Here is a 57671-nt window from a genome sequence, read left to right on the forward strand (position 1 = left end):
ACCTGGGCATCGGGCGCCATGGTCCGCACCGCGGCTCCGACCGTGCGCAACGATTTCCCGACGCCAGCCAGCGCCACCTGGTGGGCGTCGCGGTCCAGCAGCGCGGCGATCATCGGCAGCCGCCGCGCGGCGCGCGGCAGTGCCGCCGCCATCAGGAACGGCACGTAGCCGACGTCGTTGCCGCCGATCGTGATCGTGACCAGCTGCTCGGAGCCGTCGAGTGCCTCGATTTGCGGCGCTACCCCGCGCTGACGGTCGCTGAGTACGTGGGCGGTGGTGGCACCGGAGAAGGTGACGTCGACCAACGACAGCCCGAGCGCCTCGGCGACCAGATGCGGGTAGTTGACCGCCGAGCGCCCCGACCCGCACGGCGCACCGGTCGCGACCGGGCGGATTCCGGGTCCGGCCGCCATCGAGGAGCCCAGCGCCACATAGCGGTTCATTGCGCTCCCCCATCCGCCGAGTCGGAATCTGACGACGCGACACGCCGCTGCGCTGTCGTGGTATTCACCCTCGGCGCGACGGGGACGACGCCTGCGCCCAGAACCGTTTGGGGATCCGCCCGGCGCGCCGCGCCAGGTAGCCGGCGCCGACCGCGGCGGACATCGCCGCGGCCATCGCCGGCGGATCGGCGGCGCGGGTCACCGAGGTCGCCAGCAGCACTGCCTCGCAGCCCAACTCCATGGCCAGCGCGGCGTCGCTGGCGGTGCCGATACCGGCATCGAGGATCACCGGCACGCCCGCGGCCGCCACGATCATCTCGATGTTGTGCGGATTGGCGATGCCCAAACCGGTGCCGATCGGCGAACCGAGCGGCATCACCGCCGCGCAACCGGTGTCCTCCAGCCGGCGGGCCAGCACCGGGTCGTCGTTGGTGTAGGGCAGGACCACAAATCCCTCGTCGACCAATTGCTCTGCGGCCCGGACTAATTCGACCCCGTCCGGCAGTAAGGTCCGCTCGTCGGCGATCACCTCGAGTTTGACCCACTCGGTGCCGAGGGCTTCACGGGCAAGCTGCGCGGTCAGCACGGCTTCAGCGGCGCTGCGGCAGCCCGCGGTGTTGGGCAGCGGCATGATGCCCAACCGGTCCAGCAGGTCGAGCATGCCGGTGCCGCCCGCGGCGTCGACGCGGCGCATCGCGACCGTCGTCAGTTCGGTACCCGACGCGACCAGCGCCTCTTCCAGCACCGCCAGGCTCTGCGCCCCACCGGTTCCCATGATCAGCCGCGACGTGAACTCACGCCCGGCAATGGTCAGTTTCGAGTCAGCCACCTTGCACCGCCGTCACCACTTCGAGTCGCGCACCCTCGCACAGCGCGGTAGCCCAGCCGGACCGCGGCAGCACCGCGTGGTCCAGTGCGACCGCGATGCCCCGCTCGGGGTACCCCAGGGAGGCAAGCAGCGCCGAGACGGTGGTCTGCCCATCGATCTGGATCGGTTTGTCGTTCACCAGAATATTCATCAGCCGTTGTTCCTCTTCATTGCCGCACTGCTACCGGAAGAAGTTCGGACACCACATGTTCGGCGGTCCACGGCGCCAGCAGGAACCCGTTGCGGCCGTGGCCGGCGGCGACCACGATGCGGTTGTCCAGCCGCTGCACCAGCGGCAGGTTGTCCGGTGTCATCGGGCGCAACCCGGCCCCGTATTCGGCCAGCTCGTACTCACCCAGACCCGGTGCCACCGCGCACGCGTCGTCGAGCAGGTCGCGCGCACCGGAGACGGTGGGCGCGGTATCGCGACCGTGCTCGTACTGGGTTGCGCCCACCACCACGCCGTCACTGCGCGGCACCAGGTACACCTGCCTGCCGTGCACCCGGGCCCGGATCACCCGCTGCGGCACCGGCAGACAGCCGGGTCGCCACCGCAGGCGCAGCACCTCGCCCTTGACCGGCCGGATCGGTAGCCCCGGCCACAGCGTGGGCGCATCGATTCCGTTGGCGATCACCACCGCGTCGGCCGACAATGCCGTCAGCGCGGCTGGGTCGGCCACCGGCCCCGCCCAGCTGACACCGCGGCGCTCGCAGTCCACCGCCAACGCGGCGACCAGCGCACGGTTGTCCACCGCCAGCTCCGTCGGCGCCTGGAAGCCGTGCCGGATCCCCCGCGCCAGCAGCGGTTCCACCTCGCGGGCCGCGGACTCCCAGACCACCGGGTGCCCCTGGGCGGACAGCCAGTCGGCGACCGTGCGCAGCTCGGCGACATCGGCGACGTCGACGGCCACCACCAGCGACTCGCGGGCGGTGATCACCTGCTCGGGCAGGCCGTCCAAAAAGACCTCATGCCACAGCCGCAGCGACTCCAGCCCCAGCTGCAGCTGCCGCTCCTCGCCCGGCCAGGCTTCGCTGTGCGGGGCCAGCATGCCGCCGGCCACCCAGGACGTGCCGCGGTCGCCGCTGCGGTGCACCCGTACCGACCAGCCGGCCCGCGCGGCCCGGCGTGCCACCGACAACCCGATGACGCCGCCGCCGATGACAGCCAGTGTGCCGGGCACTTCCCCAACTCCCTTCGCCGGCATGATCCGGATCAGGTGTGACGGTAAGGGCGGTCGCGCCCACTCTCAGACCCCGGTCCCGGGACTCCCGTGATTCGTCAGTTCCCCACGCTAGCCGTTAGCGTCGCGGAGTGCACGAAGCTCGCCCCCGTCTGGCCCGTCTCGCCGAAGCCCGGCTCTACCTGTGCACCGACGCCCGCCGCGAACGCGGTGACCTGGCTGAATTCGCCGATGCGGCGCTGGCCGGCGGGGTGGACATCATCCAGCTGCGCGACAAGGGGTCAGCCGGCGAGCAGCGCTTCGGTCCGCTGGAGGCCCGCGACGAGCTGGCGGCGCTGCAGATCCTCGCCGATGCCGCCCACCGGCATGGCGCGCTGCTCGCCGTCAACGACCGCGCCGACATCGCCCGGGCCGCGGGCGCCGACGTGCTGCACCTGGGCCAGGACGACCTGCCGCTGGCGGTGGCGCGGGACATCATCGGGCCCGCTCCGCTGATCGGCCGGTCCACCCACGACGCCGACCAGCTGGCCGCCGCCCTCGCCGAGCCGGTCGACTATTTCTGTGTCGGCCCGTGCTGGCCCACACCCACCAAGCCGGGTCGCACCGCGCCGGGCTTGGAGTTGGTCCGCGCCGCCGCGGCGCAGGTCCCCACCAAACCGTGGTTCGCCATCGGCGGGATCGACCAGCGGCGGCTGCCCGAGGTGCTGACCGCCGGCGCCCGGCGGGTGGTGGTGGTGCGCGCAATCACCGCCGCGACGGATCCACGAGCGGCCGCCGAGCAGCTCAGCGCAGTTCTTGCAGCAGCGAGCTGAGCCCGGGCTCCAACGGCACGGCCGGCTGACCGAGCGCGGTCGCCATGCACCACACGAACCCCGACTCGGTCTGCAGGGTGCGGGGCAGCGACCGGCGCCGTTCGTCGCCGTCAGGCAGCGGGATGGTCGCGTGCGCTGTGCGCAGCCGGTGCCAGCTGGCAGCGAACCCCGGATGCAGCGGCAGCCCGTCGACCTCGTCCTCCCCCACCCAGCGCAGTTCGGTGCTCTCCCGGTTGGGCACCACCGTCAGCAGCTCACCGGCGTCGGCGACGACGGTGGTGTAGGTCCACTCCGTGCCGCTGGCGGTGGCGGTCACCAGCTGACCGCGCACCGTGATGCGTGCGCCGGGCAGGCCGGTTTCCTCCTCGGCTTCGCGCACCGCGGTCTGTTCGACGGTCTCGTGGCTGTCCCGGGCACCACCGGGCAATGCCCAGGTCCCGCCCTGATGGCTCCACCACGCCCGGTGCTGCAGCAACACCGCGGGTGTCCCATCGGGCCGCGGCGCCCGCAACAGCAGACCTGCCGCGCCGAACCGGCCCCAGTACTGCACGCCGGTATCGGAAATCGCCCAACCGTCACCGTCGCCGTGCACGCATTCAGAATAAGCGGACGGCGCGCGGCGGACCCGGCGCGGGAACACTCCTGGACAGCCTGCGCCCGCAGCGTCCCGGAAGCTCTTAGACTTTACTCAAAATGGTCTGGTGGGCTGGCGGCAAAGCCCACTGCGGAGCTGAAAGGTGAGGCCCGAACACCGTGACCGTGGAGTTGGCGCACCCGTCGACCGAGCCGCTGGGGTCGCCGTCGCCTGCTGCGCGGGCACATTCACGCTGGTGGTTCGCCACCACCACCCCCGGCCGGATCCTGGCCATCGGGATTGTCCTGGCCGTTTTGGGTGGGATCAGCGCGTTCGCCACCTCGACGACGATCGGCCACCGCCAGACCACGCTGACCACCGTGCTCAACCACACCGAGCCGCTGGCGTACGCCGCCGGGCGGCTCTATACGACGCTGTCGGTGGCCGATGCCGCCGCGGCCACCGCGTTCATCGCGCAGGCCGAGCCCCGCGTGGTGCGGCAGCGCTACGAGCAGGCGATCACCGATGCCGCGGTGGTGGTGACCCGGGCGTCCAGCGGCCTCACCGACGAGCCGCTGGTGCAGTTGCTCGGCCGGATCAACGCCGAGCTGGCCACCTATACCGGACTGATCGAGATCGCCCGCACCAACAACCGGGCCGGTGACCCGGTCGGATCGTCGTATCTGTCGGAGGCGTCCACGCTGATGCAGCAGACGATCCTGCCCGACGCCCAGCAGTTGTATGCCGCGACCGCGGCCCGGGTGGACAGCGAGACGACCGCCTCGACCCGGGTGCCCGCACCGGTCATCCTCATCGTCGGCGCCACGGTGATCTTCGGCGCCTTCGCGCACCGCTGGCTGGCCCGGCACACCCGCCGCCGGATCAACCCGGGTCTGATCGCGGGAGCGTTGGCGATTCTGGTTATGGTCATCTGGGTGGGCACCGCCCTGGGCATCTCCACCGCCGGCAGCCGGACCGCCAAGGACACCGCGGCCGACTCGCTCAAGACGATCACCAATTTGTCGATCACCGCGCAGCAGGCGCGTGCCGATGAGACCTTGTCACTGATCCGGCGCGGTGACGAAGACGCCCGCAAGCAAACGTTCTACCAGCGCATCGATGCCATGCATCAGCAGCTCACCAGCTACATGTCCGGCAATGCGACCGTCGACAAGACCGACCTGGCCGACGCGGACCAGCTGTTGACCCGATGGCGACAGGCCAACGACCGGATCAACTCCTACATCTCGGTCGGCAACTACCAGGCCGCCACCCAGGTGGCGCTGGGCACCGCGCCCGACGACTCCACTCCCGCCTTCAACCAGCTCGAAGGTGCGCTGGACAAAGCCATGCAGCAGAGCCGCACCCAACTGCGCAACGACATCCTCAACGCCCGCCGCGTTCTGTCGGTGGCGCCGATCGGCGGGGCCGTGCTGAGTTTGGGCGCCGCCATCGCGGTCGCGTTGGGTCTGTGGCCCCGGCTGAGCGAGTACCGGTGATGGCCCGGGTCCCCGCGTTCCTGTGCGCAGCGCTCGGCGCGGTGCTGGTGCTGGCCGGGTGCGGGCATGCCGACTACGTGACGACGTCGTCGGTGCCGACGCTGGCACCGCCGACACCGGCCGGGATGCAGGAGTTGCCGCCCGAACCCCCGCAGCCGCCGCAGCAGACGCCGAACTGCGACCGCACCGCCAGCCTGCGCCCGTTTGCCACCGAAGCCGAGGCGCAGGCCGCCGTGGAAGCCATCCACGCCCGCGGCCGGCTGATCATCGGGCTGGACATCGGCAGCAACCTGTTCAGCTTCCGGGACCCGATCAGCGGGCAGATCAGTGGATTCGACGTCGACATCGCCGGCGAGGTGGCACGCGACATCTTCGGCTCCCCGTCGCAGGTCGAGTATCGAATCCTGTCGTCGGCCGAACGCGTCACCGCATTGCAGAAATCCCAGGTCGATGTGGTGGTCAAGACCATGAGCATGACCTGCGAGCGGCGCAAACTGGTGAACTTCTCCACCGTCTACCTGACCGCCAACCAGCGCATCCTGACCTCGCGTGATTCGGCGATCAGGCAGGCCGCCGACCTGCCCGGCAAGCGGGTCTGCGTCGCCAAGGGCACCACCTCGCTGCGGCGCGTCCGGGAAATCGCGCCCGCGCCGATCATCGTGTCGGTGGTGAACTGGGCCGACTGTCTGGTGGCGCTGCAGCAGCGCCAGGTCGACGCCGTCAGCACCGACGACACCATCTTGGCCGGGCTGATGTCCCAGGACCCCTACCTGCACATCGTCGGGCCCAACATGGGCCAGGAGCCCTACGGAATCGGGATCAACCTGAACAACACCGGGCTGGTCCGGTTCGTCAACGGCACCTTGGAACGGATCCGCCGCGACGGGACCTGGAACACCCTGTACCGCAAGTGGTTGACGGTGCTGGGCCCGGCACCGCCGCCCCCGACCCCGGAATACTCCGACTGATGCGCAGCGACGACGACAACCCGGGCCCGGCCGCCGAGGCCGGCGAGGCTTTCGACGCTGCCGACCAGGACACCGGCCCGGGCACACAGCCGGTGGACATGCTGGTCGACTCGGCGTCGATGCGTCGCCCGATGGCGACGTCGGCAATCTTCCGCCCGCGTCTGGACACGGACTCTGATGAGACCGGCCCCACCGTCGGTACCGAGCCACAACGGAATTCGCCGATCAGACCGCTTCCGGTTGCTCCGACCCGGCGGCTGGGTGGCGGTCTGGTCGAGATACCGCGGCCTCCCTCGATAGATCCGTTCGCCGCTCTGATGACCAATCCGGTTGTGGCGGAGGCCAAACGGTTCTGCTGGAACTGCGGCAAGCCGGTGGGGCGGTCCGGCCCCGACGGCTCACAAACCGAGCAGGCCCCCTCGGAAGGCTGGTGTCCGTACTGCGGCAGTCCGTATTCGTTCCTGCCCCAACTCAAACCGGGCGACACGGTAGCCGGCCAGTACGAGATCAAGGGCTGCGTGGCACACGGTGGACTGGGCTGGGTCTATCTGGCGGTCGACCGCAACGTCAATGACCGCCCGGTGGTGCTCAAAGGCCTGGTCCATGCCGGTGACGCCGAGGCGCAGGCGATCGCCATGGCCGAGCGACAGTTCCTGGCCGAGGTGACGCACCCGGGGATCGTCAAGATCTTCAACTTCGTCCAGCACCCCGACGCCCACGGCGAACCGGTCGGCTACATCGTGATGGAGTACGTGGGCGGGCAATCGCTCAAACGGGGTCGCGGGGTGAACCTGCCGGTGGCCGAGTCCATCGCCTACATGCTCGAAATCCTGCCCGCCCTGGGGTATCTGCATTCGCTGGGCCTGGTCTACAACGACCTGAAGCCGGAGAACATCATGCTCACCGAGGAGCAGCTGAAGCTGATCGACCTCGGAGCGGTGTCGCGGATCAACTCGTTCGGCTACCTGTACGGCACCCCGGGCTATCAGGCACCCGAGATCGTGCGGACCGGGCCGACGGTGGCCACCGACATCTACACGGTGGGCCGCACCCTGGCCGCGTTGACGATGAAACTGCGCACCAGCGACGGTCGTTACGTCGATGGGCTGCCCGAGGACGACCCGGTGCTGACCACCTACGACTCATTCGGCCGGTTGCTGCGCCGGGCCATCGACCCCGACCCGCGGCGACGGTTCGCGTCCGCCGAGGAGATGTCCGGACAGCTGATGGGTGTGCTGCGCGAAGTCGTCGCCCAGGACAGCGGGGTGCCCCGACCGGGTCTGTCCGGTATCTTCACCCGGTCACGTTCCACCTTCGGGGTGGATCTGCTGGTGGCACACACCGATGTGTACGTCGACGGCCAGGTGCATTCGGAGAAGCTGACCGCCCGCGAGATCATCACCGCGCTGCAGGTCCCGGTGGTCGACAAGTCCGATGTCGCCGCCCGCGTGCTGTCGGCGACGGTGCTCAGCGAACCGGTGCAAAGCCTGGACACGCTGCGTGCGGTCCGCCACGGCGCGCTGGACTCCGAGGGCATCGACTTGGCCGAGTCCGTCGAGTTGCCGTTGATGGAGGTGCGCGCGCTGCTGGATCTCGGCGACGTCAGCAAGGCCACCCAGCGGCTCGACGAGTTGGCCGAGCGGGTCGGGTGGCAGTGGCGACTGGTCTGGTTCCGCGGGGTCGCCGCGCTGCTCACCGGCGATTTCGACTCGGCCAGCAAGCATTTCGTCGACATACTCGACATGTTCCCCGGCGAGCTGGCCCCCAAGGTGGCATTGGCCGCCACCGCAGAACTCGCCGGTACCGCCGATGAGCGCAAGTTCTATCAGAACGTGTGGAACACCGATGACGGCGTCATCTCGGCGGCCTTCGGGCTGGCCCGGGCGTTGTCGGTGGAGGGCGATCGGGCGACGGCGGTCGGAACCCTCGACAAAGTTCCCGCCACCTCACGGCATTTCACCACCGCACGACTCACCAGCGCGATGATGCTGCTGTCCGGCCGATCCACCAACGACATCACCGAGACGGACATTCGCGACGCCGCACAGCGCGTGGAGGCGCTGCCGGAGTCCGAGCCTCGGGTGCTGCAGATCCGTGCCCTGGTGCTGGGTTCGGCGATGGATTGGCTGGCCGACCATGAGGCCAGCACCAACCACATCCTCGGTTTCCCCTTCACCGATCATGGCCTTCGGCTGGGGGTGGAAGCTGCGCTGCGCGGATTGGCGCGGGTGGCACCCACCCGAGCCCACCGCTACGCGTTGGTCGACATGGCCAACGCCGTGCGTCCGATGTCCACGTTCTGAGGCGCCGACGCCCACTCACGGCGATCCCCCGGGCGCCATACGCCGCCGTTTCCCGCAGCGGCAGCAAAACCAAGTAAATATTAAGGCACGTTAATTTATAACTCACATTATGCCCAGGCTGGCTGTGAGAAGTAGCCGCAGAAACCAGCCCGTTTGTCCACAAAAATGGACGATTTACCCGCGTAGTGACCAAAAAAGTCGGCGCGCGGTCAGATTGAAAATTCCTTTGAAAATGCTCTCGTTTCTCAGGTCAATCCAAGTTATTGTTTCAGATCGGATTCGCGTACAGCTAGGAGCCGACCATGGAGCACACTTCCCGCCGCTGGATCACCGCAGCTATCGCAGTCGCCGGCACCGCCGTCCTCGCCGCGAATCCGGTCGCTGCCCCACCCCCCGACCTTCAGCACCGAGCGGTCCAACTCAGCGCCGTGGAACACGGCGACCTCACCTTCCCCGAAGTCGGTTGGAACGACTTGGTCGCCAACACCACAGCCAACTGGAACGGCCTGGTGGACATGTTCAACAACACCACCGCCATCTGGTCACTACCGACGGCGGTGTACAGCCAAGGCCTGCCCCAGGTGTTCACCGACCTGTCGACGGAGTTGCAGGCGTTGGCCGCCTACGGCGCGGCAGTGGCCGCACAGCACGGCGCGCTGGATCCGAGCGGAACCCTTCCGCCGCTGCCGAATTTCTACGCCGACCCGGTGCTCAACCCGGTGTCGGTGGTGACTCTGCTGCTGCAGAACGCGCTCGGCTCGGGGTTCGCGCAGAACGCGGCACAGGTGGCCTGGACCGGCGTTTACCAGAACATGCTGCCGGCCATCAACGACATCAACACGCAATTCAACGGCATTTTCACGCAATTCGGAAACCTGCTCACCGGTGGCAGCTTCTCGATGAGCACGGTCCAGACCGACTTCGCGACCATCGGGTCCGACGTGACCACCATCGGGAACTATCTGTCGCTGGCACCCACCACACTGATCAACGCCTACCTCAACGGGTATCCGGTGCAATCGACCAGCATCGACCCACTCAACGGCACGGTCGCCAATATTCCGGACGGCTACACGCTGAACGCGCCGTTCAACGCCAACGACAATGTCGCGATAACTCCCGAATTCGGCCTGCTCACCAACCCTTACGCCGCCATCACCACCGACACCACCGGCTTCGGCGACGGTGGCGCGGCGACCTTCGCCGGAACGGTGCCGTTGCACACCGGCACCCTGGCGTCGCTGCTGCAGACCGAGCAGACCCTCTCCGACGAGTTGCTGACGGTAACCTCGACGGTGCCCGGCAGCGGCGTTACTGCTCCGGTGGGAACCGGTCCGCTGACCGTATTGGGCCCCGACACGCTGAGTTTCAACCTCAACCTGGCGACCATACCGGTCATCGGCGACGTCATCAGCTTCATCAACGGTACCGCCATCCCCGCCCTCAACGGCGCCCTGACCACCGTCATCACCACCACCAACACCCTCATCGGCACCGTCAACAGTGACGTCATCAGCCTGATCAATGGCACACTGACCCCGCTCAGCAACACGCTCACCGACACCGTCAACCCCTTTATCAGCGCCATCGACGGCATCATCGGCGCCATCAACCTCATCCCCGGCGTCAATATCAGTGCAATCGACACCGTCAGCTTCACGATCCCCAGCATCCCCAATATCCCGACCATTCCGCTGTCGGATATTCCGACCATTCCCACCATCCCGACGGATGTCGGCGACACGTTCAACCTGCCCGGCATCATCGAGTCGGGAGTTCCCGCCTACACCTGGGACCTGACCCAGAACGAAATGGCAATTCTGGGTAGCATCGCGGGCCTGGCGGCCCCGGTGACCGGCACCGTCAACAGCGACGCGATCGGCAACTTCCTGGCGGACAATCCGGTCATGAATCTGGGGACCCTTTTCGACTCGCTCGCGGCCGGCATCTTCTCCGGTACGCCGCTCACGTTCACCGCGGAGTTGCCACTGGACTGGACGAACCTGGTGGCGGAGGCCCTCAATGGCGTGTTCACCGCCAGCTGACAGCGGCGTTTCGGGTCGCGGTCAAAGTCGGCCCGTGACTGTTGCCGTGATGTGGCACCGCAGGGCTTCGGTGCCGGGTCAGATGTCCATTGCAAGGGTGTTGCGCCGCAGGCCCTTTGAGCCGGCCACGACATAGCGCAGCAGTTGAGCGACCAGCGGGGCCTCCGGGCGCATCCCGGGGAGGGGCGATCCGCCGAGCGAGCAAACTCCAGGTCCACGCTCTCAGCTACTTTCAGGACATTATCAGCTTTAGCTGTTTTGGCCGCGTAGCGCCGATGGACGTGTCATATATTCGTCCAGTGAGCAGCTAAAACAACGTGCGTTGTCATTTTGCACGGCAGCAACTTGTACTATTTGCCATCCACGAGTTTGATAGGCCCGCACGCCTGGCGATACTTAAAAATTAATTTTGCATCTCAGTCAATCGTAAGTTACTGTGGGCGCGTTGGATCGGCACGCAAAATGGAGGCCGTCATGCAGCGCACCCTTCTTCCCTGGATCACCGCGGGTATCGCCATTGCCGGCGTCAGCCTGATCGCCGTCCCCCCGGTCACCACAGTTCCGGCGCTGTCCGACGTTCAGCATCGGGGTGTCCAGCTCACCGACTACACCGAATACGGCTGGTCGGATCTGCTCAGTGCCACCGAGGCCAACTGGCACGGCCTGGAATCGGTGTTCAGCAGCAGCAATTGGGTGAGCGACCCCGATATCGCGGCGGGTTTCACCGTGCTGTCGCACGACCTGGCGACCGGCGCCTCGAACGCAGTGACCAACCCGGTCTCCCTGCTCACCGAGCTTGCGCTGCTACTCACCAGCACCGGGTACGCAACCAACGCGGCCTCCGCGGCGACCACCGCCGTGTTCGACAACATCTCGTCGGCGCTCGACAGCCACGACTACTCCGGGGCCCTCGTCGACCTGGAAAATGCACCCAGCACCATCCTGTATGCCTTCCTGAACGGCTACCCGCAAGCCGTTGGCTCCGAACTGCTTTCCTCGCAACTGGGGTTGCTCACCAACACCGCCGACGGCGCAGCCACCGGCACGCTCAACGCCCTCCAGCAGGTGAGCAACACTCTCGCCGACGAGGTCGCGAACTTGGGTGGGGCAAATCTGACGACCGGTTCGCTGCCGCTGGTTTCGGGCAACCTTGACTTGAGCATCAACCTCAACCAAATCCTGGGCGACCTCGGCGTGACGCCCGGCGGTCCGCTCACCATCAACGGGCTCCTGGGCGACCTGAACATCTCCGCCACCGGCGATATCCTGCCGTCGCTCAACGTCGGCCAGGTGCTGAGCTACCTCAACCTGTCCGACAGCTCCGGCATCAGCGTCGGGTCCATCCTGAGCGACCTCGGGATCTCCGACAGCTCCGGCATCAGCCTGGGCACCATCCTCGGCGACCTCGGGATCAACAGCGACGCCAGCATCAGCCTCGGAACCATTCTGGGCGACCTGGGTATCAACAGCGGCTCCAGCATCACGCCGCCGTCCATCTCGATCCCGGTCACCCAGATCCTCAGCGACCTCGGCATCAACCCCGATGGCAGCCTGAGCTTCGGAATCCCCAGTGTGGGGTTCTCCCTCGACCAGATCTTCAGCATCTTGGGCATCAACGTCAACGCTGGCGTCAACGTCGGCTGCATCTTCGGTCACTGCTTGAGCATCACCCTGAGTCAGCTGCTCAGCGACCTGGGCATCGGCAACCCCAGCGGCAGTATCGGCGTCCCGCCGATCAGCATCTCGATCAGCAGCATCCTTTCGGACCTCGGCGTCAACTCCAACGGTGATCTCACGATCAGCGTTCCATCGCTGAGCCTCAACACCATCCTGGGCGATCTCGGCCTCAGCGACAGCTCCACGCTGAGCCTCAGCAGCATCCTCGGCGCGCTGGGGCTGTCCACCACCTCATCGATCAACGTCGGCGACATCCTCAACGCCCTGGGCCTCAGCGATTCCACCGGCATCACCGTCGGCCAAGTCCTCGACACCCTGGGCCTCGGCGACAGTTCGACCATCCCGTTGCCGTCGTTCTCCATCGACGACATCCTCAACACCCTGGGCATCAACCCCAACGAGGACATCTTCCAGCAGTTGGGCATCTCCAATCCACTCACGCTCGACCCCACCCTCGGCCTGACCGGTGGCTCCGTCCCGACCTTCTTCGACGACCTGGCGAAAGACATGTTGGCGGTGCTCGGCAGCTTCGCGCCGATCTCCTCGGATCTGCCGAGCCTGCTGTCGCCGGATCCGACGCTCGATCTGGAGTCGCTGTTGAGCGGTGTGTTGTCGGACCTGGGTCTGCCGGGGGCGATCACCGGCGGTGACCTCACGGCCGACCTCACCAACATCCTCGCGGATCTACTGCCCGGCGTGTTCTAAAAGCTAGCCGCCCACCATCAGGTCTGCTGCCAAGGCGGCCGCGCACGCTACCGACACGATCGAGAGTGTCATCCAGTCAGCCAGTTTCGGTCGCGCCGGGTTGGCCGCGATCTGACCGGCGCCGCCGCGGGCGGTGATCGCATCGCCCATCTCGTCGGCGCGCCGCAGCGTCACGGTGACGACCGCGACGATCAGGTCGATCACCCCTCCCGCCCGTCGGCGCAGCCGGGCCAGCCGGGTCCGCGGTAACAGTTTGGGCCGCAACTGGCGGGCCGCGAGGAGCACCCGGAATTCGTCGACCAGCATCGGGAAGGCGCGCAGTGCGAGCGACACCGCGACCGCCCACTCGTCGGTAGGAATCCGCAGCCACCGCAGCGGCCGACCCAAAATCGCTACTGCCGGGGCGATTTCGGCGACGTTCGTGGTCCACGACACCATCGCGCCCAGGCCGAGCAACACAATCGTCAACGCGGTCAAACGCAGGAAGTTCAGGACTCCGCCGAATCCGAGGGCGACCGTGCCCACCTGGATCACCGGAGTACCGCCCGCCAACGCCGAGATGGCAGCGCCGATGGCCAGCCAGATCCACAGCCAGCGCGGCATCGACGGCAGTGCCCCTCGGGGAATATGCGCGGCCCGCGCGGCCGCCAGCACCAGCGCGGCGACCAGGCCGATCACCACCCATCCGGGGAAGATCGTCAACAACGCCGAAAGACCGAAAACAATCAGCAGTTTCGTGCCTGCCCACAGCTCGTGGATGACGGTGCGCCCAGGCACCGGCCGCAGCAGCACAACAGGGCGCGGTGGGCGGGGGGCCGGGCGCTGCGCCGGCGCGGTCGTGGTCACGTCATCCCCCCGGCCGGCGCCGGTTCCAGCACGCCGCCACGCAGGTGCAGGGTGCGCGGGCACAACTCCTCGACCCCGCCGAAGTCATGCGAAATGATGATCACCGTCATCCCGGTGTCCCGGCGCCGGTCCGCGAGCAGCCGCAGCAGCCGGCGCTGGCTGGCGGCGTCCAGCCCCGCCAGCGGCTCGTCGAGGATCAACGCCCGCGGCGAACGCGCCAGCAACCCGGCCAGCACCACGCGGCGCATCTGGCCGCCGCTGAGCTGGTCGATGCGGCGCTTGGCGACCGCGGCTTCCAGGCCGACGACGGCCAGCGCCGCGGTCACCCGGTCGTGGTCGTCCGGCGAAAACCCGGCCGACGAGGCCACTTCCAGGTCCACATGGCTGCGCATCAACTGCAGCCGGGCCGCCTGGAACTTCAGTGCGACCGCGCCAACCTGCTCGCTGATGGGCCTCCCGTCCAGCAGGCACGCGCCGGTGGTGGGTTTCGTCAATCCGGCCATGATCCACGACAGCGTCGACTTGCCCGAACCGTTACCGCCGTGGATCAGCAACCCGTCACCCTCATGCACCACGAAGCTGACATCGCGCAGCGCGGTCTTGGCCCACGGAGTGCCAGGGGCGTATTCATGGCCGACGCCGGCGACTTCGAGCATCGGCGCGTCCGAGGTGTGGCCGACGGCGATGGTCGGCGCCGGCGCGGGCGCGGTCTCGACCATGGCGGTGTTGTCCAGAGACGCGCTGAGATTGAACGTGCGGTCGGCCGAAGCCGCCTCGTCGTTGTAATGGGTGATGTACACCAGGGCCGTTCGGTTGCGCTCGGTCAGCCCGGACAGCACTGACAGCAGCGCCTCCCGACCCGGCTGGTCGACCATGGCGGTGACCTCGTCGGCGATGACCAGCGCCGGCTCCCGCGCCAGCGCCCCGGCCACCGCCAGCCGCTGCAGTTCACCGCCGGACAGGCCGCCCGTGTCGCGTTCGGCCAGGCCGTCCAGGCCGACTTCACGCAGTAACCGGCCGACGTCGGTGGTCTTGCCGGGTGGCAATCCCCACACCACGTCGTCGGCGACCCGGGTGCCCAGCACCTGGCTTTCCGAGTGCTGCATGATGACCGCGGTGCCACCGAGCTGACCGAGCCCGACCGCGCCAGGGCGTTCCACCGTGCCCGACGTCGGTTCGCGGCCCGCCAGGATCAGCGTCAGCGTGGTTTTCCCGGCTCCGTTCTCACCGGTGACCGCCAGATATTCGCCCTCCCGCACGTCCAGGCTGACCGGGCGCAGCGCGTCGTGCTCGGCGTGCCGGTAACGGAAGCGCACCTGGTCCAGTCGCACCGGTACGGGCTGGATCGGCCCGCCGTCGACCGGCGCGTCCAGCTTGTGCACATCGGGAATGCCGCGCAGCCGCTGCAGCACCCGCGACAGCACCCACCAACCGATCACCGAGGCGCCCATGACCATGACGGCGGCGTATCCCAGGACGAGCCACTGCCAGTAGGCCAGCGCGTCGGCGACGAACCGCCGGACGAACTGCGCGGCCGGTCGCAGCGGCGGTATCCACGCGAAGAGCGCCACGATTCCGTCCACGGTCGCGGTGATCACGTGGAACACCAACTCGCGAAGCCGGGTCAGGACGGTCAACGCGACGACCGCCACGACACCGATGACGACACCGGCGCCCATGGATGCCCCGATCACAGTCGGTGTGCCGCGGCCGCGGCGTTTGACGATTCCGGCCAGCCCGCCGACATAGGCGCTCAGCACTACCGTCAGGAAGCCACTGAAGCCGGCCACCAGGAAGCCGACCAGCCCGGCGGCGACCGTCGCGGTGATCATCACCCGGATCCGGTAGCGATAGGCCAGGAGCCCCAGCGGCACCGTGCCGAGCAGTCCCAGAAACCCTCCGTGCGGGAGGGCGACCGCGATGATCGCGATTGCCGCACACAGCGCGCCCATCACCGACGCCTGCGCCAGTTCGCTGGGTCGAAGCGGTCCGACCCGTTCGGGCGGGATCACCGCCGGGCGGGTCGAGGTCATTGCACCGAGTATGCCAGCGATCGGCGCACCGACCCGTCGGCGCCAAGCCGGTTCAGCTCGCGGCCATCTTGACCACCTGATCGTTGCCGTAGTCGGTGACATACACATCACCCGACGCGTCCACGACCACCCCCCGGGCGTTGCCGAGCCCGTGATCGGGCAGCACGGTCTGTTTCGTGGCGCCGGCGACCAGCCGCAACACGCGGGGGCCGTCGGTGAGGTAGAGGCTGCCCGAGGTGTCGGTGGCCAGACCGGACGGGTCCTTCAGCCCGGTGAACGGCAGCACGCTCTGGGTGCCGGAGCCCTCGGCCAATTTCAGCACCCGGTTGTTGCCGGTGTCGGCGACGTAGACGTTCCCGCCGGAGTCCACCGCCACTCCCTTGGGCCGTTCCAGTCCGGTGAACGACAACACCTTCTGGGTCGTCGACCCGGCGCCCAGCTTCAGCACCCGGTCGTTACCGCTGTCGACGACGTAGACGGTCCCCGAGCCGTCCACCGCCAAACCCATCGGACGTTTGAGTCCGGTGAACGGCATCACCGTCTGCACCGCCGCGCCGGGCGTCAGCTTGAGCACCCGGTCGTTGTCGGTGTCGCCGACATAGACGTTGTCGTCGCCGTCCACCGCGAGGCCGTAGGGCTCCTTGAGGCTGGTGAACGGCAACACGGTCTGGTCTGCCGCTCCGGCTGCCAATTTGATCACGCGATCGTTGTCGATATTGCTGACGTAGACACCACCGGACTTGTCCACCGCGACGCCTTCGGGGCCGGTGAGACCGCTGAACGGCAGCACCTCGCGCTGATAGTCGTCCGAAGCCGCCGTCGCGGAGGAACCGCCGGAACGGTCGCTGCCCGGGCCGGCCACCCGCCATGCGACCACGCCGCCGGCGATCAGCAGCAGCACCGCCATGGCGGTGACCACCGCCAGCAGCTTGGGTTTCCACCAGGCCGGGGCGGTGGCCCAGGACGGCAGCGCGGCGGGCTCGGCGGTCGGCTCGGCGACCCGGGCCGGCGGCGCGGTAGGACTGCGCCACTGCTGAAGCGCGGTCGCACCGTCACCGGCGGGCGTCAGGGCGTCGCGAGCGGCCCGCGCCAAGTCCCCGGCCGTGGGAAATCGATGACCTGGGTTCTTCGCCATGCCTCTGGCGATGACGGCATCGAACCGGGGCGAGATGGCGTGCGGGCGTATCTGACTGGGTTTGGGTGGAGCCCCGGTCAGCTGAGCCTGGATCACCTGGCGGACGGTGCGCGCACCGGGGAAGGGACGGTCACCGGTCAGCATTTCAGCCAGCACACCGGCCAGCGAATACACGTCGGCCCGGTTGGTCAGCCGCTGGTCGCGGAAGTGCTCCGGTGCGGCATACGCGTACGAACCGGGATCCGCGGCCCGTGGCACCGCATCGCTGATGCCCAAACCCAGCAGGTAGGCGCTGCCGTCGTCGCCGATGAGGATGTTGCGCGGCCGGACATCCCGGTGTGTCAACCGCGCGCCATGCGCGGCATCCAAGGCCGCGGCGATCTGCTCGGTGATCGCAACCGCTTGCCCGGCCTCGATCGGGCCGAAGGTCGCCACCCGAGACTGCAAAGTCTCACCGGGTACGAAACGCGTTGCCACATAACACACACCGTCGATGCGGCCCCACTCATGGATCGGGCTGATGTGAGATTCAGCCAGACCCGCGACGATGCGCAGTTCACGATCGAGACTCTCCCGCCGCGCACTGGGCGGCAGCAGCGTCAGCGCGACCATCTGGTCGTTGTTGGTGTCGACGGCACGATGCGTCTGCCCCACGCCGGCCCGGTCGAGCAGACCGAGTATCCGGTAGTGGCCGAAACTCGTACCCATCCGTGGATCTCGGATCGGCTCGTTCATCGCAGCTCCGTCGCCGTTGACAGGTGAAATCTCAGCCCAATCGTCGCAGCCGCGGGGCCAGGTCGGTTTCGAACAGTTGCAGGAAGCGGCGCTGGTCGTGACCGGGCGCATGGAACACCAGGTGGTTGAGTCCGTATCCGAGGTATTCCCCGACCTTTTCGACGGCCTCGTCGGGGTCGGAGGCGACGATCCAGCGCTTGGCGACCTGCTCGATCGGCAGCGCGTCGGCGGCGCGTTCCATCTCGATCGGGTCGTCGATGCTGTGCTTCTGCTCGGCGGTCAGCGACAGCGGCGCCCAGAACCGGGTATTGCTCAGTGCCAGTTCAGGATCCGGGTCATAGGAGATCTTGATCTCGATCATCTTGTCGATGTCGTCGACGTTGCGCTCGGCGGCTGCCGCACCCTCACGGACCGCGGGCATCAGCTTGTCCTTGTAGAGTTCCTCGCCCTTGCCGGAGGTACAGATGAACCCGTCACCGGCCCGGCCGGCGTACTTGGCCACCGCCGGACCGCCGGCCGCGATGTAGACCGGCACCCCGTCCTCGGGCACGTCGTAAATCGACGCGCCCTTCAGCCGGTAGAACTCGCCGTCGAAGTCGACCCGGTCACCGCGCCATAGTTCGCGCATCAACCGCACCGATTCCCGCAACCGGCCGAACCGTTCCTTGAACTCCGGCCACTCGCCCACATAGCCGGTGGCGATCTCGTTGAGGGCTTCGCCGGTGCCCACGCCCAGGAAGATGCGTCCCGGGTACAGACAGCTCATGGTGGCGAACGCCTGGGCGATCACCGCGGGGTTGTAGCGGAACGTAGGCGTCAGCACCGAGGTGCCCAGCGTGATGCGGCTGGTGCGCTCCCCGACGGCGGTCATCCAGGCCAACGAGAACGGTGCGTGTCCGCCGTCATGGCGCCACGGTTGGAAGTGGTCGCTGACCGTTGCGCTGTCCATGCCGTGCGCCTCGGCGGCAACACCCAGCTCGACGAGTTCACGCGGCCCGAATTGCTCAGCCGACGCCTTGTATCCCAGTTTGAGTTCAGCCACACGTCATTTCTACCCTTTTGCCCGCCGGTGACCCGTCCCACCCGGCTCCGCCGCGCTTGCGATCACCCATTCCCCTCGGGCGACCCGCTGCGCCCGGCTCCGCCGCCCTTGCGATCGCCCATTCCCCACGGGCGACCCGCTGCGCCCGGCTCCGCCGCCCTTGCGATCGCCCATTCCCCTCGGGCGACCCGCTGCGCCCGGGTGTGCTTACACTCGGCCGCATGGCACCGACGCTCACACAGGTCACCGAGGTCGTACACCTGGCCCAAGGCGTGGCGGTCAACTGGGTGCTGGTCACCGACGACACCGGGGTCCTGCTGATCGACGCCGGATATCCCGGTGACCGCGACGACGTTCTGGATTCGCTGCGCTGCCTGGGCTACGGTGCGGCCGACGTCCGCGCTGTGCTGTTGACCCACGCCCACATCGACCACCTGGGATCAGCCATCTGGCTGGCGAAAAGCCATGGCACACCGGTGTATTGCCACACCGACGAGGTGGGCCACGCCAAGCGGGACTACCTCGAGCAGGCGTCCCCGATCGATGTCGCGCTGCGGATCTGGCGGCCGCGCTGGGCGGTCTGGTCCCTGCACGTGCTGCGCAGCGGCGGCCTCAACCGCGAAGGAATTCCGTCCGCAGAGCCGTTGACCGCCGCCATCGCCGCCACCCTGCCCGGACGTCCGGCTGCCATTCCGACCCCCGGACACACCGGCGGACACTGCTCCTACCTGGTCGACGGCGTGCTGGCCAGCGGCGACGCCCTGGTCACCGGGCACCCGTTGCTGCCCCGCAGCGGACCCCAGCTGCTGCCGGCCGTCTTCAGCCACGACCAGGACGCCACCGTGCGCAGCCTGGCGGCGCTGGCGTCCGTGGACGCCGAATTGCTGGCACCCGGTCACGGCGACCTGTGGCGTGGCCCGATCCGGGACGCCGTCGCTCATGCCTCCCGCCACTAGGTAACGATTGCATTCCATCGAGTTGCGCCGTTGGTTAAGAGGCGACCGCACAGTTTAAGAACGCGTCATCGCCCTCACTGTTCCCTTATCCGCCTCGTCCGCACCTGCGGTGCAAACCACCGTGCTTCCCCCGCAGGTGGCACCCGCAGTGTCAGAGCCCGGTCGCCGCGCACTGCGCGACCCGTAGCGCATCGGATGGTTTTGCGTACCTTGGGTTTCGGGACGGGGGCCCATGGATTTTGAGATAGCAGAATCCGAGACATTCTCGCTTTGAAGGGAATACACGATGCTGAACATCTTCAGTACCCGCGCGCGCCGACACGTCAACCTCGCCGCCGGCGGATGCCTTTTGGGCGCGGTGGCCGGCGCGCTGCTTGTTGCACCGGCGGCGTCGGCGGCGCCGGACTGCAGCCCCGCCGGGCTGTCCAACACCGTCAGCTCGGTGCAGGGCTCGGCTGAGCAGTATCTGGGCAGCCATCCCGGCGCCAACGCCGTGGTGAGTGCGGCGATCGCGCAGCCGCGTCCGGAGGCGGCTGCCGATGTCCGCAGCTACTTCACCGCGCATCCGCAGGAGTACTACGAGCTGCGCGGCATCCTGGCGCCGATCGGTGAGGCGCAACGCCAGTGCAACACCAACGTCCTCCCACCCGGGTTGGCGTCGGCGTACAGCGAATTCATGGCCGGCTGACCCCGGTCCCCAGATAGGACCGCGCCACCTGGTCGACAGCGTCGTCGACCAGGTGGTGCGCCGTTGTAGCAGCCGATGCGGGCGCAGGCTACCGTGCATCGCGTGGCTAAGACCGCGATGCGACGCAGCACGCTGGCATGCGTGGTCGCCATGTCCCTGGTCCCGGTCGTGGCCTGCGCGCCCACCGGAAACCCGTCGGGCGCGTCGACAACCTCGCCGGGGCCGGCCACCGACACCCGGCACGGCCCGTTCTTCCCGCTGTGCGGCGGTGTCGGCGACGAGGCGATAGCGGAACTGACCGGGGCCCGGGGGCTGATCAACACCGGCCAGAACGCGACGGGCTGTCAGTGGCTGGTCGGCGGCGTCTCCTGGCCTCGGGTCACCTTTGCCTGGTATCGCGGCAGCCCGATCGGACGGGAACGCAAGGTCGAGGAGATGTCGCGGACCCGAACCGAGGACGTCACCATCGACGGCCGCGACGGATTCCTGGGTGTCGCCCACCACCCGAAGCTGGGCGACTATATCTGCGAGGTCGCCGTCGCGTTCGGCGACGATTTCATCGAATGGTCGGTCAGCTTCGACCGCAAACCGTTCCCGGATCCATGCCAGATCGCCGAAGACCTGACCCGCAGGTCACTGGCCAACGCGCGCTGAGTCAGCGCCTGGCGGCGCGCAGGTACTGAATCGGCGGGCGGCCGCTGCTCACCGGCCAGGGCTGGTGGCCGGTCACGGCGAACACTTCGGCGGCGCTGACCGGCGCGGTCGCCCACCCCCGGGTGTGCAGATGCCCGGCGATGTCTTGGCGCCCGTCGACGTCATGCGCGTATGGCCTGATCGGGACGGTGAGGTCCGCGGCGAACCGGCTGCCGGCGGCACTCAATGCGCTGACCCCGTCCAGCAGCTGATCCCCCACCTCGGGTGCCAGCACACCCAGCAGCTGTCCCTGGGCGATCCACACGCTGGGCTGCACGGCGTCGAAACCGATCTGGCGTAACGCGACCGGCCAGTCCTGACTCAAGTCGATGCCCACTGCGCGGCGGTGCCCGGTCGGTTTGGCGCCCAGATCCCGCAGCGTCCGCGTCTTGAACTCCAGCACTTCGGCCTGGTCCAGCTCGTACACCTTGGTGCCGGCCGGCCACCACAGCCGGTAGGGGCGGGTGTCCAAACCCGAGGCCAGCAGCACCACCTGCCGGATCCCCGCGCGTCCCGCCTCTGCCAGGACGTCGTCGAAGAACCGGCTGCCGGCCACCAGCAGATCGATGGTCAGGCTGCGCAGGTCGTATTCGTCGAACGGGTCCTGTTGACCGCTGGCGATCTGCTGGTACTGCTCGATGCCGACGGCCTTGAGCAGCGGTTCGGCGAACGGGTCATCGATCACTCCGGTGGCGGCCCCCCGCACCTGGGCGGCGGCCGCCATCAGTGCCGTCGACCCGATGCTCGCGGCCAGATCGGCCTTGGCGACCCGTTCGGTTTCCGTCGTCTCAGCCAACGGCCCAGCCCTTCGGCTTACCGGCCAGGGCAGCGCGGATCCGGTTCTCGGCGGTGCTGTTTGCGACGAACAGCACCTGGTCGCCGTCCTGCAGCACCTCATCGGACTGCGGCAGGATGACCCCGTCGCCACGCAGCACCGAGATCAGCGCCGCGTTGTCCGGCAACGCCAACTCGCTCACCCGCCTCCCGACGAGCGGGTTGTCTGCGGACAGGGTCAGCTTCGTCACATTGGCCTGGCCGCGGCGCAGGCCCATCATCGGCACCAGGTGGCCGACATCGATGGCGCCCTCCACGCCGGCGACCATCGCGCGGGGCGCCGAAACCGCCACGTCGACACCCCACGTTTCGGTGAACAGCCACTCATTGCGCATGTCGTTGACCCGCGCCACCACCCGCGGCACCCCGAACTCGGATTTCGCCAGCAGCGCCGTCGCCAGATTGACCTTGTCGTCGCCGGTGGCGGCGATCACCACGTCGCAGGTCTGCATACCGCACTCTTCCAGCGAAGCCAGTTCGCAGGCGTCGGCCAGCAGCCAGTCGGCGGCGGGCACGGTGTGCGGTTCGAAGTGGGCCCGGTTGCGTTCGATCAGCAGAACCTTGTGCCCGCCGTCCAGTAACTCCTGCGCGACGGACCTGCCGACAGCGCCGGCACCCGCGATCCCGATCCGCATCAACGCCTCCTCACACCTGCCGCTGCTCACGGTGTACCACAGCTCCCCCGGCGTTACTGATTTACTTGCACCAACCTCAACCTTGGCGGGCCCACGCTGAAGCCGACCGGCGTGCGGCTCCCGCCGACGTACAAACGGCCGAACGGAACGACATGAGCTTGCAGCAGCTGTACATCGCGCTGCTGATCGGCGGGCTGGTGCTGTTGGCCAGCATCGTGGCCACCCGTGCCGCGGCGAAGGTGGGGCTGCCGGCGCTGCTGCTGTTCCTGGCGGTCGGGGTCGCGATCGGCAACGACGGACTGGGACTGGACTTCAGCGACGTCGAACTCGCCAGCGACCTGGGCACCACCGCGCTGGCGGTCATCCTGGTCGAAGGTGGTTTGACCACCCGCTTCGCCGACATCCGCAAACTCCTTGCGCCGGCCGGGGTGCTGGCCACCCTGGGGGTGGCGGTCAGCATGGCGGTCACCGCGGTGGGCGCGCACCTGCTGCTCGGAATGCACTGGCAGCTGGCGTTGCTGCTCGGCGCGATCGTGTCGCCGACCGACGCCGCCGCGGTCTTCTCGGTGCTGCGGGTGCTGCCGCTCCCCCGCCGCGTCGCCGGGCTGTTGGAAGCGGAGTCCGGTTTCAACGACGCACCCGCCGCGATCCTGGTGCTGATGTTCAGCACCACGCCGCTCACCGTGGCGCCGGGGACCGCGCTGCTCGGCCTGGTCTATGAGTTGGCGGTCGGCGCCGCGATCGGCTTGGCGTGCGGACTGCTGGGCGCCCTGGCGCTGCGCCGGGCCGCGCTGCCGGCCTCCGGTCTGTACCCGTTGGCGACGTTCGGGCTGGGCATGGTGGCCTTCGCCGCGGCGGGCACCGTGCATGCCAGCGGCTTCATCGCGGCCTACCTGGCCGCGGTGGTGTTGGCGAACTCCGGGCTACCGCACCGCTCGGCCATCCGATCCTTCGCCGAGGGCCTGGGCTGGCTGTCCCAGATCGGCTTGTTCGTGTTGCTGGGCCTGCTGGTGAGCCCGGGCGATCTCGGCGGCGAACTGGTACCGGCCGTGGTCGCCGGAGCGGTGCTGCTGCTGCTGGCCCGGCCGCTGTCGGTGCTGATCTCGCTCGGCGGCTTCCGGGTGCCGTGGCGCGAGCAGGTTTTCCTGTCCTGGGCCGGTCTGCGCGGCGCGGTGCCGATCGTGCTGGCCACCTTCCCGATCGTTGCCGGCGTGCCCGACAGCTACCGCCTGCTCAACATCGTGTTCATCCTGGTCGTGGTGTTCACCCTGGTGCAGGGCCCCAGCCTGGGCTGGATCGCGCACAGCATGCGGCTGATTCCCCGGGACACCACCCGGGAGATCCAGGTCGAGGCCGCGCCGCTGGACGTGCTCGGCGCCGAGCTGCTGACGATGACGGTGGCACCGGCTTCCCGGCTACACAACGTGTCGGTGCTCGAGCTGCGGCTGCCCGACCCGAGCGTCATCACGCTGATCATCCGCAACGGGCACACCTTCGTCCCGCAACCCGACACCCTGATCGCGGTGGGCGACGAGTTGCTGATCGTCACCACCACCAAGACCAGGGTGGCCGCGTTACGACGGCTGCGTGCGGTCAGCCGCCGCGGCAAACTGGCCTACTGGTTCAACGAGTACGGCGAACCGGACTAGGTCTTCTGCGTTCACTCTGCGTCCACGGCGCAAAACTGCGAGTGGACTGCGCCATAGGTGCAGAGTCAACGGAATATCAGCAGCGGAATGTCCACCTCGGCGAGGGTCGCCCCGCCGTGCATCCCGATCAGCGTCGCCACTTCGGGCGGCTCGTGGGCGGTGGCCAACACCGCCGTGTCGGCGGTGCAGGTGACGACGACATCGCCGATGCGGGCTAGGTGCTCGGGGCGCACCGGCCCGAATAGGCCCGCGGCCACCGCGTCGTCGCGACCGCGGACCTCGGCCCGACCGGCCAGGATCTCGGTCCAGGCCGCCAACACGTCGGGGCCCGCGCCGGGTTCGGTGTGCAGGTAGCGAACGCGCGGTTCGCCGGCCACCACCCGTATCCCGGCGGCCAGCCGCGGGTCGGCGTCGAGGTCGATGCGGGCCCCAGTATCGAAGGCGGGAACGTTCAGGCCGCCGTGGTCGGCGGTGACCAGTAGTGCCGCGTCGGCCGGCAAGGTCTCCACCAGTCGGGTCAGCAGCGCATCGACCCGCGCGGCGGCGGTATGCCATCGCGGCGACCCGATACCGAACAGGTGCGCGGCGTGGTCCAGCGCGGCGGTGTAGCCGTAGATCAGCCCGGGCGCCGCGGCCACCTCGTCGCACAGGGCCTGGGTGTAGTCCTCGCCCTTGGCGACGGCCCGGAATTGTGCGCCGCGGTAGGCGGATTCGGTCAGGCCGCTGCCGACGAACGGCGCCGGCAGCACCGCGCGAGCACTGATCCCGGCCCGGCGCAGCCGCTCAAACCAGGTCGGCACCGGCTGCCAGGCAGCCGGGTCCGGGTCGCCGCCCCACACGATGTGCGTCAGCACCCGCTCGGTGCCCGGGATGTTGAGCGTGAAACCCAGCACGCCGTGCTCGCCCGGCTGCACCCCGGTGCCCAGCGACACCAGGCTGGTCGGCGTCGTCGACGGGAACGTGCACGTCAGCTGGTCCAGCCGCCCGGCACCGCCGGCCAGCACCGACGCCAATAATGGTGCGTCCCCGGCCAATTCGGGCAGCAGGTGGCTGCCCATCCCGTCGACCAGCAGCAGCACGACCCGGCGCACTTCGCCGAGGTTCAGTCCGAGCCTGTCGACTGCGTCCGGTGCACCCAGCGCAGCGGCCGCCGCCGGCAAGATGTCGCAGATCGTTCCGGGCACCCGTCCAGCCTGTCACCTGCAACCTCCGACCACAGGTGTGTATAGTGTGTGTATGGCTCGGCTCAACGTGTACGTCCCAGATGAGCTTGCCGACCGTGCCCGCTCGCTGGATGTCAATGTTTCCTCGGTGGTACAGGCAGCGCTCGCGGACGAGCTTGACCGCCGAGCGACGAATGCGTGGCTGGAAACCCTTCCCCCGCCGCGCGCCCGCAGATCACACGACGCCGCGATCGAGGCGCTCGACGAAGCGCGCGCCGAATTCGGTGAATTTGCGTGAGTGCACCGCAGCCCTCCGCCGAGCATGTCGTCATCGACACGTCCGCGCTGGTGGAGTTACTCGGCGATTTCACCTATGCGCCGGCCGTCCGGCAACGCCTCCGCGACACCCGCATGCACGCCCCCGCCCACCTCGACGCCGAGGTCCTGTCGGCATTGGGCCGGCTCAACCGCGCGGGCACGATCCAAGCCACCGATGTCGAGGCTGGACTCCACCTGCTAACTCATCTGCCCGTGCAGCGCCACGATATCCACGCACTGGTGCTCGGCGCGTGGGCGCGGCGCGCCGATATCCGTCTTCTCGACGCGCTCTACGTCGAGTTGGCAAGTCAACTGCGGGTGCCGCTGCTCACCGTTGATCGTCGGCTCGCGCGGGTCTGTGGCATCGCTGAAGACATCACCGTCTAAACGCCAACGGCTAGCCACTTACAGGCAGGATGAGGCCATGACCATTCAGCCCCCAATGGACCTCGGTTCCTGGATCGCCCGGCGGGCCGCCGCCACTCCTCATCTACCGGCGATCACGTTCGACGGCGACACCTGGACTTACCGCGATTTCGCCGACCGGATCGACCGGCTGGCGGCGGAACTGGCGGCCGGCGGCGCCACCCGCGGCGACCGGGTCGGTTATCTGGGGCTCAACCACCCCGACTTCCTGGTCACCTTGTTCGCCGCCGCCCGGATCGGGGCGTCGTTCGTGCCGTTGAACTGGCGACTCACCGCCGGCGAACTCGAGTACATCCTGTCCGACGCCGGGGTGCACACCCTGGTCGCCGACGCCGAACGTGCCGCGGTGGTCGAACCGGTGCGCGCCCAGACAGCCCTGCAGCGCAGCCTCGCGCTGACCCCGGTTCCCGGGTGGGAGACGCTGCCGGATCTGCTGGCACGGCGTGCGCCGCTGACCGACCCGGTGTATCCCGGACCCGAGGAGGTCGCGGTGATCATGTACACCTCCGGCACCACCGGACGGCCCAAGGGAGCGATGCTCACCCACGCCAACCTGTTCTGGAACAACGTCAACGCCATGCTGTCGTTCGACACCAGCCAGCACGACGTGTCGCTGGTGTGCGCGCCGCTGTTCCACATCGGCGGGCTGAACGTGACGACGTTGGTCACGTTGCAGAAAGGCGGACACATCGTGTTGATGCCGACCTTCGATCCCGGTGCGGCGCTGAGCCTGATCACCGAACATCGCATCACCACCATGTTCGGTGTGCCGGCCATGTTCTTGTTCATGAGCCAGCTGCCGCAGTTCGCCGACGCCGACCTGTCCAGCGTGCGGTCGTTCATCTGCGGCGGCGCCCCGGTCCCCGAGGCGCTGATCTCGATCTACGGGGCGCGCGGCATCCCGTTCGCGCAGGGCTACGGCCTGACCGAAACCGCCCCGCTGGCCCTGGTGCTGCGCACCGACGAGGTGGCGGTGAAGATCGGTGCGGCCGGCCATCAGGTGCTGCCGCTGTCGGATGTTCGGCTGGTCGACCTCGACAACCACCCGGTGCCCACCGGTGACCGCGGGGAAATCTGTGTGCGCGGACCGCAGGTGATGGCCGGCTACTGGGGCAACCCGCAGGCCACCGCCGCGGTCATCGACGACCAGGGCTGGTTTCACACCGGCGATATCGGGCGGGCCGACGAGGACGGCTACGTCTGGGTGATCGACCGGGTCAAGGACATGGTGATCTCCGGTGGCGAGAACGTCTACCCGGCCGAGGTCGAGGATGTGCTCTATCACCATCCCGCGGTGGCCGAGGTCGCCGTGCTGGGCACTCCGGACGAGCGGTGGGGAGAAGCGGTGACCGCGGTGGTGGTGCTGCGCCCCGATGCCGCGCTCACGCTGGAGGAATTGCGGTCATTCGCCCGCGACAAGCTCGCCGGATACAAGATCCCGTTGCGACTCGAGTTCGTCGACGCGCTGCCCCGCACCCAGTCCGGCAAAGTCGTGAAATACCAGCTGCGCGAACAGCTCACGTAACCTCGCCGAGCAGTCGCAAAAGTGCCCCAATCCGGCGGCAAAAGGGCACCTTTGCGTCTGCTCGCGCTGGGGGTCTTGACCTTCCGGCTGAAATGAATGTACGTTCACATCCAGTGAATATCCATTCACCACCAAGGAGCGCCATGGTCGACTACGCCGACATCACCTACGAGATCGACGGTCCCGCCGCGGTCATCACCATCAACCGGCCGCACCGCTACAACGCGTTCACCGCCACCACGGTCGAGGAACTCACCAAGGCGTTTCGCGCCGCCTGGGCCGACACCGCGGTGTCGGTGATCATCCTGACCGGCGCCGGCGACAAGGCGTTCTGCACCGGCGGCGACGTCAAACAGCGCGCCGAGACCGGCGACTACGGTCCCAGCGAGAGCGGCATGTTCGAGATCGGCTATCTGCACAAGCTGATCCGCGACGTCCCCAAGCCGGTGATCGCGGCGGTCAACGGGGTCGCGGTCGGCGGCGGACACGTCCTGCACGTGCTGTGCGATCTGAGCATCGCCGCCGACACCGCCACCTTCGGGCAGGCCGGACCCCGGGTCGGTTCGTTCGACGCCGGCTTCGGGTCCGCCTACCTGGCCAGGGTGGTCGGCGAGAAACGGGCCCGGGAGATCTGGTACCTATGCCGCCGCTACGACGCCGCCACCGCCGAACGGTGGGGCCTGGTCAACTACGTGGTTCCCGCCGATCAGCTGATGGCCGAGGCCAAGGCGCTCGCCGCCGAGATGGCCGAGAAGAGCCCGACCGCGCTGCGCTTCCTCAAACAGTCGTTCAACGCCGACACCGATCACCAAGCCGGACTGAGCAATATGGCGATGTCGGCGCTGGAGATCTTCGTCGACACCGACGAAGCCAGGGAAGGGGCCGCGGCATTCGCCGAGAAACGGCCCGCCGATTTCGCCCGCTACGTCACGGCCTGACCGGGAGGCGCACCGATGAGCAAGCTGGTACTGGTGACCGGTGCCGGATCGGGTATCGGCAAGGCGATCGCGCTGGGTTTCGCTGCCCGGGGTGATCACGTGGTCGCCGCCGACCTCGACGAAGCCGCCGCGCAGGCAACCGCCACCGAGCTCCCGGAGCGGATCACCGCGCTGCCGGTCGACATCGCCGACCGCGCGGCGGTGGACACCCTGCGCGACCGGGTGCGCGCCGAGGTGGGGGTGCCCACCGTGCTGGTCAATGCCGCCGGGTGGGACCGCACCGACCAATTCCTCAATGCCACCACGGAGTTCGCCGAAAAGGTGGTGGCCATCAACTACCTGGGCCCGGTGCACATGTGCAGCGCGTTCCTGCCCGGGATGATCGAGGCCGGCGGTGCCGGACGAGTGATCAACGTGGCCAGCGACGCCGGCCGGGTGGGCAGCGCGGGCGAGACGATCTACGCCGGGGCCAAGGGCGGCGTGATCGCACTGACCAAGTCACTGGCCCGCGAGATGGCCCGGCATGCGATCACCATCAATTGCGTGTGCCCCGGACCGACCGACACCCCGCTGTTCGCCGCCCAGCCCGAAAAGCTGAAAGAGGCTCTGGTCAAAGCGATCCCGTTTCGCCGGCTGGCCCGGCCCGACGAAGTGGCCGCTCCGGTGCTGTTCTTCGCCTCGGATGCGGCGTCGTTCATCACCGGGCAGGTGATCAGCGTCAGCGGCGGCCTTACGATGGCCGGATGACCAGGGAACCCATCATGACCGACTTCGACCCGCAGGATCCGCTGAGTCTGGACGCATCGCTATCCGACGACGAGATCGCGGTACGCGACACGGTGCGCGCGTTCTGCGCCGAACACGTCACCCCGTACGTCGCCGACTGGTTTGAGGCCGGCGACCTGCCGGTGGCCCGCGAGTTGGCCAAGCAATTCGGCGAGCTGGGCCTGCTCGGCATGCACCTGCACGGCTACGGTTGCGGCGGCGCCTCGGCGGTGCACTACGGGTTGGCGTGCCTGGAACTGGAGGCCGCCGACTCCGGCATCCGGTCACTGGTCTCGGTGCAGGGTTCGCTGGCGATGTTCTCGATCTACAACAACGGGTCCGAGGAACAGAAGCAGCGGTGGCTGCCGCCGATGGCCTCCGGTGAGCTGATCGGCTGCTTCGGGCTGACCGAACCCGATGTCGGGTCAGATCCGTCGGCCATGCAAACCCGTGCCCGACGCGACGGATCCGACTGGATTCTGGATGGCCGCAAGATGTGGATCACCAACGGCTCCATCGCCGACGTCGCGGTCGTGTGGGCACGCACCGATGACGGCATCCGCGGATTCATCGTCCCCACCGACACCCCCGGCTTCTCCGCGCACACCATCCACCACAAGCTGTCGCTGCGCGCCTCGATCACCAGCGAACTCGTGCTCGACGAGGTACGGCTGCCGGCCGAAGCCGCGCTGCCGCACGCGCGCGGCGTCAAGGGGGCACTGGCCAGCCTGTCCGAAGCCCGCTACGGCATCATCTGGGGGGCGATGGGCGCCGCCCGGTCCGCCTGGCAGTCCGCCCTGACCTACGCCGGTCAACGCACCCAGTTCGGTCAGCCGATCGCCGGCTTCCAGCTGACTCAGGCCAAACTCGTCGACATGGCCGTCGAACTGCACAAGGGCCAGCTGCTGTCGCTGCAGCTCGGCCGGCTGAAGGACAGCGTCGGGCTGCACCCCGAACAGGTCAGCTTCGGCAAGCTGAACAACACTCGCGAGGCGCTGAAGATCTGCCGGACCGCACGAACGATACTGGGCGGCAACGGGATATCTCTTGAATACCCGGTGATCCGCCACATGGTCAACCTCGAGTCAGTGCTGACCTACGAGGGCACGCCCGAGATGCATCAGTTGATTCTCGGTCAGGCATTCACCGGGCTGGGCGCTTTCCGCTGACCAGGAGTAATCGCCATGGCATTGAGCTACACCCCTGAGCATCACCAATTCCGGGAACTGGTCCGCGATTTCGTACAGCGCACCGTCGTTCCGGCCCATGAGGCCTGGGAGCACACCGGCTGCTGGGACCGATCGTTGTTCACCGAGGCCGGACGGCTGGGCCTGTTGGGCTTTCCGGTATCCGAGGACCTCGGTGGCCCAGACGTCCATGACTTCCGCTATCACGCGATCGTGATCAGCGAGCTGCAACGCGTCGGGGCGGCCGCCGAGGCCATCGCCTTCTCGCTGCAAAACGACGTCGTACTGCCGTATCTGACCGATCTGACCACCGCCGAGCAGAAACGGCGCTGGCTACCCGGCGTGGTGACCGGCGAGACGGTGCTGGGCATCGCGATGACCGAGCCCGGCACCGGCAGCGACCTGGCCGGGATCCGCACCACCGCGCATCGAGACGGCGATCACTACGTCGTCAACGGCGCGAAAACCTTTATCTCCAACGGTCAGAACGGCGACCTGTTCGTCATCGCGGTACGCACCGCACCCGATCGACACCACGGCCTCTCCCTGTTGGTCGTCGACCCGAACACGGCGGGATTCGCCCGAGGCCGCAACCTGGAGAAGATCGGCCTGCATGCCCAGGACACCAGCGAGCTGACCTTCACCGAGATGCGGGTGCCGGTGGACAACCTGCTCGGCGAGGAGGGCCAGGGCTTTTTCCAGCTGGTGCGCAACCTTCCGCAGGAACGGCTCTCGCTGGGCGTGGGCGCGGTGGCCGCGGCCGACGGCGTCCTCGCCGAAACCCTGGACTACGTCCGGCAGCGCCAGGCGTTCGGATCGCCGATATCGGCTTTCCAGAACACCCAATTCGTGCTCGCCGAGGTCGCCACCGAACTCGACATCGCGCGCACCTATCTCGATGACTGCATCGCTGAACACCTCGAGGGCACGCTGAGCGCGGCACGGGCGGCGAAGCTGAAATGGTGGACGACCGACCTGCAGATGCGCACCGCGGACCGTTGCCTGCAGCTGTACGGCGGCTACGGCTACATGCGCGAGTACCCGGTATCGCGGGCCTTCGTCGACGCCCGCATCCAGACCATCTACGGCGGAACCAACGAGATCATGAAGACGATCGTCGCCAAAGACCTGGGTATCTGATGGCCGGGGACTACGCCGATCTGCCTGTCGAAGACGCCGTGCGCGCCGCGCGGGCCAGTTCACGACGTCGCCAACTGCTCGACGCCGCCGTCACCGTCATGAGCAAAACCGGGTTTCACCAGATGTCCATGCAGGACCTGGCCACCGAGGCCAACGTCAGCGTGGGGCTGATCTACAAGTACTTCGGCGGCAAGGAAGACCTCCTGCTGGCAACTATCGTGCGGATCCTCGACGCGTTCCGCGACCAGCTGGCACCGGTCATGGCGGCCGCCGGCGACGACGTCGTCGCGCAACTGGCCGCCGGGATCCGCCGCTACATCGAGATCGTGGACGAGAACCTGGATGCGGTGGTGCTGACCTACCGGGAAAGCCGCACCCTGGACGCGGCCGGACGCGCCCGGATCAAAGACCTGGAGATCGCGACGGCGGCACCGCTGCGCGCGGCCATCGAAACCGGGGTCGCCGAGGGCACTTTCACCGCCGTGGACGTCGACTTGGTGGTTTTCGACATCATGCTGCTCGCCCACGGCTGGGCACTCAAGCACTGGCACTTCGGGCCGATCTACCGCCTGGACGACTACATCAGACTGCAGACCCGTTACCTGCTCACCTCGCTGCTCCCGGTTGGGTGTGGCGGCGAGCACGCCCAGCTGCTCGGATGACCGGCTTCACATATCGCTCTAATGTGCGGTAACGTCAGCAAAAGCTTAGCTAAACGAAGCTTATTAGGTGCGGATCGAGGTGCAGTGACCAAGCTGTTCAACCGAGTGTGGATCCCGCTGATCTTCATCATCGTGCTGTCGATCTCCGCCGTCGTCGTGTCGCGGCTGCACGGGATCTTCGCCTCCGAGGACCCCAACGCGCGCGCCGGGCAGGGAATCGAGATCGTGCAGTTCAATCCGAAGGTCGTCACCTATGAGGTGTTCGGCCCGGCCGGGACCACGGTGAACCTCAACTACTGGGACGCCGAGGCCAATACCCACCAGATCAACGGTGCCGTACTGCCGTGGTCGCTGACCCTGAGCACCATCCTGCCTTCGGTGGCCGCCAACATCGTGGTGCAGGGCGACAGCGATCAGATCGGATGCCGCATCTCGATCGACGACAGGATTCGCGACGAACGCCATGCCGATGGAACCAACGCCCAGACCTACTGCTTAGTGAAGTCAGGATGACGCAGCCCAGCACCGATCAACGCAACAAACGACCGCTCCTGGCGCACATCCTGCGCTGGTTCGCGGTGCCGATCATCATCGCCTGGGTAGCGCTGACGGTCATCGTCAACGTCGCCGTCCCCCAACTGGAGGTCGTCGGCGAGTTGCATTCGGCGCCAATGGCTCCCGAAGAAGCACCGTCGATGACGGCAATGGCCCGGATGGGCAAGAACTTCAAGGAATTCGATTCCAACAGCATGGTGATGATCGTGCTGGAGGGCCAGGACAAGCTCGGCGACTCCGCGCACCGGTACTACGACGGGCTGATCGAGGAGCTCAGCAAGGATCACGAACACGTCCAGCACATGCAGGACTTCTGGGGTGAGCGGCTCACCGCGGCGGGGGTGCAGAGCAGCGACGCGAAGGCCGCCTACGTGCAGTTGAACCTTGCCGGTCAGCAGGGCACCACCCTGGCCAATGAATCCGTCGAAGCGGTCCGCAAGGTCATCGACGATTCGCATCCCCCGGAGGGGGTGCGGGCCTACGTCGCCGGCGGGGCGGCGCTCACCGACGACATGCACGTCATCGGCAACAACAGCCTGGCGACGATCACGTCGCTGACCCTGGTCGCGATCTTCGTGATGCTGCTGGTGGTCTACCGGTCGCTGGTCACCACGCTGGTCCAGATGTTCGTCACGCTGCTGGATCTGGCCGTGGCCCGTGGTGTGATCGCCGTCCTGGGCTATCACGACGTGATGCGGCTGACCACGTTCGCCACCAACATTCTGACGATGCTGGCGATCGCCGCCGGTACCGATTACGGCATCTTCCTGATCGGCCGCTACCAGGAGGCGCGTGCTGCCGGTCAGGACCGGGTCAGCGCCTACTACACCACGGTGCGCAGCGTGACCCCGGTGGTGCTGGGGTCAGGGCTGACCATCGCCGGCGCCAACTACTGCCTGAGCTTCACCCGACTCCCCTACTTCAAGACCATGGGTATTCCGGTCTCGATCGGCATGCTGGTTGTGGTCGCCGCCGCACTGACCCTGGGTCCGGCGGTGTTGACCGTGTGCAGCCGCTTCGGCCTGTTGGAGCCCAAAGGCGTTGGCCGCAGCAAGCTGTGGCATCGCGTCGGCACCGCTGTGGTGCGCTGGCCGGCGCCGATCATGGTCGCCAGCGGCTTCCTGGTGATGATCGGACTGGTGATGCTGCCCGGATCCAAGCCGGGCTACAACGACCAGTACTACCTGCCGGACGACGCCAAGGTGAACGTCGCATACGCCGCCGCGACCCGGCACTTCTCCCAGGCCCGGATGAACCCCGACCTGTTGATGGTGGAATCCGACCACGATATGCGCAACACCGCCGACATGCTGGTGCTGGACCGCGTCGCCAAAAACATCATGCGGGTCAACGGGATCGCGATGATTCAGAGCATCACCCGACCGTTGGGGATCCCGATCCAACACAGCTCGATACCGTTCGTGAACAGCATGCAGAGCCAGCTCACCATCCAGAACATGGACTTCCTGCGCGAACGCATGAACGACATGGTCAAGATGGCCGACCAGCAGCAGATCACGATCGACTACATGGAACACATGCTGGACATCACCCAACGGTTGTCCAACACCACCCACACGTTGGCCGGTGTCACCGACGAGATGGTGGTGGTGACCGACAATCTGCGCGACCACATGGCCGACTTCGACGACCAGTGGCGACCGATGCGCAACTACTTCTACTGGGAGCCGCACTGTTTCGACATCCCGATGTGCTGGTCATTCCGGGGCCTGTTCGGTGCGTTGGACGGCATCGACCAGGTCGACGAAAAGCTCGCCAAGATGTCGAGCACCACCCACGACATGGACGCCCTACAACAGGAAATGGTGACGATCCTGCCGCCGGCCATCGCCAGCGCGAAGATCACCAAAGGCCTGACGCTGACCATGCACAGCACGATGCTGGCGATGCTCGACCAGATGGACACGATGAGCAACACGTCCATCGTGATGGGCCAGAGCTTCGACGACTCCAAGAACGACGACCTGTTCTATCTGCCCCCGGAGGCCTTCGACAACCCGGACTTTCAGATCGGGCTGCGCCAGTTCATGTCCCCGGACGGCAAATCGGCGCGCTTCTTCATCACTCATGAGGGCGACCCGGCCAGCCTGGAGGGCATCTCGCACGTCGAACCGACACGCACCGCGGCCCAGCAGGCCCTGAAGATGTCGTCGCTGTCGGACGCCAAGATCTTCCTCGGCGGCCAGGCGGCCACCTACAAAGACATGCGCGACGGCGCCCGCTACGACCTGATGATCGCCGTGGTGGCCTCGCTGACGCTGATCTTCTTGATCATGATGCTGCTCACCCGAAGCCTGGTGGCCGCCCTGGTGATCGTATTCACCGCCTCCAGCTCGATCGCCGCATCGCTGGGGATCTCGGTGCTGATCTGGCAGGACATCTTCCATATGCCCATCCACTGGGTCACCCAGGTGCTGGCGATCATCGTGCTGCTGGCGGTGGGTTCGGACTACAACCTGCTGCTGGTCTCCCGGTTCACCGAGGAAACCCACGCCGGACTCAAGACCGGCTATCTGAGGGCCATCGGCGGCTCGGGCGGGGTGGTGACAGCCGCCGGCATGGTGTTCGCGGCGACCATGGCCGCCATGCTCGGCAGCGAGCTGACCGTGCTGGGGCAGTTCGGTTCCACCGTCGCCATCGGCCTGCTGCTCGACACCTGGGTGGTGCGTTCGTTCTTCATGCCGTCGATCGCGGTGTTGCTGGGCCGCTGGTTCTGGTGGCCGCGGGTGGTGCACCCACGCGGTGACTACGCCAACCGGACGTTCAGCTCGCCGCCGCCGTCGGCGGAGGACACCGACCGGTTCGCCGCGCAGTCGCCGTCCTGACCGGCATCAGCATTCCCAGCAAAACTTGACACGTGTAAAGTTCGTCCGCATGGACAACATCACCGGTAAGACCGTGGCCATCACCGGTGCCGCCCGCGGTATCGGGCTGGCCACCGCCAAAGCTCTACTGGCCCGCGGCGCCAGGGTGGTGATCGGAGACCGTGACCTCGACGTCCTGGAGAAGACGATCGCCGACATCAGCGGCCTGGGCCCGGTCTCGGGTCACCCGCTGGACGTCACCGACCGGGAGTCGTTCGCCGCTTTTCTGGACAAGGCGCGCGCCGACGGCGGCGGGCACATCGACGTGCTGATCAACAATGCCGGGGTGATGCCGGTCGGGCCGTTCCTGGAGCAGAGCCAGGCGGCGATCCGCTCGGCGATCGAGGTGAATTTCTACGGTGTGCTCAACGGCTGCCAATTGGTGTTGCCCGAGATGGTCCAGCGTCGCGGCGGCCACATCATCAACATCGCCTCGCTGTCGGGGCTGATCCCGGTGCCCGGACAGGTGGTCTATGTGGGCGCCAAGTTCGCGGTCGTCGGGCTGTCGACCGCGCTGGCCGATGAGTTCGCCCCGCACGGCGTCGAGGTCAGCGTGGTGATGCCGCCGTTCACCAACACCGAGCTGATCTCGGGCACCAAGACCACCGCGGCCAGCAAGCCGGTGGAGCCCGAGGACATCGCCGCGGCCGTCGTCAAGGTGCTCAACAAACCCAAGACGCATGTGTCGATCCCGACACCGCTCCGCTTCACCGCCGCCGCGGCCTCGATGCTGGGACCACGTGGCCGGCGCTGGCTGAACAAGCGGTTGGGCCTGGACCGCATCTTCCTCGACTTCGACACCAGCGCCCGCAAGGCCTACGAGGATCGGGCCCAGCACGCGCAGGGCGTCATCGAGCACCGGGACTGACCGCCCGCCGCCGAAAGCCCCGCTTGAACGTCGCAAGCCGCCTAGCCTGAGGACAGTGCTCAAGGGTGGGAGGCTCTGATGGCTGAGGTCAATCCGCGGGCGTACAACAGCGTGTGGCAATTCCGCGCCGATGCCTGGTGCCGATTGGAGGAGGCCAGCGAACGGCTGGCCAACGCCTCCGGACGAGGCCGCGACAGCGAACCGTTGATCGGCACCGTCGATGCGCTGCTGACTCAACTGCGCCCATTCGAACGATATTGGGCATTTCCGGGCAGCGCGGTGTTCGGCCAGATCCAACGGCTGTTCAGCACCGGCAGCTACGGCAAGTTCGCCCGCACGGTGGCCCGGATCAACCGCGCGCTGGTCACCGAGTCCTACCGCAGCGGCACCCTGGACTCCCCGGTCGACGCCGAGGAGGAAGCTGACGCCAGCGTCGTTCGACGCCCGGAACGGCCGGCCCGGCCGTACTTCGAGGTGCTGGTGGTCGAGACGATGACCGAGGCGCAACAACGCGAGTTGCGCGACGAGGTGCGCAGTTGGCGCCGCCCCGACGACCAGTTCATCTACGAGCTGGTGGTGGTCGGCAGCGGCGACGAGGCGGTGATCGCGGCCCGGCTGAACGTGAACCTGCAGGCCTGTGTGATCCGACGACGGTTCTCGCACCGCTCCCGCCGGGACCTCTCCGCGCTGGCCGAGTTCGTCGACGCGCACGTCGCCGAGGATCTGGCTGACCATTCGCCGGAGGAACGCGCCCAGATCCTGGCCCGCTCCCTGGCCGATACCCGCCCGGAACTGGACCTGTACCTGATGACCGAGATCGAGGTGGAAGATGTGGCGGGCCGGCTCGGCCAGCATTTCCGCCGGGTCTTCCACGCCGGGGAGGGCTCGCTGGACCTGCACCTGTGTCTGCTCGACGGCGTCGCCGCGCGGTACAAGACCCCGTTCTTCTCCGCACTGCGCGAATACAGCCACCGGCCGACCGGGGTGTTCCACGCGCTGCCGATCTCGCAGGGCAAGTCGATCGTCAACTCGCATTGGATCAACGACATGGTCCGCTTCTACGGCCTGGAGGTGTTCCTGGCCGAGACCTCAGCCACCTGCGGCGGGCTGGATTCGCTGCTGGAACCCACCGGTCCGCTGCGCGACGCGCAAGCGCTGGCCGCCCGCACGTTCGGATCCCGGCACACCTATTTCGTCACCAACGGCACGTCGACGGCGAACAAGATCGTCGAACAGGCGCTGATCGCGCCCGGCGACATCGTGCTGGTGGACCGCAATTGCCACCAGTCGCACCACTACGGTCTGATGATGGCCGGCGCCCAGGTCACCTACCTCGAGGCCTACCCGCTCAACCCGTATTCGATGTACGGCGGAGTTCCGTTGCGCGAGATCAAATCCCGGCTCCTGACGCTGCGTGACGCCGGCAAACTGGATCGGGTCAAGCTGTTGACGCTGACCAACTGCACCTTCGACGGCGTCGTCTACGACGTGCAGCGGGTGATGGAGGAATGCCTGGCGATCAAACCCGACCTGGTGTTCCTCTGGGACGAGGCCTGGTTCGCGTTCGCCCGCTTCCACCACATCTACCGCCGGCGCACCGGCATGTACTCCGCGCAGGCGCTGCGCGAGAAACTGCGCTCGGAGAACTACCGACAGGCCTACGAGCAGTACGCCGCCACGATGGCCGGCGCCGATAACGAGACGCTGCTGAACACCCGGCTACTCCCCGATCCGGCACGCGCCCGGGTGCGGGTGTACGCCACCCAATCCACCCACAAAACGTTGACCTCGCTGCGGCAGGGGTCGATGATCCACGTGTTCGACCAGGACTTCGACCAGAAGGTGCAGGAGACCTTCCACGAGGCCTACATGGCGCACACCTCCACCTCGCCCAACTATCAGGTGCTGGCGTCACTGGACGTGGGCCGCCGACAGGCCGACCTGGAAGGCGTCGAGCTGGTGCAAAAGCAGGTGGAGAACGCGATGCAGCTGCGCGACGCGATCGACAACCACCCGTTGCTGAGCCGCTACATGCACTGCCTGTCGACGGCGGAGATGATCCCGGACAGCTACCGCCCGTCGGCGATCGACCAGCCGCTGCGCAGCGGCCTGCACAACATGGCAACCGCCTGGGAACAGGACGAGTTCGTACTGGACCCGAGCCGCATCACGCTCTACGTCGGCCCCACCGGCATCGACGGCGACACCTTCAAACGCGCCGAACTGATGGACCGATACGGCGTGCAGATCAACAAGACCTCCCGCAACACCGTGTTGTTCATGACCAACATCGGAACCACCCGCAGCTCGGTTGCCTACCTGGTTGAGGTACTGGTGAAATTCGCTCACGAACTCGACGACAGGATCACTGATATGGGACTTGGCGACCGCGCCCGACACGAGCGGGCGGTCCAGCGGCTGACCAACCCCTCGGCGCCGCTGCCCGACTTCAGCGGATTCCACTCCGCGTTCGTGGAGAAGGGCGGCGACACCGTGACACCCGATGGCGATGTGCGCCGCGCCTTCTACCTCGGCTACGACGACAACCTGTGTGAATACCTCAGTTCCGAGGAGATCACCGACCGGATCGAGGCCGGCGAGCAGGTGGTGTCGGCCACCTTCGTCACCCCGTATCCGCCGGGCTTCCCGGTACTGGTTCCCGGTCAGGTGTTCAGCACCGCGATCCTTTCCTTCATCGCCAGCCTGGATACCCCCGAAATACACGGGTATCGACCACATCTGGGCTATCGGGTGTACACCGCCAAGGCACTGGAGATGACCGAGGTCACCGCTCGTCCCTGGAGCCGGGTCGGATGAACACGCCTGCGCCTGGGCGCCACCGCGTCGTCATCATCGGGTCCGGGTTCGGCGGCCTGACCGCGGCCAAGGCGCTCAGACGCGCCGATGTGGACGTCACGGTCATTTCCAAAACCACCACACACCTGTTCCAGCCGCTGCTGTATCAGGTGGCCACCGGCATCCTGTCCGAGGGCGAGATCGCCCCCACCACCCGGCTGATTCTGCGCAGACAAAAGAACACCAGGGTGCTGCTCGGCGACGTCGAGGACATCAACCTGGCCGCCAAGACGGTGACGTCGAAGTTGGTCGACACCCACACCGTCACCCCGTTCGACAGCCTGATCATCGCCGCCGGCGCGCAGCAGTCCTATTTCGGCAACGACCATTTCGCCACCTACGCGCCCGGCATGAAGACCATCGACGATGCGCTGGAGTTGCGTGGCCGGATCCTGGGTGCGTTCGAGGTGGCCGAGGTCACCACCGATCACGCCGAACGCGACCGCCGACTGACCTTTGTGGTGGTGGGCGCCGGGCCCACCGGCGTCGAGGTGGCCGGGCAGATCGTCGAGCTCGCCGAACGCACCCTGGCGGGTGCGTTTCGGACCATCCGGCCCAGTGATTGCCGGGTGATCCTGCTGGACGCGGCACCTGCGGTGTTACCGCCGATGGGCGAAAAGCTGGGCCTCAAGGCCCAGCGGCGACTGGAGAAGATGGACGTCGAGGTGCAACTCAACGCGATGGTGACCGCCGTCGACTACCAGGGCATCACGGTCAAGGACAAGGACGGCACCGAGCATCGCATCGAGTGCGCCTGCAAGGTCTGGGCGGCCGGCGTGCAGGCCAGCCCGCTGGGCAAGATGGTCGCCGATCAGTCCGACGGCACCGAGATCGACCGTGCCGGAAGAGTAGTCGTGCAGCCAGACCTGTCGGTGAAGGGTCATCCGTACGTTTTCGTCGTCGGCGACCTGATGGCGGTGCCGGGCGTCCCCGGGCAGGCGCAGGGCGCAATCCAGGGTTCGAAATACGCGGCCAAGCTGATCAAGCAGTCCATCCGGGGCCATGACGATCCCGCGGACCGCGCGCCGTTCAAGTACTTCGACAAGGGCAGTATGGCGACCATCTCGCGGTTCAGCGCCGTCGCCAAGGTGGGCCGAATCGAGTTCGGCGGCTTCATCGCCTGGCTGGCGTGGCTGGTACTGCACCTGCTGTACCTCGTCGGGTTCAAGAACCGGATCACCACGCTGTTCCACTGGTCCATCACGTTTTTGGGCCGCGGCCGCGGCGAGATGGCGATCACCAGCCAGATGATCTATGCCCGGCTGGCCATGACCCGTGCGGCCGAACAGCAGCGCGGCGCCCTGGCGGCGGCCGAACAAGCCGAGCACGCCGAGCAGGAAGCGGGTTAGCGGCTCTCCTTTCCCGCTTCCCCCGCGAGTGGCACTTTCACGACGCTTGCCTGGCGTGTCGCGTCGTCAAAGTGCCACTCGGCACCAGTTTGGGTCCGCTACCCCAGCGCGTGATCCAGGTCGGCGAGCAGATCATCGGTGGCCTCGAGTCCAACCGAGATCCGCACCACCCCATCGCCCAAGCCGATCGCCGCACGCCCCTCCGGGCCCATCGCGCGATGCGTGGTGGTGGCGGGGTGGGTGATCAGCGATTTCGCGTCACCCAGGTTGTTGGAGATGTTGATCAGCTGCAGCTTGTTGAGCATCTCGAAAGCGCGCTGCTTGGCCTCGTTTTCAGCGGCATCAAGCTCGAAGGTGATCACGGTGCCGCCGCCGGACATCTGCTTTCTGGCCAGGTCGTACTGCGGGTGCGACGGCAGGAACGGGTAGCGCACCCAGCGCACACCCGGATGACGCTCCAGGTACTCGGCGATACGCAACGCGGCCGAGTTGCTGTACTGGACCCGAAGCGACAGCGTCTCAAGGCCTTTCAGCAGCAACCAGGCGTTGAAGGCGCTGATGGCCGGGCCGGTGTGGCGCATCAGCTGCTGCACCGGACCGCCGATGTATTCCTTATCGCCGAGGATGGCCCCACCCAGCACCCGGCCTTGGCCATCGAGGTGTTTGGTGCCCGAGTACACCACCACATCCACACCCAACGGAAACCCCTGCTGCAGCAGCGGAGTCGCGAAGACGTTGTCCAGCACCACTTTCGCGCCGGCCCGGTGCGCCATTTCGGTGACCGCGGCTATGTCTACCAGCGACTGCATCGGGTTGGACGGCGTTTCGAAGAACACCGCCGTGGTGGGCACCGACAGCGCCTGCTCCCACTGGCTCAGGTCGTCGCCGTCGACGAATACCGTCTCGACACCCCAGCGCGGGAGGATCTCGTTGCACACCACGAAGCACGACCCGAACAGGCTGCGCGCCGCGACCAGCCGGTCGCCGGCACCCAGCAGCGCGCCCAGTGAAACGAACACGGCCGCCATCCCGCTGGCGGTGGCGAAGCAGGCCGGGGCGTCCTCGATCAGCCGCAGCCGCTCCTCGAACATGCTGATGGTCGGGTTGCCGTAGCGCGAGTACACGAAGCGGTCCACCTCGCCGGTGAACGCCTGCTCGGCGGCTTCGGCGGAGTCGTAGACATAACCGGAGGTCAGATAGAGCCCTTCGGCGGTTTCGGCGAACTGCGAGCGCAGCACGCCGCCGCGGACCCCGATGGTGGCCTGGCTGACGCCGTCGGGCAACGGATCCGGCGTGCGGACCGAGGGTGTCATGACTGCCTCCAGGGCAGGCCGACGGTGCGCCATCCGCCGACCCCGCGGTGGGCGTGCTCGTCGAGGTTTCCCTCGAACCCTTCCAGCACGTTGTAGGACGGGGCGATCCCCGCGGCGGTGGCCGCCTCCGCGGCACCGATGGAGCGGTTGCCGGAGCGGCACAGGAATACCACCGGCCGCTCCCCGGGGCCGGCGACTGGGACCCGTTCCAACAGGTCGGCGACGAAGCTCTCGTTGTGCTGCCCGTCGTAGCGGTTCCACTCGATGTAGATCACGTCGCGTCCGAGATCGGACAGATCCGGCACCCCCACGAAGCGCCATTCGGCATCGGTGCGCACATCGACCAGCACCGCGTCCGGGTTGTCACTGAGCAGCTGCCAGGCCTGTTGCGGTGTGATATCTCCTGCGTAGCTCACCCGCGAAAGTCTGGCACATCGGCGGTGGCGGTGCTCATCACGGCCACCGCTTGGTCAGCGCCGCGCACGCCCGCTCGGCGTGGGCACGCGCGACCGTCACATCCGATCCGGTGGCCACCGCCGCACCCAGCCGGTGCCGCGGATGGCCGTCGTCATGACTGAAAACCGCCACATCGGTCTCCGGGACGGCCAGCGCCCCGGCGAGCGCGGCGGCCGGCCCCGGACCGTTCGCCGTCGCTTCGACCGCCTCGCCGTCGGCATAGATGACGCGGGCCGCCCCGGGCGAGATCATGATGGTGTCGACCGGCAAGCCCAGGATCGCCCGGGCCTGCAATTCGGCCGCCGAAAGACGCTGGCTGCGCAGGGTCACCAGGGCGGTGTCCTGGGGATGCACGGTGACATCGGAGAAGTACACCTCGTCGCCGTGGATCATCAGCTCGACCCCGAACACGCCGCGTCCGTCGAGGGCCGTGACGACGCGGGCGGCGATCGACCTGGCGGCGTCAAGCGCGGCGGCGCTCATCGGCTGTGGCTGCCAGGACTCCAGCGTGGGCCGACCGTCGGCGTCGACCTGGCGGTGCCCGATCGGCGCACAGAAGTCCAGCGTCGGCCCGTCGGCGCCGACGCTGCGCACCGTCAGCAGCGTGACCTCGTCGTCGACTTCCACGAGCGTCTCGGCCATCACCTTGCCGGCGCCGGTCGTGACCGCACGTTGCCAGGCCGGTACGACGTCGTCGGGCCGCAGCATCAGCGACACGCCCTCACCGCGTGCCGCGGTCACCGGCTTGACCAGCATCGGGAACCCGGCGTGTTCGGCGACCGCGCGAAGTTCCTCGACAGAGCCGGCGAACCAGAACGGCGCGGTCGGCAGGCCGAGTTCGTCGGCGGCCATCCGTCGCATCCCCTCCCGGTCGGCACCCAGCCGGGCGCCGCGGACGCTGGGGATCACCGCGGTCGACCCGGCCTCGGCGGCGGCGCCCAGCGCCTCGGCCGCGATCGGATCCGAGCCGGCGACCACCACGAACCCGGGCTGCAGCCGCGCGATGGTCGCGGCCAACTGGTCGGCGTTCGCCGCATCGACCACCACCGACCGGTCGGCGATCCGCGGGGTGCCGGAGTGACGCTCGGCGACGATGACTTCAGCACCGAGGCGCTGCAGCGCGATCACCACGTCGCGGCTGGTCTCCTCCGCTCCGAGCAGCAGGATCCGGGTCCAGGTGCCGCTGTTGGGGGTGGGGGTGGCGTCGCCCGCCGGGATCGCCTCGGTCGCCGGCGCGCCATCACCCGCGGGGATGGCTTCAGTCTCCGGGGCGGCGTCCGCGGCCGGCATCACCTCGGTGGCAGCCGGGGCCGGACCGTCGGCCCGGATCGGATCGGTCGCCGGGGTTTCCGGACCACCGCCAGCGTCGGAGCGGGTGTGCCGACTGCCGGATTTCGGTTGCTCCCTCCAGCGCTCGACCATGTGTTCAAGGATAAGGGGACGGCCTCGACCGCGCCGAATGTCGGATGCTCGACGAACAGGTCAGGGTTGCCCGGGCAGCAGCCGGACCATCAGGGCGTTGACCTCGGCCAGCAGGGTGTCGTCCTCATCGGTGAGTTCACCGGACAGGAACGCCTTGCGGCCCTCGCTGGAGTCGATGCGGCCGCGAACCTTCAGCGGGGTGTCGATCGGGGTGACCTTGCGGTAGTCGACATGCAGATACGCGGTCCGGCTGATCGGGCGTTGCGCGGCGTGCACCACCATCCCGCAGAGGTGATCGAACAGCAGCGGCAGCACCCCGCCGTGCACCGCGTAGTTGCCGCCGACGTAGTAGCGACCGAACTGGCCCCGCATCTCCACCCCGTCGGGATCAAATCGGGTGATCTTCCACGGCGGCAACAGCAGGCTGCCCATGCCCGGCAGCGACGGGACCCGCCCGGCCGGGGCGACGCCCTCAGGCACCTGGAACGGGTCGAGCAGTTTGATCATGTTCTCGGCGCGTTCGGCGGCGTCGTCCCAGGTGTCGCCGCCGGGGTCGGTGGACACCGCGAGGTCCTGCAGGCGGCGCATCGCGGCGACGAACCGGCCGAAGCCGGGTCCGGGCTGCGCTGCCTCGTACCGCGGGAAGCCGCCGTGCTTGCGGTAGTCGGGGTCGAGTTCTTCGGGCTCGCTCACCGGGATTCCCGGATGACGTCGCGGCGCACGATGGTCTGATCGCGGCCCGGGCCGACGCCGATGCACGACACCGGCGCACCGGCCAGCTCCTCGAGCCGCAGCACATAGTCGCGGGCCTTGGCGGGCAGGTCCGCGAAATCGCGGGCCCCGGAGATGTCCTCCCACCAGCCGGGCAGCTCCTCGTACACCGGCTGGGCGCGGCCCAGTTCGCTCTGCGTCATCGGCATCTCGTCGGTCTTCTTGCCGTCGACCGTGTAGCCCACGCAGATCGGCACGGTTTCCAGGCTGGACAGCACGTCCAGTTTGGTCAGGAAGTAGTCGGTGATGCCGTTGACCCGGGTGGCGTAGCGCGCGATCACCGCGTCGAACCAGCCGCAGCGCCGGGCACGGCCGGTGGTGACCCCCACCTCACCGCCGGTCTTGGACAGGTAGGCGCCGTGCTCGTCGAACAGCTCGGTCGGGAACGGCCCCGACCCGACGCGGGTGGTGTAGGCCTTGAGGATGCCCAGCACGGTGGTGATCCGGGTCGGCCCGATGCCGGAGCCGACGGCCGCGCCGCCGGCGGTCGGGTTGCTCGAGGTCACATACGGATAGGTGCCGTGGTCGACGTCGAGCAGGGTGCCCTGGGAGCCCTCCAGCAGCACCGTCTCCCCCGCCTCCAGCGCATTGCCCAGCAGCAGCCGGGTGTCGGCGATGCGGTGTTTGAAGCCTTCGGCCTGCGCCAGCAGGTCCTCGACGACCTGTTCGGGTTCGAGTGCTTTGCGGTTGTAGATCTTGACCAGTACCTGGTTCTTGAACTCGCACGCGGCCTCGATCTTGTGGGCGAGCTGTTCGGGGTCGAGCACGTCGGCGACCCGGATCCCGATCCGGGCGATCTTGTCCTGGTAGCAGGGCCCGATGCCGCGGCCGGTGGTGCCGATCTTCTTGTTGCCCAGGTAGCGCTCGGTCACCTTGTCGATCGCCACGTGGTACGGCATCAGCAGGTGCGCGTCGGCGGAGATCAACAGCCGGGTGGTGTCCACTCCGCGGGCCTCGAGTCCGCTGAGCTCGTCGAGCAGCACCCCCGGATCGACCACCACGCCGTTGCCGATGACGTTGGTGACGTCGGGGGTCAGCACCCCCGACGGGATCAGGTGCAGTGCGAAGTTCTCCCCGTTAGGCAGTACGACGGTGTGCCCGGCGTTGTTGCCGCCCTGATAGCGCACCACCCACTGCACGCGCTCACCGAGCAGGTCGGTGGCCTTACCTTTGCCCTCGTCGCCCCATTGGGCGCCGATCAGGACGATTGCCGGCATGTCTCCCGCTTAGGTTGTTCAGCGGGTGTCGCGCCCGCCTCATTGTGGTCAGCCGGTGACCCACCCTATCTCAGCCGTTTGCCCGGACCCGGTAAAACACCATTGTGAGCACAGAGACCGCGGAGACAGCAGTGCTGGTGTTCGACGATCGGGCGCGGTTGCCGCGCCCGTTGACCGGCCTGCCGTCACGACGCATCAGCGGCGCGGATGCGATCGACGCCGCCCTGACGCAGCACCGGCGACTGATCGTGGTCGGTGCGGACGCCGACCTGTCAGCGGTGTTGAGCCGACTGCTGCGTGTCGAGGCGTTCGACGTGGAGGTCGGCTACGTCGCGCGACGGCGCACCGCGGCCACCCGCGCCTACCGGCTGGCATCCGGGCTCCGCGCCGCGCGGCGAGCCCGGCGCGGATCAGCGCACCGGGTTCCGCTGATCCGCGACGACACCGCCACGGTCCTGGTCGGTGCGGCGCGGTGGCTGCCGCCCGCCGGCGCGCGGGGGCTGCACGGCGAGGCGGTGGTGGACGACACCGTTCTGTTCGACGGTGACGCGGCCGGGGTTCGGATCGAGCCGACGCTGACGCTGCCCGGCCTGCGGGCGCGGGTCGCGGGCCGGCGCCGTTGGGTTGCCGGGCGGGCGGCGCAGCTGGGTACCACCGGGGCGGCGGTGGTCAGCGACGGTGTGCCGGGGCGCCGGACGGTGAAACGCTCGACGTTCTACCGGCACACCCAGGGCTGGTTGCTCGTCCGGTGACGAGGTGGGCCGAAACGGCCCGCCGAGGAGCCGGCGCATCAGAATCAGTCGGTGACGAGGTGGGCCGAAACGGCCCGCCGAGGAGCCGGCGCATCAGAATCAGTCGGTGACGAGGCGGGCCGATTACTTGCGCCCGTGGACCAAGGCGACGATCTTGCCGAGGAGCGCATCGGTTCGGGCAGTGCGCCGAAACGTCAGCAGTGCGATCGGCGACGCGAAGCGCTGCCGAACCACGGCGTGCGCGTAGCAGAACTCGCGGAGGCCGTCGGGGCCGTGGATGCGGCCGAACCCGGACGCACCGACACCACCGAACGGCACCGATGGCAGCGCGGCGAACCCGAAGACCGTATTGATCGAAACCATTCCGGAACGAACACGGGCGGCGATCCCGGGTCCGTTGCGTCGACTGAAGACGGTGGCGCCCAGCCCGTAGCGGGTGTTGTTGGTCAAGGCGATGGCCTCCGCCATGTCCCGCACTCGGCGCAGGGTGAAGACGGGGCCGAAGGTTTCTTCGGTAACTGCGATGGACGTTTCCGGCACATCCACCAGCACCAGGGGTTGCACCAGTTGGCCACCCGTTTCTCCGCCGCCGTGGGCGAGCACGGTGCCACCGTCGCCGCGGGCGGCGTCGAGATGGGCGGCGACGACGTCCCTTTGGGTGGGCATGGTCAACGGTCCGATGTGGGCGGCCGGGTCGGTTCCGGCACGCAACCCGGTGACCAACGCGGCAACCCGCTCGGCGAACGGTTGGTAGACGGCCTGGTGCACGTAGACCCGTTCCACTCCGATGCAGGTCTGCCCGGCATTCGACATCGCCGCCCACACCGCGGCTTCGGCGGCGGCGTCGATGTCAGCGTCTGCATCCACGATGAGCGCGTCCTTGCCGCCGCCCTCGACGACCAGCGGGGTCAGCGTCTCGGCGCACGCGGCCATCACCCGTTTGGCGGTGGCCGTGGACCCGGTGAACGCGATCTTGTCGACCCCGCTGCGACACAACGCCGCCCCGGTGTCGCCGTCACCGGTGACCAGTTGCAGCACCGGGTATTCGGGCACCACCTGGCTGAACACCTCGACCAGCCATGCGCCGACACCGGGACTGAACTCGCTCGGCTTGAACACCACTGCGTTGCCGGCTGCAAGTGCATAGGTGATCGATCCCATCGGGGTGAACACCGGATAGTTCCACGGACCGATCACCCCGACGACACCGAGCGGCCGGTAGTCGACCGTCCCGGCGAGGTGAACCATCAGTGGGTTGGTGGCTGCCCGGTGGGGACCCAGCACCTTGTGGGCGTTCTTGGCGGCCCAGGCGATGTGGTCGAGTGTCAGCGCGATCTCGAGGTGCGCATCCGAGTGCGGCTTACCCATCTCCTCATGCATCACGTCGGCCAACCGGGCTGCACGGCGGGCCATTACACCGCGAAACGCATCCAACCGCCGTCGGCGTTCGGGGTAGCCCAGGCCATTCCACCACTCGGCGGCGACACGAGCTCGCTCGACGACGGCACGCACTGAGACGCCGTCCTGGATGGGATAGCTGGCGATGGTTTCACCGGTGCCCGGATTGCGGACATCGAAAGTGGTCGCGGTGCGCGGATCGGTAACAGTCATTTCGCGGACTCCAGCTCTGGAACTGACATCTGTTCAGTGGTTTGGGATATATTGCCGCGCAACAAGTCTGCAGCCTTTTCCCCGATCATGATGGTTGGGGCGTTGGTGTTGCCGCGGGTCACCCGCGGCATGACCGAGGCGTCCGCGACCCGCAGCCCGTCAACGCCGTACACGCGCAGCTCGGCGTCTACTACAGCCTGGTCGCCGGTGCCCATGGCGCAGGTGCCCACCGGATGGAACAGGGTTTGCGTCCAGCGCGCAACGAACTCGCGCAACTCGGTGTCGTCGAGGTCATCGCGGGCGTGCAGCAACGGCCCGTCGATCAACGCGGCCAGCGGGCCGCCGCGGGCGATCGCGATGGCCTGGCGGCAGCCGGCCATCATCGCCTGCAGATCGACGGCCTCAGCAAAATAGGCCGGGTCGAGCAGCGGCCGCCACCTCGGGTCTGCCCCGGTCAGCCGCAACCGGCCACGGCTGGCGACGTCGATCAGGGTGACACCGGTGGTGAACATCCGCCCCTCCGGTTCGTGCAGGCAATTGTTGTAGAAGCCGGTCGGGGCGGCGATGAACTGGATATCGGGGCCGGCCAAGTCGGGACGGGTGGCGATGAACCCGCCCGCCTCACCCACATTGGTCGACAATGGGCCGCGTCCGGTGAGCTGCCACTGCAGCATCCGCGCCGGGGTGACGTGATCGACAGCGATATCGGTGGTGCCCCTGGTGCGCCACACCATCGTCGCGACCGGGTGGTCGTGCAGATTGGCACCCACGCCGGGCAGATCGACGGCGACCTCGATGCCGACATCGCTTAGGTGATCGGCGGGGCCGATGCCGGACAGCATGAGCAGTTGGGGGGAATTGATCGCCCCGCCAGACAGCACGACCTCCGCGTCGACGGCGGCGTGCCGCAACTGCCCGTGCTGCAGATAGCTGACCCCGGTTGCGCGGGTACCGGCCAGTGTCAGGTTGGTGGCCAGCGCGTCGGTGCGCACGGTCAGGTTCGGCCGGGCCAGGACATCGACGCCGAGGTAGGCCTCCGCGGTGGACCAGCGCCGCCCACGGTGACAGGTGGCCTGGTAGTAGCCGGCACCAAGTTGGCTGGCGCCGTTGAAGTCGGAGTTGCGGGCCAACCCACCGGCGACCGCAGAAGCCACCCAGGCGTGACTGAGCTCATGGGTGAACCGCCGGTCCTCAACGTGCAGGGGGCCGCTGGTGCCGTGCAGCGGGCCGGTGAAGCGACTGTTCGTCTCGGCGCGCACGAAATAGGGCAGGACGGCGTCGTAGCCCCACCCGCTCGCACCGAAATCCCGTTCCCAGCCGTCGAAATCGTCGCGGGCACCGCGGATGTACATCATCGCGTTCATCGATGAGCACCCGCCCAACGCTTTCATCCGCGGCCAGTAGGCGCGCTGCCCGGCCAGGCCGGGCTGGGCGGTGGTCTGGTAGTTCCAGTCCCAACGGGTCTTGAACAAGCTGGCGAAGGCGGCCGGCATCGAGATTTCCAGCGCCCGGTTGGCGGGGCCGGCTTCCAGCAGCAGCACCCGGGTTGCGGGGTTCTCGGTGAGGCGGCTGGCGACGACCGCGCCGGCGCTGCCCGCGCCGACGACCACGTAGTCGAAGGATTCGTTGAACTGCACGGTGACCTCGGTAACTGTCGAGAGGCGGATGTGATTGCGGCCGCTTCGCCGCGACACAAGGACACCACCGACATGGTCACCCGCTCTTGAGCATTCGTGCCACACTTGCGGCCGCCGGTTGTACTTTTGTCCAAATACCGAGTGGGAAGGCAGCCGCGCGTGGCGGACGAACCGGACAGTGCGTCGTTGGTGCGGGACTGGCTCGCCGGGTTCGTCGAATCGGTCAGCGGCCCCGAAGAGATCCGGCGCGTGACGGGCGAGTGGGACGCGGCCATCCTTGAGCAAGTGCCGCAGGTGCGCGATGATCCGGCGCTGGCGGCGGAATTGCATGCCAGCACCAGCGCCCATTTCCGCACATTTGTCGGGCTGCTGCAGCGCGATGAGATGCAGCTGCTGCTGCCGCCGCAGGCGGTCGACTTGGCGTTGTCTATTGCGCGCCGCCAACTGGACCTGGGCGTGCTGTTAAAGGTGTACCGGGTGGCCTACCGGGCGGTGTGGGCCTACTTCCGGGACCTGACGGCCGATCTGGCCGACCCCACCCGAACCGCAGTGCTGGTGTTCCTGTGGGAGCGGGCGGTGTTCTGGATCGACTCGTCGATCGAACAACTGATCCAGGTCTACCTCGACGAACGCGAGGCGACCATGCACGGCATGCTGGCGCGGCGGGCGGCGACCATCCATGCCCTCCTGCGCGGGGAGCCTGTCGCGTCCGAGGTTGCCACCCGCGACCTGGGATATCGGGTGCGCGCCGTCCATGTGGCGCTGGTGCTGTGGCTCGACGCCGACACGCCCGGCACCGACCCGGTCACCGAACTCGGTGGCGGCGCAGCCGCGATAGCCGAGCACGTCGGCGGCGGCAAACCGTTGGTGTTGTCGGCTGGACAGCGCGAGGTGTGGGCCTGGCTGGCGGTGCCCGCGTCGACGGACCCGGCGGCGATCGGCGCCGCGGTGGAGTCCCTGACCAACCCCGGGGTGCGGGTGGCCGCCGGAATACCCGCGGCCGATTTGGCCGGTTTTCGCAGCAGCCACCGTGAGGCCCGCGACACGCAACGCGTGGTCATCGACTCCGGCTCGACGCGACGGTGCACCAGCTATGCGGACGTGGAGTTGATCGGTTTGATGTCGGCCGACCACGACGCCGCGCGCAGCCTGGTACGCCGCGAGCTCAAAGGCCTCGGCGGCGACAGCCCCGCGCTTTCGCGGATCCGCGAAACCGTCGCTGCCTACCTGGCTCACGGCGGCAACGTCGATGCTGCCGCCGCCGCGCTCATCGTGCACAAAAACACCGTGCGGTACCGGTTGTCTCAGGCCGAGGAATTGCTCGGGCATACGCTCAACGAACGCCGCACCCATATCGACTTGGCGCTGCGCTACCTGTCCTGGTTCGGCGCTGCCAGCGACTGACCGCGGGGGCACCGTTTGTGCGGGTGTCCAAAACCCGAGGCAAACGTCGTTCATCGGAACCTAACCAGAGACGCGCTGTCCTGAGACCTTCGTCACACCAGAAATCACTGGACCGACGATGCAAGGGGACACACCATGATCAATCTCTTTCCGATGCTGCTGGTCTTCGCGATTGTGCTGAGCCCGGCGCTGCTGCCGGCGTTCATCTCGCTTGGCCACTCGGTGCGCTCAACGATCACCAAGCGGCAACAGCTCGCCGCCGACGCCTAGAACTCACCGGCGGCTGTCGTCGTGCTGATCCTTGAGCGCCATGTAGACCTGCGCGTTGAGCGTGATGTGCTGGCGTTCCTGTTCGCTCAGCTCGCGGCGGATCTTGCCCGGCACCCCGGCGACCAGCGATCCGGGCGGCACCTGCATGCCCTCGGGGATCAGCGCGTTGGCGGCGATCAGGCTGCCGGTGCCGATCTGCGCGCCGTTGAGGACCGTCGCCCCCATCCCGATCAAGACGTCGTCGGCGACGGTGCAGCCATGCAGAACGGCGTTGTGCCCCACCGAGACCCGCGACCCGACCGTCAGCGGAAATCCCGGGTCGGCGTGTAGCACGCAGCCGTCTTGAATGTTGGAGTCCACGCCGATGTCGACCGTTTCCACGTCGGCGCGCACCACCGCCGAATAAAAGATGCCGACTCCGGCGCCGATCCGGGCCCGCCCCACCACGGTGGCGTTGTCCGCCACCCAGGCGGTGTCGTCGACTTCGGGTTGGTGGCCGTTGACGGATTTGATCATCGCTGCACTACCTCGCTTTCGGGGGCTCGGGATCGATGAGGACGCCGGGGTTGAGAATCCCGGCCGGGTCCAGCGCAGACTTGGCGGCCCGCAGTGCCGCCGCGAACAGGTCGGGCCGCTGGCGGTCGTACCACGGCCGATGGTCGCGGCCGACGGCGTGGTGGTGGGTGATGGTGCCGCCGTGGGCGTTGAGCGCATCCGATACCGCCGCCTTGATGTCGTCCCACTGCTGCACGGTGTGTCCCCACCGGCCCGCCGCGTAGATCCCGAAGTACGGCGCCGGCCCGTCCGGGTAGATGTGGGTGAACCGACAGGTCACCAGGCCGGTGATCCCGGCGGCGGCAAAGGCGCCGGCGGCGGCCTCGGACACCGCGGCGCGCAGTTCGTCGAAACGGTCCCAGGTGCAGGCGGTTTCGAAGGTTTCCACGATCATCGCCTGGGCGGCCAGCGCGTCGCGCTGATAGGGCATCCGCAAGAACGCCGACCGCCACGTCTCGGCGGCCCCGGCCGCCGCGCGGGTTTCGGCGGCGTCGCTGAGCCGCACCCCGTCGGGCACGGTGCCGCCGTGGTCCCGGCAGATCTCGACCGCGCGGGCCATCGGCACCTCGACGGGATGGTCGGCGGATTCGAAGGCCAAAACCAGCACGCCGCCCGCCGACGCGGTGCCGGCGTTGATGAACGCTTCGACCGGATCGAGCAGCCGGCAATTCGCCGGGAACAGCCCGGACTGGGAGATCACCCTGGTGGCCGCGACCGCTCGGTCGTAGTCGTCGAACAGCACCGAGGCGCCTGCCCGCCAGCGGGGCCGGTCCTGGAGCCGCATCCACGCCTCGGTGATCACCCCGAGGGTGCCCTCCGATCCCAGGAACATCCGGTCCGGGGAGGGGCCGGCGCCCGAACCCGGCAGCCGCCGCGACTCGCCGGTTCCGGCCGGGCTGACCACCCGCATCGATTCGACCAGGTCGTCGATGTGGGTGTAGACGGTGGCGTAATGGCCGCCGGCGCGGGTCGCCAACCAGCCGCCGAGGGTGGAGAACTCGAACGATTGCGGGAAATGGCGCAGCGCCAGGTTCTGGACCCGCAGCGCGTCGGCCAGTGCCGGACCCAGGATGCCGGCCTGGATGCGGGCGGCTCGGCTGGTGGTGTCGACCTCTAGGACCTGGTTCAGCCGGCCCAGGTCCAGTGCGACGGTCCCGGCGAAGTCGCCGTCGCAGCGCGGCTCCACCCCGCCGACCACCGACGTGCCGCCGCCGAACGGGATCACCGCCACCGCGGCGTCGGTGCACCAATCCAGGATGTCGGCGACGTCGCGCTCGGTCTGCGGCCGCACCACCAGGTCGGGGACGTGGTCGAGGCGGCCCAGCAGGTTGCGGACGACGTCGCGGAACGCCTGTCCGTGGGCGTGCGCGACGCGGTCCCGGATGTCCGCGGTGACCAGCCCTGCCAGCGAATCCGGTGCCGCCACCCGCGGGGCGGGGATATTCAGAGCGGACAGCGGTGGCGGCTCGTGCACGGTCAGATCCGCCCCGGGCAGCATCGCCGCGACCCGCTCGGTCAGGGCGGCACGTTCGGGGCCGGTGACCGCGTCGGCGATATTGCCCCAGCCCCACCAGGAGCGCCCGGTCGTTTCTTGAGCCATCAGGGGCCGACAGTACCGGGCACCGCGCGTGCGGCCGGCGCGAAGTTACGGAAAGATCGGCCCGATGCGTCCGAGCCCGATTTTTCTGCTCCTCCTGGGGTTGACCGCGGTCGGCGGCGGGTTGGCCTGGCAGGCCGGGACCGAGGTGCGGCCGCTGGCCTACGCCGGGGTGTTTTTGTTCGTGATCGCCGGCTGGACGGTGTCGCTGTGTCTGCACGAGTTCGGCCACGCGGCAACCGCCTGGCGGTTCGGCGACCAGACCGTCGAGGTACGCGGTTACCTCACCCTGGACCCGCGCCGCTACAGCCATCCGCTGCTGTCGCTGGGGTTGCCGATGCTGTTCATCGCGCTGGGCGGGATCGGGCTGCCCGGCGGGGCGGTGTATCTGCAGACCGGGTTGATGCCGCCGACGCGGCGCAGCCTGGTCAGCCTGGCCGGCCCGTCGGCCAACCTCGTTTTGGCGGTGGTGCTGCTGGGGGTCACCCGGCAGTTCTTCGACATCGATCACGCCGTGTTCTGGGCCGGGGTGGCGTTTCTGGCTTTCCTACAGGTCACCGCGCTGCTGTTGAACCTGCTGCCGATGCCGGGCCTGGACGGCTACGGGGCGCTGGAACCTCACCTGAGCCCGCAGACCCAGCGCACCCTTCAACCGGTCAAACAGTGGGGCCTGCTGGTGCTGGTGGTGTTGTTGATCTCGCCGGTGCTGAACCAGTGGTTCTTCTCCGCCGTGCTGTGGTTCTTCGAACTGTCCGGCGTCTCCGGCACCCTGGCCGGGCTGGGCATGGGCCTGACCCGGTTCTGGAGCGCGTGGCTGTAGCGGGTCGCCCGCTCAGCCGGCAGCGGCCTGGCTGACCGGACTCCGCACCGCGCCTGCACCACTTATATTTCCTGCTATGGGCGCCGGCCACGATCACAGCCACGGCGATGCCCGCGCGTCCCGGATGATCGCCGCGGCCGCGGTGCTGACCGGATTCCTGGTCGTGGAATTGACCACCGCACTGCTGATCAACTCGATCGCGCTGCTGGCCGACGCCGGGCACATCCTGACCGATCTGGCCGCGCTGATCATGGGTCTGATCGCGGTGATGCTGGCCCGGCGGGGCAGTTCCTCCTCGGCCCGCACCTACGGCTGGCACCGCGCCGAGGTGTTCACCGCGGTCATCAATGCCGCGCTGCTGATCGCGGTCGCTGCGATCATCCTCGACGAGGCGCTCCAACGGCTCGGTGACGCCCCAGAAATCCCGGGCGTGCCGATGATCGTGGTGGCCTGCGCCGGGCTGGTCGCCAACGCGGTGGTGATGCTGTTACTGCGCTCCCACGCCGAGCACAGCCTGGCGGTCAAGGGTGCCTACATGGAGGTGGTCGCCGACACCGTCGGCAGCGTCGGCGTGCTGATCGCCGGCGTGGTCACCGTAACCACGCACTGGACCTACGCCGACGTGGTGGTCGCCGTCCTCGTTGCGTTATGGGTGCTGCCGCGGGCGATTTCGCTGGCCGGTTCGGCGTTGCGGATTCTGTCCGAATCATCACCGGACCACATCGACGTCGACGCGCTGCGGTCGGCGCTGGGCGCCCTGGACGGGGTGACCGACGTGCACGACCTGCACGTCTGGACGCTGGCGCCGGGCAAGGACATGGTGACCGCCCACTTGACCAGTAGCGCTGACTCGATGCGGGTGCTGGGCCAGGCGCGCGCCGTGCTGGCCGCCCACGGGCTCGAGCACGCCACCGTGCAGGTGGAGCCATCCGACGGCTTCGGTGGTTGCGCGGGCTGCTAGGCCAGGTCCAGCGCCGCGCGGGCGCCCGGGTCGCAGTCGTCGAGCAGATCCAGGCAGCGCGCCTGCTCGTCGGTTTCGCCGATCGCCGCGGCAGCGCGGGCCAGTGCGGCCACACAGCGCAGGAAGCCGCGGTTGGGTTCGTGCGCAAACGGCACCGGACCGAATCCCTTCCAGCCGTTGCGGCGCAACAGGTCCAGGCCGCGGTGGTAGCCGGTGCGGGCGTACGCGTAGGCGGTGACGGCCTGGCCGTCGGTCAACGCCGCTTCGGCCAGCGCCGCCCAGGCCACCGACGCCGACGGATGGGCGGCCGCGACACTCGTCGGGTTCTGGCCGACGGCCAACGCGTCCTCGGCATCTTCGGCGGCGGGCAGCAGAATCGGGTCGGGACCCAACAGATCGCGCATTGCCGCCATTCTGCCGTATCGCGGCCGCTCCACGTGATAGCGGCATTGCTCAGTAAGCTAATAGCAGCCCATTCGCTAGCGGGAGGACAGCAGCACTCATGCCGAACCCATCCGGGCCCGACCGCGACAGCGCTCCGACACCGCCGGGGTCCGAACGTGGTCCCGAACCCGCTCAGGTGAACCCGCCCGAGGAGCAGCCCACCGATCCGAATCAGCAGGTCACCGACAGCTACCCGGTGGCGCCGGCCGACGCCGATTACGCCACCCAGGCGATCGACACCACCGCCAGCGCGCCGACCGAGATGTTCGTGACCACCGATCCGCAGCAGCCTGCGCCGGAGCGCCGCTTCACCGCGCCGGGGTTCGATGCCGGTGCCACCCAGATCATCCCGACCGGACCGAGCCAGCCCACCGAGGTGTTCCCGACCGCTCCGCCGCAGCAGCAGCCGGGCAAGGCCACCCCGCAACTCATCCCGCCGCGGTTGGCGGACAAACTGCCACCGGCGACCGCGCGTCGCTGGGGCTGGGTGTTGGCGCTGATCCTGGTGGTGCTGGCGTTGGCGGCGATCGCGGTGCTCGGCACGGTGTGGCTGACCCGCGAGAACAAGCCGAAGGTGTCGCAGGAGGACCAGGTGCGCTCCACGATCCTCAACTACGACAGCGCGCTGCAAAAGGGCGACCTGGCCGCGCTGCGCAGTATGACCTGTGGCGGGCAGCGCGACGGCTACGTCGCCTTCAACGACCAGGCATGGACCGACACCTACGGCCGGGTCGAGGCCGCCAAGCGCTATCCGGTGATCTCCAGCATCGACCAGGTCGTGATCAACGGCGAGCACGCCGAAGCCAATGTCACCGCGTTCATGGCCTACGCACCGCAGATCCGGTCGACCCGCAGCCTGGACCTGCAGTTCCGTGACGACCAGTGGAAGATCTGCCAGGCCCCGACCGGCTAGCTTCTCGCGCCAGCAGACGTAAAAGTGCCCTATTCCGTCCGGAATAGGGCACTTTTACGTCTTTTCGCCGGGGTTAGCCGGCCAGCGACTTACCGGCGCAGTGCAGGTCGTTGCAGGCCTCGACGACCCGCTCGGTCATCGCCGCCTCAGCCTTCTTCAGGTAGCTGCGCGGGTCGTAGGTCTTCTTGTTGCCGACCTCGCCGTCGACCTTGAGCACGCCGTCGTAGTTGCTGAACATGTGGCCGGCGATCGGGCGGGTGAACGCGTACTGGGTGTCGGTGTCGACGTTCATCTTCACCACACCGTGCTGCAGGGCTTCCTCGATCTCGGACTTCAGCGACCCCGAACCGCCGTGGAAGACGAAGTCGAACGGCTTGGAGCCGGCCGCCAACCCCAACTTGGCCGACGCCACCTTCTGGCCCTCACCCAGGATGTCGGGGCGCAGCTTGACGTTGCCGGGCTTGTAGACGCCGTGCACGTTGCCGAAGGTCGCCGCCAGCAGGTATTTGCCGTGTTCGCCGACGCCCAGCGCGGCGACGGTCTTCTCGAAGTCCTCGGCGGTGGTGTAGA

At 67.9% G+C, this 57671-nt stretch carries 52 protein-coding genes (2 of these 52 running past the window's edge); 29 read left to right on the forward strand and 23 right to left on the reverse strand.

The window, feature by feature from the left end:
• The 4 genes from AC5Y36_RS03300 to thiO form a co-directional block, all read right to left on the reverse strand.
• Positions 1-443 carry the 5' portion of an SGNH/GDSL hydrolase family protein gene (locus tag AC5Y36_RS03300; RefSeq protein ID WP_500039422.1) on the reverse strand. The gene continues 310 nt to the left of window position 1, outside the view, so only the first 443 of its 753 coding nucleotides appear in the window; it begins with the start codon at positions 441-443; its stop codon lies off the left edge, out of view.
• A gap of 64 nt (positions 444-507) precedes the next feature.
• The gene (locus AC5Y36_RS03305; RefSeq protein WP_500039423.1) at positions 508-1272 is read right to left on the reverse strand and encodes a thiazole synthase; all 765 of its coding nucleotides are present in this window, start codon (positions 1270-1272) and stop codon (positions 508-510) included.
• Positions 1265-1462: a sulfur carrier protein ThiS gene (thiS, locus tag AC5Y36_RS03310; protein WP_500039424.1), complete on the reverse strand. Its 198-nt coding sequence runs from the start codon at positions 1460-1462 to the stop codon at positions 1265-1267. Before thiS ends, AC5Y36_RS03305 begins: the two co-directional genes overlap by 8 nt.
• Before the next feature lie 16 nt (positions 1463-1478).
• Complete coding sequence (gene thiO, locus AC5Y36_RS03315; RefSeq protein ID WP_500039425.1) at positions 1479-2492, reverse strand: glycine oxidase ThiO; 1014 nt, start codon at positions 2490-2492, stop codon at positions 1479-1481.
• A gap of 152 nt (positions 2493-2644) precedes the next feature.
• On the opposite strand from thiO, the gene thiE reads away from it, so the two are divergent.
• Positions 2645-3304 carry a thiamine phosphate synthase gene (gene thiE, locus AC5Y36_RS03320; RefSeq protein WP_500039562.1) on the forward strand — a complete coding sequence of 220 codons (660 nt, stop codon included), beginning with the start codon at positions 2645-2647 and terminating at the stop codon, positions 3302-3304.
• On the opposite strand, the gene AC5Y36_RS03325 is transcribed toward thiE, so the two are convergent.
• A complete protein-coding gene (locus tag AC5Y36_RS03325) occupies positions 3276-3896 on the reverse strand; it encodes an NUDIX hydrolase (protein WP_500039426.1) in 621 nt (206 codons plus the stop codon). The two genes, thiE and AC5Y36_RS03325, sit on opposite strands and share 29 nt — an antisense overlap.
• Positions 3897-4057: 161 nt before the next feature.
• On the opposite strand from AC5Y36_RS03325, the gene glnX reads away from it, so the two are divergent.
• The 5 genes from glnX (at position 4058) to AC5Y36_RS03350 (ending at position 13075) form a co-directional block, all read left to right on the forward strand.
• Entirely contained in the window at positions 4058-5377 is a 1320-nt protein-coding gene (gene glnX, locus AC5Y36_RS03330; RefSeq protein ID WP_500039427.1) for a protein kinase G-activating protein GlnX, read from the forward strand.
• Entirely contained in the window at positions 5377-6345 is a 969-nt protein-coding gene (locus AC5Y36_RS03335) for a glutamate ABC transporter substrate-binding protein (RefSeq protein ID WP_500039428.1), read from the forward strand. Before glnX ends, AC5Y36_RS03335 begins: the two co-directional genes overlap by 1 nt.
• Before the next feature lie 98 nt (positions 6346-6443).
• A complete protein-coding gene (locus AC5Y36_RS03340) occupies positions 6444-8648 on the forward strand; it encodes a serine/threonine-protein kinase PknG (RefSeq protein ID WP_500039563.1) in 2205 nt (734 codons plus the stop codon).
• Positions 8649-8950: 302 nt separating this feature from the next.
• The gene (locus AC5Y36_RS03345; RefSeq protein ID WP_500039429.1) at positions 8951-10693 is read left to right on the forward strand and encodes a hypothetical protein; all 1743 of its coding nucleotides are present in this window, start codon (positions 8951-8953) and stop codon (positions 10691-10693) included.
• A gap of 474 nt (positions 10694-11167) precedes the next feature.
• Positions 11168-13075, forward strand: a complete 1908-nt coding sequence (locus tag AC5Y36_RS03350) for an autotransporter outer membrane beta-barrel domain-containing protein (RefSeq protein WP_500039430.1) — start codon at positions 11168-11170, stop codon at positions 13073-13075.
• A 3-nt stretch (positions 13076-13078) separates the two neighbouring features.
• Here AC5Y36_RS03350 and AC5Y36_RS03355 read toward each other — a convergent pair whose 3' ends face one another.
• From AC5Y36_RS03355 to fgd, 4 genes are read right to left on the reverse strand one after another with little or no spacing between them, the layout of a single operon-like run.
• Positions 13079-13921, reverse strand: a complete 843-nt coding sequence (locus tag AC5Y36_RS03355; RefSeq protein ID WP_500039431.1) for a CbiQ family ECF transporter T component — start codon at positions 13919-13921, stop codon at positions 13079-13081.
• The gene (locus AC5Y36_RS03360) at positions 13918-15954 is read right to left on the reverse strand and encodes an ABC transporter ATP-binding protein (protein WP_500039432.1); all 2037 of its coding nucleotides are present in this window, start codon (positions 15952-15954) and stop codon (positions 13918-13920) included. The genes AC5Y36_RS03355 and AC5Y36_RS03360 overlap by 4 nt, the downstream gene beginning before the upstream one ends.
• 52 nt (positions 15955-16006) lie before the next feature.
• Positions 16007-17824 (reverse strand): protein kinase domain-containing protein, encoded by a 1818-nt coding sequence (locus AC5Y36_RS03365; protein WP_500039433.1) that lies wholly within the window; start codon positions 17822-17824, stop codon positions 16007-16009.
• Positions 17825-17855: 31 nt separating this feature from the next.
• Positions 17856-18866: a glucose-6-phosphate dehydrogenase (coenzyme-F420) gene (fgd, locus tag AC5Y36_RS03370; protein WP_500039434.1), complete on the reverse strand. Its 1011-nt coding sequence runs from the start codon at positions 18864-18866 to the stop codon at positions 17856-17858.
• A gap of 221 nt (positions 18867-19087) precedes the next feature.
• Here fgd and AC5Y36_RS03375 point away from each other — a divergent pair, with 221 nt between their 5' ends.
• The 3 genes from AC5Y36_RS03375 to AC5Y36_RS03385 all read left to right on the forward strand — a co-directional run bounded on the left by AC5Y36_RS03375 (position 19088) and on the right by AC5Y36_RS03385 (position 21164).
• Positions 19088-19822, forward strand: coding sequence for an MBL fold metallo-hydrolase (locus AC5Y36_RS03375; protein WP_500039435.1), 735 nt, complete (start codon positions 19088-19090; stop codon positions 19820-19822).
• A 286-nt stretch (positions 19823-20108) separates the two neighbouring features.
• Positions 20109-20510 (forward strand): heme-binding protein, encoded by a 402-nt coding sequence (locus tag AC5Y36_RS03380; RefSeq protein WP_500039436.1) that lies wholly within the window; start codon positions 20109-20111, stop codon positions 20508-20510.
• A gap of 117 nt (positions 20511-20627) precedes the next feature.
• Positions 20628-21164: a DUF3558 domain-containing protein gene (locus tag AC5Y36_RS03385; protein ID WP_500039564.1), complete on the forward strand. Its 537-nt coding sequence runs from the start codon at positions 20628-20630 to the stop codon at positions 21162-21164.
• A gap of 1 nt (position 21165) precedes the next feature.
• On the opposite strand, the gene AC5Y36_RS03390 is transcribed toward AC5Y36_RS03385, so the two are convergent.
• Positions 21166-21999 (reverse strand): SAM-dependent methyltransferase, encoded by an 834-nt coding sequence (locus tag AC5Y36_RS03390; protein ID WP_500039437.1) that lies wholly within the window; start codon positions 21997-21999, stop codon positions 21166-21168.
• The gene (locus AC5Y36_RS03395) at positions 21992-22672 is read right to left on the reverse strand and encodes a potassium channel family protein (RefSeq protein ID WP_500039438.1); all 681 of its coding nucleotides are present in this window, start codon (positions 22670-22672) and stop codon (positions 21992-21994) included. Before AC5Y36_RS03395 ends, AC5Y36_RS03390 begins: the two co-directional genes overlap by 8 nt.
• 152 nt (positions 22673-22824) lie before the next feature.
• Here AC5Y36_RS03395 and AC5Y36_RS03400 point away from each other — a divergent pair, with 152 nt between their 5' ends.
• Positions 22825-24321, forward strand: a complete 1497-nt coding sequence (locus tag AC5Y36_RS03400; RefSeq protein WP_500039439.1) for a potassium/proton antiporter — start codon at positions 22825-22827, stop codon at positions 24319-24321.
• 65 nt (positions 24322-24386) lie between these two features.
• Here the strand turns inward: AC5Y36_RS03400 and AC5Y36_RS03405 are convergent, their stop codons facing one another.
• Entirely contained in the window at positions 24387-25505 is a 1119-nt protein-coding gene (locus AC5Y36_RS03405; protein WP_500039440.1) for an alkaline phosphatase family protein, read from the reverse strand.
• A 52-nt stretch (positions 25506-25557) separates the two neighbouring features.
• Here AC5Y36_RS03405 and AC5Y36_RS03410 point away from each other — a divergent pair, with 52 nt between their 5' ends.
• From AC5Y36_RS03410 to AC5Y36_RS03470, 13 genes are all read left to right on the forward strand, one after another.
• Positions 25558-25782 (forward strand): type II toxin-antitoxin system CcdA family antitoxin, encoded by a 225-nt coding sequence (locus AC5Y36_RS03410; RefSeq protein ID WP_500039441.1) that lies wholly within the window; start codon positions 25558-25560, stop codon positions 25780-25782.
• The gene (locus tag AC5Y36_RS03415) at positions 25779-26189 is read left to right on the forward strand and encodes a type II toxin-antitoxin system VapC family toxin (RefSeq protein ID WP_500039442.1); all 411 of its coding nucleotides are present in this window, start codon (positions 25779-25781) and stop codon (positions 26187-26189) included. Before AC5Y36_RS03410 ends, AC5Y36_RS03415 begins: the two co-directional genes overlap by 4 nt.
• A gap of 37 nt (positions 26190-26226) precedes the next feature.
• Positions 26227-27753 carry an acyl-CoA synthetase gene (locus AC5Y36_RS03420; RefSeq protein WP_500039443.1) on the forward strand — a complete coding sequence of 509 codons (1527 nt, stop codon included), beginning with the start codon at positions 26227-26229 and terminating at the stop codon, positions 27751-27753.
• 143 nt (positions 27754-27896) lie between these two features.
• Positions 27897-28691: an enoyl-CoA hydratase-related protein gene (locus tag AC5Y36_RS03425; RefSeq protein ID WP_500039444.1), complete on the forward strand. Its 795-nt coding sequence runs from the start codon at positions 27897-27899 to the stop codon at positions 28689-28691.
• A gap of 15 nt (positions 28692-28706) precedes the next feature.
• Positions 28707-29438 (forward strand): SDR family NAD(P)-dependent oxidoreductase, encoded by a 732-nt coding sequence (locus AC5Y36_RS03430; protein ID WP_500039445.1) that lies wholly within the window; start codon positions 28707-28709, stop codon positions 29436-29438.
• 14 nt (positions 29439-29452) lie between these two features.
• The gene (locus AC5Y36_RS03435; protein ID WP_500039565.1) at positions 29453-30625 is read left to right on the forward strand and encodes an acyl-CoA dehydrogenase; all 1173 of its coding nucleotides are present in this window, start codon (positions 29453-29455) and stop codon (positions 30623-30625) included.
• A 15-nt stretch (positions 30626-30640) separates the two neighbouring features.
• A complete protein-coding gene (locus tag AC5Y36_RS03440) occupies positions 30641-31783 on the forward strand; it encodes an acyl-CoA dehydrogenase family protein (RefSeq protein ID WP_500039446.1) in 1143 nt (380 codons plus the stop codon).
• The gene (locus tag AC5Y36_RS03445) at positions 31783-32445 is read left to right on the forward strand and encodes a TetR/AcrR family transcriptional regulator (protein WP_500039447.1); all 663 of its coding nucleotides are present in this window, start codon (positions 31783-31785) and stop codon (positions 32443-32445) included. The genes AC5Y36_RS03440 and AC5Y36_RS03445 overlap by 1 nt, the downstream gene beginning before the upstream one ends.
• Positions 32446-32529: 84 nt before the next feature.
• Positions 32530-32958: an MmpS family transport accessory protein gene (locus AC5Y36_RS03450; RefSeq protein WP_500039448.1), complete on the forward strand. Its 429-nt coding sequence runs from the start codon at positions 32530-32532 to the stop codon at positions 32956-32958.
• Complete coding sequence (locus tag AC5Y36_RS03455) at positions 32955-35846, forward strand: MMPL/RND family transporter (protein ID WP_500039449.1); 2892 nt, start codon at positions 32955-32957, stop codon at positions 35844-35846. The genes AC5Y36_RS03450 and AC5Y36_RS03455 overlap by 4 nt, the downstream gene beginning before the upstream one ends.
• 49 nt (positions 35847-35895) lie before the next feature.
• Positions 35896-36753, forward strand: coding sequence for an SDR family oxidoreductase (locus tag AC5Y36_RS03460; RefSeq protein ID WP_500039450.1), 858 nt, complete (start codon positions 35896-35898; stop codon positions 36751-36753).
• Positions 36754-36831: 78 nt separating this feature from the next.
• Positions 36832-39570 carry an aminotransferase class I/II-fold pyridoxal phosphate-dependent enzyme gene (locus AC5Y36_RS03465; protein WP_500039451.1) on the forward strand — a complete coding sequence of 913 codons (2739 nt, stop codon included), beginning with the start codon at positions 36832-36834 and terminating at the stop codon, positions 39568-39570.
• The gene (locus AC5Y36_RS03470) at positions 39567-40958 is read left to right on the forward strand and encodes an NAD(P)/FAD-dependent oxidoreductase (RefSeq protein WP_500039452.1); all 1392 of its coding nucleotides are present in this window, start codon (positions 39567-39569) and stop codon (positions 40956-40958) included. The genes AC5Y36_RS03465 and AC5Y36_RS03470 overlap by 4 nt, the downstream gene beginning before the upstream one ends.
• Before the next feature lie 98 nt (positions 40959-41056).
• Here the strand turns inward: AC5Y36_RS03470 and AC5Y36_RS03475 are convergent, their stop codons facing one another.
• The 5 genes from AC5Y36_RS03475 to AC5Y36_RS03495 are packed head-to-tail and all read right to left on the reverse strand — an operon-like array spanning position 41057 to position 46137.
• Positions 41057-42271 carry an O-succinylhomoserine sulfhydrylase gene (locus AC5Y36_RS03475; RefSeq protein WP_500039453.1) on the reverse strand — a complete coding sequence of 405 codons (1215 nt, stop codon included), beginning with the start codon at positions 42269-42271 and terminating at the stop codon, positions 41057-41059.
• Complete coding sequence (locus tag AC5Y36_RS03480) at positions 42268-42687, reverse strand: rhodanese-like domain-containing protein (protein ID WP_500039454.1); 420 nt, start codon at positions 42685-42687, stop codon at positions 42268-42270. The genes AC5Y36_RS03475 and AC5Y36_RS03480 overlap by 4 nt, the downstream gene beginning before the upstream one ends.
• Before the next feature lie 37 nt (positions 42688-42724).
• The gene (purT, locus tag AC5Y36_RS03485) at positions 42725-44149 is read right to left on the reverse strand and encodes a formate-dependent phosphoribosylglycinamide formyltransferase (RefSeq protein WP_500039455.1); all 1425 of its coding nucleotides are present in this window, start codon (positions 44147-44149) and stop codon (positions 42725-42727) included.
• A 60-nt stretch (positions 44150-44209) separates the two neighbouring features.
• Entirely contained in the window at positions 44210-44848 is a 639-nt protein-coding gene (locus AC5Y36_RS03490; protein WP_500039566.1) for a PaaI family thioesterase, read from the reverse strand.
• Positions 44839-46137 carry an adenylosuccinate synthase gene (locus tag AC5Y36_RS03495; protein ID WP_500039456.1) on the reverse strand — a complete coding sequence of 433 codons (1299 nt, stop codon included), beginning with the start codon at positions 46135-46137 and terminating at the stop codon, positions 44839-44841. The genes AC5Y36_RS03490 and AC5Y36_RS03495 overlap by 10 nt, the downstream gene beginning before the upstream one ends.
• A 101-nt stretch (positions 46138-46238) precedes the next feature.
• Between AC5Y36_RS03495 and AC5Y36_RS03500 the strand changes: the two genes are divergently transcribed.
• Positions 46239-46889, forward strand: a complete 651-nt coding sequence (locus AC5Y36_RS03500; RefSeq protein ID WP_500039567.1) for a peptidase M50 — start codon at positions 46239-46241, stop codon at positions 46887-46889.
• A gap of 123 nt (positions 46890-47012) precedes the next feature.
• Here the strand turns inward: AC5Y36_RS03500 and AC5Y36_RS03505 are convergent, their stop codons facing one another.
• A complete protein-coding gene (locus tag AC5Y36_RS03505; protein WP_500039457.1) occupies positions 47013-48500 on the reverse strand; it encodes an aldehyde dehydrogenase family protein in 1488 nt (495 codons plus the stop codon).
• Entirely contained in the window at positions 48497-50137 is a 1641-nt protein-coding gene (locus AC5Y36_RS03510) for a GMC family oxidoreductase (protein WP_500039458.1), read from the reverse strand. Before AC5Y36_RS03510 ends, AC5Y36_RS03505 begins: the two co-directional genes overlap by 4 nt.
• A 159-nt stretch (positions 50138-50296) precedes the next feature.
• On the opposite strand from AC5Y36_RS03510, the gene AC5Y36_RS03515 reads away from it, so the two are divergent.
• The gene (locus AC5Y36_RS03515) at positions 50297-51541 is read left to right on the forward strand and encodes a PucR family transcriptional regulator (protein ID WP_500039459.1); all 1245 of its coding nucleotides are present in this window, start codon (positions 50297-50299) and stop codon (positions 51539-51541) included.
• A 135-nt stretch (positions 51542-51676) separates the two neighbouring features.
• Positions 51677-51811: a hypothetical protein gene (locus AC5Y36_RS03520; protein ID WP_500039460.1), complete on the forward strand. Its 135-nt coding sequence runs from the start codon at positions 51677-51679 to the stop codon at positions 51809-51811.
• A gap of 3 nt (positions 51812-51814) precedes the next feature.
• On the opposite strand, the gene AC5Y36_RS03525 is transcribed toward AC5Y36_RS03520, so the two are convergent.
• Together AC5Y36_RS03525 and AC5Y36_RS03530 are read right to left on the reverse strand one after the other, a co-directional pair.
• Positions 51815-52327 carry a gamma carbonic anhydrase family protein gene (locus AC5Y36_RS03525; protein ID WP_500039461.1) on the reverse strand — a complete coding sequence of 171 codons (513 nt, stop codon included), beginning with the start codon at positions 52325-52327 and terminating at the stop codon, positions 51815-51817.
• Between the two features lie 7 nt (positions 52328-52334).
• Positions 52335-53966 carry an FAD-binding oxidoreductase gene (locus AC5Y36_RS03530; protein WP_500039462.1) on the reverse strand — a complete coding sequence of 544 codons (1632 nt, stop codon included), beginning with the start codon at positions 53964-53966 and terminating at the stop codon, positions 52335-52337.
• A 64-nt stretch (positions 53967-54030) separates the two neighbouring features.
• Here AC5Y36_RS03530 and AC5Y36_RS03535 point away from each other — a divergent pair, with 64 nt between their 5' ends.
• Both AC5Y36_RS03535 and AC5Y36_RS03540 read left to right on the forward strand, forming a co-directional pair.
• Positions 54031-54783 (forward strand): site-2 protease family protein, encoded by a 753-nt coding sequence (locus AC5Y36_RS03535; protein ID WP_500039463.1) that lies wholly within the window; start codon positions 54031-54033, stop codon positions 54781-54783.
• A gap of 76 nt (positions 54784-54859) precedes the next feature.
• Positions 54860-55744 carry a cation diffusion facilitator family transporter gene (locus tag AC5Y36_RS03540; RefSeq protein ID WP_500039464.1) on the forward strand — a complete coding sequence of 295 codons (885 nt, stop codon included), beginning with the start codon at positions 54860-54862 and terminating at the stop codon, positions 55742-55744.
• Here AC5Y36_RS03540 and AC5Y36_RS03545 read toward each other — a convergent pair.
• Entirely contained in the window at positions 55741-56157 is a 417-nt protein-coding gene (locus AC5Y36_RS03545; protein ID WP_500039465.1) for a DUF3151 domain-containing protein, read from the reverse strand. The genes AC5Y36_RS03540 and AC5Y36_RS03545 overlap by 4 nt on opposite strands.
• Before the next feature lie 89 nt (positions 56158-56246).
• On the opposite strand from AC5Y36_RS03545, the gene AC5Y36_RS03550 reads away from it, so the two are divergent.
• Positions 56247-57101, forward strand: a complete 855-nt coding sequence (locus AC5Y36_RS03550; protein ID WP_500039466.1) for an Rv0361 family membrane protein — start codon at positions 56247-56249, stop codon at positions 57099-57101.
• 73 nt (positions 57102-57174) lie between these two features.
• Here AC5Y36_RS03550 and fbaA read toward each other — a convergent pair whose 3' ends face one another.
• Positions 57175-57671: the end of a class II fructose-bisphosphate aldolase gene (gene fbaA, locus AC5Y36_RS03555; protein ID WP_500039467.1), read on the reverse strand. Its footprint extends 538 nt past the window's final position; 497 of the gene's 1035 nt are visible here — the last part of the coding sequence; its start codon lies beyond the right edge, outside the window; it ends in the stop codon at positions 57175-57177.

The organism is Mycobacterium sp. NGS50 (assembly GCF_059812545.1).

Coding starts and splice junctions, on each gene's coding strand:
- thiS (WP_500039424.1), bottom strand. CDS start 1,462: ATGAATATTCTGGTGAACGACAAACCGATCCAGATCGATGGGCAGACC.
- AC5Y36_RS03335 (WP_500039428.1), top strand. CDS start 5,377: ATGGCCCGGGTCCCCGCGTTCCTGTGCGCAGCGCTCGGCGCGGTGCTG.
- AC5Y36_RS03340 (WP_500039563.1), top strand. CDS start 6,444: ATGCTGGTCGACTCGGCGTCGATGCGTCGCCCGATGGCGACGTCGGCA.
- AC5Y36_RS03345 (WP_500039429.1), top strand. CDS start 8,951: ATGGAGCACACTTCCCGCCGCTGGATCACCGCAGCTATCGCAGTCGCC.
- AC5Y36_RS03350 (WP_500039430.1), top strand. CDS start 11,168: ATGCAGCGCACCCTTCTTCCCTGGATCACCGCGGGTATCGCCATTGCC.
- AC5Y36_RS03360 (WP_500039432.1), bottom strand. CDS start 15,954: ATGACCTCGACCCGCCCGGCGGTGATCCCGCCCGAACGGGTCGGACCG.
- AC5Y36_RS03365 (WP_500039433.1), bottom strand. CDS start 17,824: ATGAACGAGCCGATCCGAGATCCACGGATGGGTACGAGTTTCGGCCAC.
- AC5Y36_RS03375 (WP_500039435.1), top strand. CDS start 19,088: ATGGCACCGACGCTCACACAGGTCACCGAGGTCGTACACCTGGCCCAA.
- AC5Y36_RS03380 (WP_500039436.1), top strand. CDS start 20,109: ATGCTGAACATCTTCAGTACCCGCGCGCGCCGACACGTCAACCTCGCC.
- AC5Y36_RS03385 (WP_500039564.1), top strand. CDS start 20,628: ATGCGACGCAGCACGCTGGCATGCGTGGTCGCCATGTCCCTGGTCCCG.
- AC5Y36_RS03395 (WP_500039438.1), bottom strand. CDS start 22,672: ATGCGGATCGGGATCGCGGGTGCCGGCGCTGTCGGCAGGTCCGTCGCG.
- AC5Y36_RS03400 (WP_500039439.1), top strand. CDS start 22,825: ATGAGCTTGCAGCAGCTGTACATCGCGCTGCTGATCGGCGGGCTGGTG.
- AC5Y36_RS03410 (WP_500039441.1), top strand. CDS start 25,558: ATGGCTCGGCTCAACGTGTACGTCCCAGATGAGCTTGCCGACCGTGCC.
- AC5Y36_RS03420 (WP_500039443.1), top strand. CDS start 26,227: ATGACCATTCAGCCCCCAATGGACCTCGGTTCCTGGATCGCCCGGCGG.
- AC5Y36_RS03425 (WP_500039444.1), top strand. CDS start 27,897: ATGGTCGACTACGCCGACATCACCTACGAGATCGACGGTCCCGCCGCG.
- AC5Y36_RS03430 (WP_500039445.1), top strand. CDS start 28,707: ATGAGCAAGCTGGTACTGGTGACCGGTGCCGGATCGGGTATCGGCAAG.
- AC5Y36_RS03435 (WP_500039565.1), top strand. CDS start 29,453: ATGACCGACTTCGACCCGCAGGATCCGCTGAGTCTGGACGCATCGCTA.
- AC5Y36_RS03440 (WP_500039446.1), top strand. CDS start 30,641: ATGGCATTGAGCTACACCCCTGAGCATCACCAATTCCGGGAACTGGTC.
- AC5Y36_RS03445 (WP_500039447.1), top strand. CDS start 31,783: ATGGCCGGGGACTACGCCGATCTGCCTGTCGAAGACGCCGTGCGCGCC.
- AC5Y36_RS03455 (WP_500039449.1), top strand. CDS start 32,955: ATGACGCAGCCCAGCACCGATCAACGCAACAAACGACCGCTCCTGGCG.
- AC5Y36_RS03460 (WP_500039450.1), top strand. CDS start 35,896: ATGGACAACATCACCGGTAAGACCGTGGCCATCACCGGTGCCGCCCGC.
- AC5Y36_RS03465 (WP_500039451.1), top strand. CDS start 36,832: ATGGCTGAGGTCAATCCGCGGGCGTACAACAGCGTGTGGCAATTCCGC.
- AC5Y36_RS03470 (WP_500039452.1), top strand. CDS start 39,567: ATGAACACGCCTGCGCCTGGGCGCCACCGCGTCGTCATCATCGGGTCC.
- AC5Y36_RS03475 (WP_500039453.1), bottom strand. CDS start 42,271: ATGACACCCTCGGTCCGCACGCCGGATCCGTTGCCCGACGGCGTCAGC.
- purT (WP_500039455.1), bottom strand. CDS start 44,149: ATGGTCGAGCGCTGGAGGGAGCAACCGAAATCCGGCAGTCGGCACACC.
- AC5Y36_RS03495 (WP_500039456.1), bottom strand. CDS start 46,137: ATGCCGGCAATCGTCCTGATCGGCGCCCAATGGGGCGACGAGGGCAAA.
- AC5Y36_RS03505 (WP_500039457.1), bottom strand. CDS start 48,500: ATGACTGTTACCGATCCGCGCACCGCGACCACTTTCGATGTCCGCAAT.
- AC5Y36_RS03520 (WP_500039460.1), top strand. CDS start 51,677: ATGATCAATCTCTTTCCGATGCTGCTGGTCTTCGCGATTGTGCTGAGC.
- AC5Y36_RS03525 (WP_500039461.1), bottom strand. CDS start 52,327: ATGATCAAATCCGTCAACGGCCACCAACCCGAAGTCGACGACACCGCC.
- AC5Y36_RS03530 (WP_500039462.1), bottom strand. CDS start 53,966: ATGGCTCAAGAAACGACCGGGCGCTCCTGGTGGGGCTGGGGCAATATC.
- AC5Y36_RS03535 (WP_500039463.1), top strand. CDS start 54,031: ATGCGTCCGAGCCCGATTTTTCTGCTCCTCCTGGGGTTGACCGCGGTC.
- AC5Y36_RS03540 (WP_500039464.1), top strand. CDS start 54,860: ATGGGCGCCGGCCACGATCACAGCCACGGCGATGCCCGCGCGTCCCGG.
- AC5Y36_RS03545 (WP_500039465.1), bottom strand. CDS start 56,157: ATGGCGGCAATGCGCGATCTGTTGGGTCCCGACCCGATTCTGCTGCCC.
- AC5Y36_RS03550 (WP_500039466.1), top strand. CDS start 56,247: ATGCCGAACCCATCCGGGCCCGACCGCGACAGCGCTCCGACACCGCCG.